Here is a 57,671-nt window from a genome sequence, read left to right as displayed (position 1 = left end):
AAAGTATTTGAACGATACTTAGGCACAACCAAAACATCACTAGCAGTAAAAAAATCTCGTTTAGTTTTCTGTCAGTTTGATTCATCATTTGGTAGTAAAACAACAGATAAATCGCCCTACCCTACGATTTGGTCATTAACGCATAAATCGGCTATCGACAACTCTTCTCGAGAGTTTACAATAAGTAATCACGCCAACGTTTATGCACGTGAAAAATTAGATATTGGCGCTCGTTACTTTATTGAAAATTTACCAACCATAGCGCCAAATACTAAAGTAATAGATTTAGGTTGTGGCAATGGCGTATTAGGCTTAACGGTTTTAGCTGACCAACCACAAGCGCAGGTACAATTTATTGATGAATCATGCATGGCAATAGCTTCAGCGAAGTTAAATATTGAAACCAACTTACCTGAGGTAATTGACCAATGTGAATTTACACTAAACGATTGTTTAAGTGATATAGAAGGCGGTACAGTTGATTTAATATTATGTAACCCGCCATTTCACCAAAATACCGCAACTACCGATCACATTGCATGGCAGATGTTTAAAGACAGCCACAGGGTATTAAAAAAAGGCGGCGAGTTACGTATAATAGGTAACAGGCAATTGGCGTATCATATTAAATTACAGCGCCTTTTTGGCAATGAAAAATTAGTTGCTAGTAACGACAAGTTTGTTACACAATCAGCGATTAAACGTTAACTAAAAAAATAACTTAAATGAATATTTAAGCTTAATAAATAACTGCAGAGAGAACTGGGTAACAAGATGATTTTCCACTACTTAAAAAGATTTACAGACTCTATTTTAAAATCAATAGCATTGTCGTTATTACTCCTTAGCATAACCAGCTGTAGTAGTACCCCTAGCCATATTGTGCTGGCGTTAGATGTTGACTTAAAACCATCTAACCAATTAACCGGTAGAAATGCACAACTGCAGGTTGTTGATATGCGCACCAGCCCACATATTATTCAAATATTAGAACCTGATGAACCGGCTATTATTTTGTCTTCTCAACAGCGCCTTGAAACGGTAATTGATAATGTATTAACGAAAGAATGGCAAGAGCAAGGCTTAACGCTAAACGACACATCAACCAATAAAATGACCGTCATTATAGAAAAGGCGGTTATCAGCGTTGATCAAGAAAGCATAACTTATAACACTCAAAGTGAAATAATCATCAAGGTTAGCGTTGATAACTCAAAACAAACCTTAACAAGTCTCTTTAAAAAACGAGCGCATAGTGAAGGCGCCCTTAATGCAGACATTAGTAGTTTGGAAGAAGAGTTCAATCAGCATTTAAGTGAAATTCTAAAACAAATATTAATCAGTAAAGATATAAAAGTATTTCTCTAGATTCCAATTGGGTTTTAACTTAACTTTTTTAACTTAACTTAACTTTAAATAAATAAGATAAATGTAAGGTGGGTAACTTTTGCAGCTTTTTTTTAACAAGACAATAATCAAAACATTCGTGTTAAGTTTGTTACTTTTCACCAGTAACGCTAGTTTTGCACTTGACCCAAATAATTTATTTCCGAAAGTAAAACTTGTAACTTCTATGGGCGTAATCGTAGTAGAACTTGATAGTATTAAAGCACCGATAACCGTTGATAACTTTCTAAAACATGTGGTTAGCGGCGAATATAACAACACTCTTTTTCATCGAGTCATTGATGAATTTGTGGTTCAAGGTGGCGGTTATGACACTCATTTAAATGAAAAAAAAGTAGGTAAAAATATTGTCAATGAATCAGGTAATGGTCTTAAAAATGAAAAAGGCACTATTGCTATGGCGAAAGAAACTCGACCTCACACAGCCAATCGCCAATTCTTTTTTAACCTCGCTGATAATAGCTCATTAGATCCTGGTAGAAGTTGGGGTTACGCTGTTTTTGGTGAAATTATTGAAGGCCAAGAAGTATTAGCAGCAATAGCTAAAGTACCAACAAGTAATGACAATAGCTTAGGTTGGTATGATGTACCCGTTGAGCCAGTAACCTTAATAAGTGCGACTCTATTACCAGCGACCTAGTAGTTAAATTAATAATCAAATTAGGAAGTATACAATCGTTAATATGAACAAATAGTTACAAATCACTAACAAAATAACCTCGCTGTTTTTTGACAAAAACACAAAGATCACCGATAAATATAGGTACTGTTTTAAACTCTTAGCACTGTAGTTATTATGATCTAGAATGTGCTGAATGTGCGCGAATAAAGCAGAATTAGGCTTTACGTTATGATTAATCAGATAATATTTTTGAGTACAGCTACAACAAATTGGTTATTAGCACTAAATATATTATCGAGAAACAACAACCCGTGAATTGTTTCGATTACTTCTGCCTAAGTTTTTAACTAACCTGACTCGGGATAATGAAATTTTTAAGGTGTCGTCATGATAATTGAGCAGTTTATCGATGAAAAAATACAACAATTGCATGCCTATGTGAATGCAGTTATTGCAGAAGAAATTCATTATACTGAGTTAGATAATTTTATTTTAGACACCATGGCTGATTGGACATTACTGAAAGTGATGGATGAAACACCACACAGCGCAAAAGAACGAGTATTTTGGCATTTAATGCATGAAGTAAGTTTGCACGGCGCATTAGCACTGAATCAAGACTTATATTTTAAAAGCGAAATGACCACTTGCTTAGACTTTTTTAATGGCTCAGGCAGTTATCCTATCGATTGTATTGGCTGGCGTCCTATCGCTTAGTTTTATTTTGCTCCTATGGCTTATTTTCATGATGGCGCGGTAAAACAACAATCCTAATAAATCTCCCCCTAAATATAACTTCTAATAAACCCATTAATCCGATTGGTATTACTTGGGCTATTAACAAGCCTCTGATAAACTTGAAAGAATTAAATTATCTAAAATTAACATTCTATGTCTGAAATACAAAAAAATAGCCCTACTCCCAAAGTCGCCTTTAAAGACGCTATTTTAAATAAGCGTATGCTTATTTGTATTTTTACAGGCTTTAGTTCAGGTTTACCACTGTTTGTATTATATCAACTCGTTCCAGGCTGGCTACGAGATGAAGGAGTTAGTCTAGCCGAAATAGGCCTCTTTTCACTGATAGGTATTCCATACGTTTGGAAATTTATGTGGTCTCCACTTATAGACAGATACTCTTTAGGAGTATTGGGTAGACGACGCAGCTGGATGTTAGTAACCCAACTCTTTTTATTAATCTCTATAGCCAGTTTTGGCTTTATTAATCCTGTATTCGATATCTGGACGGTCGCCTATTTAGCTGCCGCTGTGGCGTTTTTTAGTGCGAGTCAAGATATAGTACTTGATGCTTATAGGCGTGAATTATTAGCCGATAATGAATTAGGTTTAGGTAACTCAATTCATGTACAAGCTTATCGACTTTCAGGCTTAGTACCTGGCTCACTTGGTTTTATTCTTGCTGATCATATGAGTTGGCAATACGTGTTTATGATAGTCGCTGCTTTTATGTTGTTAGGAATACTATTAACACTGTTTATTAAAGAGTTAGAATCAGAGCACTTAGCCCCTAAAAGCTTACAACAAGCCATAGTATTACCTTTTCAAGATTTCATTAAAAGTAAAGGGCTCAAGTCTGCTGCTTACACCTTATTGTTCCTTGTGCTTTATAAGTTAGGCGATAATATGGCAACCGCATTACAAACGCCGTTCTTTATCGATATGGGCTTTACCATGACCGAAATTGGCGTAGTTGCTAAAACCGCGTCGTTAATCGCGATGACTATTGGTATCGTAGTTGGCGGTTTAGTGATGATAAAGCTTAGTATTAACCGAGCATTATGGTTGTTTGGTTTTGTACAAATTTTCAGTATTTTAGGTTTTGCTGCACTCGCAGAAATCGGACATAACACCTATGCTTTAGCTTTAGCAATGGGTTTCGAATATTTGGGGGTTGGTTTAGGTACAGCTGCTTTTACCGCTTTTATTGCCAAAACTACCAATCCGGCTTTTGCTGCCACCCAAATAGCCTTATTTACCGCCTTAGCCGTTGTACCTCGCACTTTTGCCAATGCTACAACAGGTGTGATTGTTGAACAAATAGGTTGGACTAACTTTTATTTCTTTTGTACCGCATTAGCAGTGCCTGGTATGTTAATGTTATTTAAAGTTGCCCCTTGGAATGAGGAACGCTCGATTACAACGAGTTAACGATACGAGATTATTTATTATGATAAAGTTTTTCTTTCTCCTGCCCATACTCATGTGTGCGATATGGGCCTGGTACCTTAATGAGCACGGTTATACATTAAAGGAAGGACTTAAAGGTTTTACTTACATTTTTGCTTTTAATGCGATCCTTATTGGCTTTTTCGTGATGATGATTGTTATTACCCATTAATTTTATTAGCGAGCAGTGAATATTTAATATATTTAAGCAAACCTTATAGCCTTATTACTTTACATTCCCAGAATAAATATAGTTATAGAGTTTTAATAATATTTTTTATTACTGATTAATCTTATGTTAATTGTAGATCAAAGTGTTTTAGACGATATTTCTCGCGGCTTTTCTGTACCCGCGCAACCAAGGCTTTTACTAGAGCTATTAAAGTTAATGGCTGATCAAAACCCCGATATCAATGCGATTAGCGACTTGATTAGTCAAGATGTTGCGGTGAGCGCAGCAATTTTGAAAACCATTAACTCTCCGCTTTATGGTTTAAGTCGCACCATAACTGATATTAAAATGTCAGTAAATTATATTGGACTTTTTGGTGTAGTCACCTTAGTGACAGGCAGTTTGCTTAAAAAGAGTTTTGATCCCAAAAACTGCAGTATCAATTTAGATAATTTTTGGAAGCTAACTTCTAATATAGCCAGTGTTGCCGAAACAATAGGGCAACGATATAGACCGAATATTGCCAACGATAAATTTTTTAGTTTAGGGTTATTTCATGCTTGTGGCGTACCGGTAATGGCAATGAAATATAAAGATTATCAACAAGTATTAGATGACGCATTAACAACGCCCGAGGTATCACTCACAACTATCGAAGAGCAAAAATATGGCGTACATCACTCAACTATTGGATACTATGTTGCTAGCTCGTGGCGTTTGCCAAAAGATGTTTGCCAAATTATATTACAGCACCATGATAGAGAATTTCTTAACAATCTAAATGGCTCACAAGAGCAAGATTTATTTGCCGTATTAAAACTAAGTGAGCAACTAGTATCATTAAGTTTTAATAAAAAATCGACTGCAGATTGGGCATATGTAAAGGACGATGTTTGCAAACTGTTAGCTATTAATGACGAGGTTTTACAGCAATTAATTGTAGAATTTAGCGAGACTGAATAGTTTTATTTTTTTTGCTATCAAACGTTTAGGTGAGTTTCCTCCTCTAATGCACTAGCGTACCCCAAGACTAAACTCTTGCCATGATAATAGCAAGTCTTTGAAATCATCTAAACCGCAGCCAGCCATTTCATTTTGATCAAGGTGAATATGGTCATCGGTTAACATTTCAGATAAACCTTCACCATTATCATTTAATACACCATTCATGCTGACATTAGTTTGAATTGAAACTTCATCACGACTTAAAGTAATAGAATACTCACTTCCAGTAATAAGGATTTCGTGCAATTTTCCAGCCTCAACATCACCTATTGTATTAAGTAATTCATTAAGCTTATTAGCGTCACGGCCTAACTCCACTTCTAACCATGGACCAATAACCTCATGCTCTAATGAAAATAATGCTCGAGCTTCGCCTGTTATGGCATCGTGTACAAATTCATATTCCATAACTTTTCCTGTTAATACGGGGACAAATAAAGGTTAAAGTTACCAACTTAAATTTACTGTTCTTAGTAAATGTTAGTAGTTAACTAAAGGATAACTTTATAGGTAATTATATCCCATAGTTCCAGCTATTAAAAAGAAAAACGCGACTGATTAAACAACCAAAAGTAATAGCTGAATATTTTCTCACTTATTTATATAACACTGATCCTTTCCTCTAATATATCCTCCTGTATGACCTGGAAGATACGATTTCATTTACCTAATGTAAGTTCACAATTCCGCCATGAAAAAATAATTATTTTGTAACATTTACTGTTTAAAGTTTATCGAAAATTGCGACTAAGCATTTATTTAAACTAAATAACAGGACAAGCATGAAATATACAAAACTAGCATTCGCTTTAATAGCTACTTTACATTTAACTGCATGTGACGATGGCTCACAAGGTTTAGAAGGGGCTCAAGGTACTTCTGGGCTAAATAGTTTAATTAACCATGAAGCGTTAACTTTAGGTAATGAAACGTGTTTTTTTGGTGGACTAAAAGTAACCTCGGGCATAGATAGCAATAGCGACAATGCATTAGCTGATTCTGAAGTAACAACAACTAGTGCAAATTGCAATGCAAGCCCTATAACTTCCTCCGGATCTTCATTGCCTTATTCTGTTATGCGAGCTGATATAGATAACGGCGCTATGCCTGGCAATTTTATGGAAATCAGAAACGGCGGCTTTGGTTCCGATATGGTAGGCCATCCAACAGAGCCTACACAGTTTTACGCATTAACAGACCGTGGACCAAATGCTGTATTTACGGGCGATCAAGGTGTAGGTAAAAAATTTCCAACACCAGATTACACACCACGTATCGGCTTATTTGAATTACAAGCAAATGGTAATGTTAAAAAGTTAAAAGATATTTTATTGAAACGCCCTGATGGTACTGTAATTTCAGGCTTGCCAAACAGTTCTTCTTTAGGCGGTACAGGGGAAACACCATACGATGCCGATGGCAACGTCATTGTTGAAGACATGAGTCAGCCTTACGATGAAACAACAAACCCTATTAAGTTAGATGATTACGGTTTAGATGGTGAAGGCTTAGTTGCGTTATCTGATGGTACGTTTTGGGTAAGTGATGAATATGGACCACACATGGTTCATTTTGATGCTGAAGGTAAAGAAATTGGGCGCATTAACGCTTTCAGTGACGACAGTCGTAACACTTTCACATTGCCAGCAGAATTCGCAAATCGCCGAGCTAACCGTGGTATGGAAGGTTTAGCCATTACACCAGATGAAACAACTTTGGTTGGCATTATGCAGTCAACAATGTATAACCCAAGTAGTGCGGTAAAAGTAAACAACATGGTACGTATTGTAACGGTTAACTTAACTGACGGCAGTGTAAGCCAGTATCTTTATAAACAAGAAAAAACGCAAAATTCACAATCAGGTATTGTTGCGTTAAGTAGCACTGAGTTTGTTGTGATAGAGCGTGATGGTAGTTTTTACAATCAAACACCATCGGCGATGAAGCATTTATATAAAATTGACCTTAGCAATGCGACTGATATTGAAACTATCGCCACCAGTTCTGATATCACCCAAGATGATGACTTAGGTTTATTGGTTGGCGGTAAAACACTTGAAGAAGTTACTTTAGACGCTGATGGCTGGACAACTTTGTCTAACGCAGGTATTACGCCTATTACCAAAACATTATTAGTTGATTTAGTTGCAGAAAATGGTTATCCGCATGATAAGTTAGAAGGTATTTGGTTAATTAATGATAATACCATTGGTGTTATCAATGATGATGATTTTGCTACGTGGTCAACAGATGGAATATTAGAGCAAAAGTACCTTGATGCCAGCCAAATAGACATCGATAGTAACCGTTTATATATCATTGAAGATTTAGATTTAGCACTTTAGATTTATTGCATAGTGTAATGGCATTAACAATAAGTTAGGTTTTTATTGTTAATGCCTTATTTGTTTTAGAAATTACTTAAGAAGGTATACGAAATGAATAAACCACTTAGTATTATTTCAGCTGCTCTATTATCTTTATCAACGTCTGTATCGGCCGCAGATGTGGATGTCGGTTCTCGTGAATATAAAATATTATTAGACACCACTTCTTTCTCTGGAAATACAACTACACGAGCAACGAAAGTAAATAATTACTGGACCGCATTGAAAAATTTAATAGAGAATGACTCTATCGAATGTGATACATCAGGGAGCTTAAGTTTAGAGAAAAGCCGTACTGTTATTTTTTATGACGTAGAAAATAGTTGTGATTTATTTAATGCAGGTTATATTTTTCGTGAAAGAATCGACAATGGAAACCGTGAAGTCACGTTAAAGTTTCGCTCTCCAGATCGATTTATCGCTAGTAAAAAAGACATGGATGGCACCGAATCAGGATGGGAAAGTAAGTTTGAAGAAGATTTAGCAGCACCTTTCTCTAGTAAATATTCTTATTCAACCAAACAGGGCATAAGCCAGAGCAAAAACCTAAATAAAGTAGATGATCCTGTTGGTTTATTCCCTGGTTTAGCAGATGAAAATCTTGATGAAACATTGGCAATAGAAAAAGTTGGTAACTTAACGATTAATGAGTATGTATATAAAAATGCCAGTGTAGATTTAGGCGCATTAGACGGAGAGTTTTCATTAACTTTATGGTACAACGAAACAGTTAGTACGACACAGCCAATAGTAGCGGAAATATCATTTAAATATGAAGACACGAATGAAGGTTTTAGTAACAATGTGGTCACTCGCTCTAAAAGCTTATTTAGTGCAATGCAAGAAGATTCTACAGTAGCAAGTTGGAATACCCAAAACTCACTTACTAAAACAGCAGCCGTATATCAATATGACAGTAATTTTTGTGATTAATATCAAGGCCCACCTACTGTATATTTCAAACGTTCGATAGTTTAGGGATTATAAAATAAGCTTACATTGCTTGCCATTGGCAATTAAGTAAAACTTCTTTAGCTGCAGAATCACCCGCTTCACTAAAGTAAACTTGCCCTGAATAACTATCACCTTCATTAATAACTCCAACGCCTTTAGGTGTTCCTGTCATTACGATATCGCCGTCTTCTAACGTTAAGAATGATTGTAAGTCAGCAAGAATTTCATCTGGTTTAAACATCATTAAACTCACGCCACCTTGCTGAGTTAGTTTGTCATTAATGGTTAGCGATAAGGTTAACTGGCTTAAATCTGACGGTTCAAAAGCAACGAATTCACTTAATACCGCAGAACTATCAAATGCTTTTGCACGCTCCCAAGGTAGGCCTTTGGTTTTTAATTTACCCTGTAGTTCTCGTTTAGTTAAATCTAAACCTAATGCGACCGCAGTAAACTTTCCACCTTGAACTAAAAAACACAACTCGGCTTCGTAATGCAAAGCATCGTCATTATGCATAGCGTTTAACGAGGTTGTAACCGCAGAGTTAGGTTTTAAAAACACCACCATTTGATCGGGGATTTCATTGGCAAGCTCTTTAATATGATCAACATAATTACGACCAATACAAATGATTTTTGACGGGGTAATCAATTGCGGTTTTTGATCAGCGGTGACTAAAGTAACGGTATTCATAGCAGACCTTTTAGGAAGATGAAAATTTATAAAACAGTATTGTTAACTATTTCAGGCTGAAATCACACCCATATGATTGTCCCGATGTAAGTTTTTTAAATATTTCCCCATTAACAATATATTTGTTAATTCGCTTCTTAATTGACTCAGTAGTCTTACTAGCGCAAGATTCAACTATATGTTTATGAATTCGAACACATAATAATACATCTCCAGAAAATACATCATTTGAAACCATTAGGGATATTATGAAACACCTAAAACAATTATTAACACTTGCAGTTTTCGGATTTAGCAGCACGACAGTAGTCGCTGATGAAGGAATGTGGCAACCCAACCAGTTACCTGCCATTGCAAAAGAGTTAACCAAAGCTGGCTTAACCTTAGATCCAAAAGATTTAACTGACCTTACCGGATTCCCAATGGGCGCTATTGTAAGTTTAGGTGGCTGTACTGCATCATTTGTTTCTGACCAAGGCCTAGTAGCTACTAATCACCATTGTGTTTATGGCTCTGTACAATACAACTCAACATCTGAAAACAACTTACTTAAAAATGGCTTTTTGGCAAAAAATTTAGCTGAAGAGTTACCAGCAACACCTGGCAGTCGCATTTATGTTACCGAAGAAATAACTGAAGTAACTCAGCTAATAAAGGCCTCACTTACCGATGAAATGTCAGGCACTAACCGCTATAAAGTCATTGATGATAATTCAAAAAAATTAGTGGCTGAGTGTGAAAGTGATGCACGCTATCGCTGTAGTGTGGTTAATTTTCATGGCGGTTTAGAATATTATTTATTTAAACAACTCACCATTCGTGATGTACGCTTAGTCCATGCGCCTGCAAGTAGCATAGGTAAATTTGGTGGTGATACTGACAACTGGATGTGGCCCCGCCATACGGGGGATTATGGCTTTTATCGCGCTTATGTTAGCAAGGACGGTCAACCGGCTGATTTTAGTGAAGACAATGTACCTTATCAACCTAAACATCATTTAAAACTCAACAAAAGCGGTGTTGATGATGGCGATTATATTATGGTAATTGGTTACCCAGGCCGCACTAACCGCTACCGCACAGCTTATGAAGTTGAGAATATGTTCACCTGGACTTATCCACAAGCTAAAGCTTATCGTGAAGAGCTTATCGCGTTAATTAACAATAACTCAGAAGAAGGTAGTGAGGAGCGTATTAAGTATGAAAGTACTCTCGCAGGGTTAGCTAATTACGCTAAAAACTATGGTTCAATGATCAACAGTTACAATAAAGGCACTTTTTTATCTCGTAAACAAGCACTTGAAAATAACATTAGCCAATGGGTTAACAGCAATTCAACACGTAAAGCGCAATATGGAGAAACATTATCAGGCTTAAATGCGTTAGTACAAAAAGAGAATCAACAGCAAGCCCGTGATTTAATTTTGGGTTACATGCAATATAGTAAAATGTTATCGAGCGCTGAAAAATTATATCGCTTAGCCATTGAAAAGACGAAACCAAATATTGAACGTGAAAGTGGGTATCAGGAACGAGATATCGCCCGCTTCGAACAAAATATGAAATCGGTTGATCGCCGTTATGATGAAAAAATTGATCAAGCAATATTGTTGGCAATGGTAACTCATTATGTGGCGTTACCTAAGGCCGAACGCATTCCTTCTATTGATCAGTTTTTCGGATTAACCTCTGATATAACAGATAAAAAACAGTTAGCTGTATTAGTAAAAAAATTAGCGGCAATGTATCAAAGAACTCGCCTGAATTCACAACAACAACGTATAGACTTGATGCATAAATCAGTAGCATATTTTCACAACAGCCAAGATCCGTTTATTCAATTAGCCGTCGCCAGTTTTGCCGATCGCCAAGCCATTGAAGAACAGTCAAAAGAATTAGCAGGTAGTATCCAAGCTTATCGACCTAAATATATGCAAGCCCTTATTGCCTACTTCAATGCGCACAAATTACCAGTTTATGCCGATGCTAACAGCACTTTACGTATCACTTACGGTAATGTTAAAGGTTACTCACCGCAAGACGGCATAATAGCTACGCCTTTTACAACGCTTGAAGGTATCGTTGCTAAAAATACCGGTATTTCACCGTTTGATGCACCACAAAAGCAATTAAATTTAATTAATAAAAAGCAGTATGGCGAATATGTTAAATCATCCCTTGCTTCTGTACCGGTCAACTTCTTAGGAACCCTAGATATTACTGGCGGTAACTCAGGTTCCCCCACCCTAAATGGTAACGCCGAAATGGTTGGCTTAGTGTTTGACGGTGTTTATGAAAGCATTATTGGTGATTGGGATTACGACGTACAATTAAACCGTTCTATTCATGTTGATGTTCGTTATATGCTTTGGACAATGCAGCATGTAGACGGTGCTGATAATCTTATTGAAGAAATGGATATAGTTCAATAAGCTACACGAACAATCAGCATAAACCCAGCAATAAACTTAATGGAGAGTATTGTGGCAACCTTAATTTATGAATTAGTGATTGCTTTTTTTGTCGCGTCAATGTCTGTTTTTGCTTATAAACGCCCAGATAGTTACAGTGTGCTACTTACTCATATTCGTGCTTGGCTAATAAGATTATGGAGTATTATTTCACCGTTTGGTTGTGGTATCCATTTTACTTTTTGGCAATTAAAACTGCCTTATAAAGCAGATAGTTTGTATAGCTATTTAATTGCCAACTACGCGTATTTTTGGGGTACTGGGTTAGTGCTTCTTTTGTTTTTCATATTACTAAAAAGCATTGGTAAATTATTTAGTTACGTGAAATATTCACACACCAATAATTAAAGATTTATTGTAAAAATAAAGATAACTGCATAATTTACTAGCTATTTTATTATATTCGTTTTATTTTCGATAATTAAAAAATCATCATAACAAAGGAGATAATAGATGAATGAAGTAGTAGAACCAGAAAGTATAAAACCTGAAAAAACAACAACAGCCGACACAGCTAAAATTGTATATATTTTATACATGGTTGGTATTGTATTTGGTATCACAGGTCTTGTCGGCGTAGTAATGGCTTATATCAATAAAACTGATGCACCTGAGTGGTTAAAATCACATTATCAATTTCAAATTAGAACCTTCTGGATTGGTGGGCTTTACTTAGTTATTGGCTCATTACTTTTAGTAGTTCTAATTGGTTGGTTTATTTTGTTGTTTTGGGTTCTTTGGCTGATTATTCGCTGCGTAAAAGGCATGAAATCATTAGAAGCTAAAGAAGCTCACCCCAACCCTACTGGTTGGTTTTTTAATTAAATATAATCAATTAATAAAAACAGACTGTTTTAAAAATATTATTAACAACACGGAGGATCCATAATGGATTATTTTTTAGGCGCACTGAAAAAGTACGCAGACTTTAGTGGTCGAGCACGTAGAGAAGAATTCTGGATGTACACATTAATTTATATGATTATTAATGTTGTATTAGCGGTATTAGGACTAGACATAGTTTCAGCTCTATTTGGCTTAGCCTTGTTAATACCAAGTCTTAGTATTGGTGCAAGACGATTACATGACACAGGCCGATCAGGTTGGTGGCAACTAATAGTATTATTACCTATCATAGGGTTAATTGTACTGATTGTCTTTTATGCACAAGCAGGCCACGATGAAAATGATTATGGCGTTAACCCAAAAACAGAGACTCCTGCATAAAATAACGTTATGCGCTAATCAGAAAAAGTTTTAATCAAAAAATTAATGTTAGCTGCTGATCATATTTTGTGAGCTGCAGCTAAATTAACTTTATCACTCGTTGGAATTTTTTACTTAGCTTTCAGTTATCTGACAATAATAAATATTTGGAATAAAAATGAATAACAAAATTATTGGTATCATACTTATCATCATAGGTGCGGCTTTGGCTATGTGGGGGTATAACATTTATGATTCTGCTAGTGCGCAACTAAGTCGTACATTAAGTGGAGATACGCCTATTGAAGCTTGGGCTGGCATGATTGGTGGCGTTATCGCAATTTTAATTGGTATTACCCGACTAAAATAGCTGAGAAAATTAACATAGTGTCAGTTGTTGGCTAGTGGTATCTATCTTCTTTACTAACCAACGACTACTTCGTCATTATTTTTTATCGCAATAACTTAAATAAATAACTTAAAGAACTACTTAAAGTAATATTACCAACCAAAGACTTATCGCGATCACCATACTAAGCAGCACTGCCGCAGATCCTAAATCTTTAGCAAGACCAGATAACGGATGTATCTCTAACCCAACACGGTCAACCACAGCTTCTATCGCCGTATTAATCACTTCAGTGAAGATAATAAATATTATCGCCAAAATTAATATCACTTGCTCTAGCACACTGATATTAAATAGAAATGTAATTGGCACTGCGATTAATAAAAGTAGCAGCTCTTGTCTAAAAGACGCCTCATTTTTATATAACCATTTAAATGCGCTTAATGAATTTAAAGACGCGAGATAAATACGTTTTATACCACAGGGTTGCTTTTTATTATTGATGTTTTTTTCAGACATTATTATCGCATTTCCTTCTTGGTTTTAGAGCATACAAGGATGTAAACAATGATCTTATTCAACAGGGCAACTCTCTTTTCGATAACCTACAATAGGTAGTGGTAAACGTCCTGATAAGTATTGATTAGCGATAACAATACCAATCAACATACTCAAAATAAATGCTAATATAACATTACTTCCGCCACTAATACTTGCCACGGCTGGCCCTGGGCAAAATCCAGCTAAGCCCCACCCCATACCAAAAATTACCGCTCCAGAAAGTAAAGTACCATCAATAGTATTATTAGTAGGTATAGTGAATTTATCGCCACTAATCGCTCGTTTACGCTTTTTAATAACTAAGTGATAGAAAGGAGCAAAAACAATAAGTGCACCGCCCATAACAAATACTAAACTTGGATCCCAATTTCCAGTAATATCTAAAAAGCCAATAACTTTATCAGGGTTAACCATGCCAGAAATAATCATACCGGAGCCAAATAATAAACCAGAAATTAGCCCGACAATAATACCTATTACGGTAGATTGAGGTAATTTAGATATCGACTTTGCTGAGTTTGTGTCTAAAGTTGAGTTTTTTGATTGCGACATTTTTAATTGAGACATTACAGCCCCCCTAATAAACGGCGAATTAACACCACAATAATTGCCGCAGCCATAAATGCACAAGTCGCAGCGATAGAGCGTTTTGAAAAACGTCCCATACCAATAATTCCATGACCACTTGTACAACCATTACCCAGCCGCGTACCAAAGCCTACCAATAAACCAGCTACCGATACTAATAATAGATTACTGTCACTCACATCAGGTAATACAAACCCCAACGGAATAGTAATAACTATGCTTACCACCATGCCAACAATAAATGCAGCACGCCAACTTGATTCATTTTTTTGCGGATTAAGTAACCCGCCAATTACGCCACTAATGCCAGCAACTTTACCACTAAACAATAGTAAAACTGCAGCTGACAAGCCTAATAACATTCCGCCAAATAATGATGCCCAAGGTACTGTAAATTCCATAAATATCTCACTTTTAAACTTAATAACTCTTAGCTACTGGTAATTAAGAGCTAATAATTATTCTTCACAAAAAATACTGTGCAAACTTGTAATTAGCGCAGCTATACGAGGCTCAGCTAATGAATAAAATACCGCCTGTGACTCTTTTCTTACCGACACTAGGTTTTTATTGCGTAACACCGTTAAATGTTGAGAAAAGGCTGATTGGCTCAAAGACGAGCTTTCTTGTAATTGTCCAGCGCCCACTTCTCCTTCCATTAATTGGCACAACACCAATAATCTTTCAGGGTGAGCCATGGTTTTTAATAAATCCGCCACTAGACCGACTTTATTTTTTATTTCATGTACTTCCATTATTACCTCTTAGGCTATATCAACAGATCCTCAGCTTTATACACGAACAATGATTGAATAAAGCTACTACCACTTTTTGAGTGTTCTATTATCTCACTTAAACATAAATTAGCAACACCTTATTTAGAAAAGTATTTATTAGCAAAAACTAATAAAGTAAAGTATAGTGAACTTATTAATGAACTTGATTTTAAATATTTTAGAATTTTGGAGTAATATATGACTAAAATTATTATTGTTGGCGGTGTTGCTGGCGGTGCTTCAGCTGCAGCAAGAGCAAGACGTTTAAGTGAAGAAGCACAAATTATAATGTTTGAGCGAGGTCCTTTTGTATCATTTGCAAACTGTGGTTTACCCTATCATATTGGCGGTGACATTAAAGATCGCAATAAATTATTATTACAAACACCCGAAAGTTTTCTTGCGCGTTTTAATGTTGATGTTCGACCGCTCACTGAAGTAATTAGTATTGATCGGATAAATAAAACCGTCACTGTGCGCATATTATCAAACAGCAATGTTCATAAACACAGTGGCTATGTAAATGAATTTAAAACCTACACTGAAAGCTATGATTATCTATTATTAAGTCCTGGCGCATCACCTATTGTGCCGCCTATTGCTGGTATTCAAAATCCATTAACGTATTCGCTACGCAATATTCCTGACATGGATAAAATAATTAATAACATTGCTACTAACAAACCAAAGCACGCAACCGTTATTGGTGGTGGTTTTATTGGATTAGAAATGATGGAAGCACTTCATCAGCTTGGTATTAAAACAAGCTTAGTTGAGTTTGCCGATCAAGTTATGACACCTGTTGATAAAGAGATGGCAGGATTTTTACATCAAGAAATACGAGATAAAGGTATAGATTTACGCTTAGAAGTTGCCCTTGAAGCCGTTAAACACAATAAAAGCCTGGATAATACCCCTGGAGATTTAACCTTAACTTTAAATAATGGCGATACCATCGAAACTGACTTGTTAATTATGGCAATAGGCGTTCGTCCTGAAATTAAATTAGCACAAAATGCAGGTTTAGAAATAGGTCAATTAGGCGGTATTAAAACCAATGCACAATTACAAACTAGCGATCCTGCCATTTATGCTGTAGGTGATGCAATTGAAGAGCAAGATTTTATTACTGGCAAACCCACTATTATTCCTCTAGCTGGCCCAGCTAATCGTCAAGGGCGAATGGCAGCTAATAATATGTTTGGCCGCAACGAAAGTTATCAAGGAACGCAAGGTACAGCAATTTGTAAAGTGTTTGATTTAGCGATTGCTTCTACCGGTCAAAATGAGAAGCTGCTTATTAAAGATAAGGTGACTTATGAAAAAATATACGTGCATACCGCAAGTCACGCTAGCTATTACCCTGGCGCAGAAACCGTGTCATTTAAACTATTGTTTGACCCCAAATCAGGAAAAATATTAGGCGCGCAAGCGGTTGGTAAAGACGGCATTGATAAACGCATTGATATTATGGCCGTAGCACAACGCGCTGGTATGACGGTAGAGCAGTTGCAACATGTTGAGCTAACGTATGCGCCACCTTTTGGTAGCGCAAAAGATGTTATTAACCAAGCAGCTTTTGTAGCAACAAAACTAATGCAAGGAGATATTAAAGCAATCCATTTTAATGAAATAGATCACTTAACAGACCAACAAGTACTAGTTGATGTACGAAATCCAAGTGAACTTTCAGCTGGCTTTATTGAAGGCGCTATAAACATACCTGTAGATGAACTGCGAAATAGATTGAATGAGCTACCAAAAGACAAAGAAATAATTGTATATTGTCAGGTAGGTTTGCGTGGTAATGTGGCTTATCACCAGTTAGTGAATAACGGTTTTAAAGCGAGAAATTTATTAGGCGGCTACCGTACCTATATTTTTGCCAAAATCTAGAAATGGTTAAAATGGCAAAACATATATCCTTAATAGTTATCCTTATTGAATTTTAAAAATTCTTTAATTCTCTTGGTATTACTCTGGTATTAATTTGATATTACTAAAATTAAACCAGCTTAAGTTAAACCAGCTTAACTTAAGCTGGTTTAACTTTTAAAAATAAAGATAGCAGTAACGCTAACAATTGAGTGATGTATTAAAAGTTATTCGCTCGATGAAAGTTCTTCAATATTGATTGTTGTCGTAGTCACTTCACCGTTATAAGTTGCAGTAACGGTAACGTCACTTGCTTCATCTATTATACTAGTAACTTTATAGCTAGCTGTGTCTGTACCTAAATTGATATATTCGCCTTTCAGAGCACCATTTTCTTCAATGCTCCAGTATGCAAATTCAGAAACATTTAAACTAGAGAGCGAGCTGTCGGTATAATCAGCGGTTAATGTTAATTCTATAGAGCCTAATGGCTCAATGTAAATATCAAGATCTTGATTAATTTCAATAGATTCAATGTCATCTTCACCAGTAACTGTCATAGTTACCGCAGTTTGTTTCCCGCCACAATTACCAATCAGTTGAGTATCACCGGTTCTGAGCGCAAGTACCGTGCCTTTGTTATCACCGGTACTGGTTATTCCTAGATATGAACCATCAGCTTGTAACCAATTAATAGCCGTATCTATATTATAAAGAGTTTCACCTGTCGTTAGTGTTATCTGACCATTAACCAGCATACGTTCGCCCATAGCAAGTGTGCTCGTTTCAATTATTTCATCATCAAATAAGATATCAATAACATCTAAATTAACAGGTGAAGCAGTAACTGATAAAGTATCTGTAAACTCGTCTAATGTAGCGGTAATACTTGTTGTTTCGATGTTTGCAGAAGAAGTGTTGAGAATACCGTTACTATCGATAGTAGCAGTACTAGCTTCATCGACACTAAAGCTCATGCCACTTGCAGTATTCATTGAAATATAACCATCAGCATAAGTAACATCGCCAGTGATCCCCACTGCGATACAGGTATTAATATTGCTGCCATCAGACATTGGTTGATTTAACTTAATTCCTGTTGCAACAACGTCACTTACCGATATTTGCCCTTCACCTGAAATCCCCGTACTGTTGCTAGTAGCTGTAATTATGACAATACCTTGATTGACTTCAGAGTTAGCAATACCGGTAACTAAACCATTTTCATCAACGGTAGCAATAGTAATATCACTTGAACTCCACGTTGTATCATTAGTTACATCTACATTAGTACCGCCATTAGTTATACCTATAGCGTTAAGTTGTTGTGTTTCACCCGCTTTTATACGAGTGTGAGCACCTTTTATGGTGATCTCTTCAACAAGTAACCCTTGTTCAAACAAGCTCTCAACTTCAACCGCATTAGCCAATTCAGCCGAGTTATTATCGGTATCACAACCCGTTAGCATTGAGCTGGTTAACGCTATTACAAAGCTCAAAAATACTGAATATTTACGACTTTTTTTAATGCGCATCACATTAATTGTTTTAGTTAAAGCTTTCATATAGATGATTTTCCTGAAAAGTGAGGGAGAACACTAAAATTGATACATTACACCTAAAGAAATAGCGGTTATTTCCATGTAATCATCACGATAAAGGGATTGGTAACCTAGCCTGATTTTAGCTTGTTCAAAATAAGGAATTTCTTTATGTATGGCAACTCCCCAAGATAAGCCTTGATAGGTATCTTCTTCGTTATAGGGATTTCCAGAACCAGTTACTAGCATTTTCGTACTCGCATAACCCGCTAAAACGTCTACACCGTAACCATTGTATACTTTAGACTTCATCAATAAATACAAAGCTGCGCTTTGCTCTAAATCGAATGTCAGACGGTAAATATTATCAGTATTCGTTGCTTGTAAATACTGAGCTTCAAGACCAATACGGCTTATGCTAAAGCCTGCTCGTACTGCTATTGAGTTAGGATTCGTTCGCTCGTCAGTGAATTCAATATCGGAATACACATAATCAATACCTAAATAGCTATCGACTGAGTAGCTATCGGCTGAGTTGGCAAAACTAGGAAAGGAGATACTTATCAATAATACGATGAGAGATGCTGTGGTTTTCATTAAAGTCCGTCTATTTTATATTCTATCTAAGTGGCGATGTTATACAACTGACCGAGCATTATCAATGCTTTGTTAGAGTTTTACTTTTGCAATCTACTCACTTTCATACATCGAACTCAGATTAGGTTAGCAACGGGTACTAAACTTTTCATAATATAAAGTAAATTAATGTAGGCTAGTATAGCTATGTACCTCAACACGATTTCGACCATTTCTTTTAGCTTGATACATAGCTTGGTCGGTGTCATGAATTAATTGCTCTAAGCTTTTATGGCGTTGGTTAAACATGCTAACACCAATACTTAAGGTTGCTTTAACTTCTTTATCTCCTATAGTCAGGCAGTTTTTAGCTAACGATCTTTGGATGCGGTGAGCGGTTTCAATCCCTCCGTTTAAATCGCAATTGGGTAACACGATAATAAACTCTTCACCACCATAACGAGCTAAAAAGTCGATATCACGTATTTCTTGTTGGCATATATTACAAATATGTACCAATAATTCATCACCAAATACATGACCATAATCATCATTAATATTTTTAAATAAATCACAATCGAGCAATAATAAGGTCAACTGTTGGTTACCACGAAGAGTACGTGAAAACTCTATATTGGCTCGTTCAAAAAGCGCTCGACGGTTAGCTACTTTGGTTAACGCATCGGTTTTTGATAATTTTTCTAACACTTGTGTTCTTTCTTCAACAATTTTTTTCATTTCCGTCAACGAAATAGTACTTTCGCTTAACTTGTCATTCATCGTATTAAATGCATCCACTATATTGTCAAACTCTTGTGAATGGTGGGAAAGCTCTATATGTTGAAAATCACCACTTTCATTTTTCTCAAAAGCAGATTTAACTTCATTAAGCGACTTTCTTACAATATAAGTTAAACTAAATGCCCCTAATATCAAGGCTATGATACTCGCCGAAGAAACTAAAATAATGAAAAAAGCTTGTTGTTTAATGGTGTCGTAAATATCTTTTTCTGCAATTGCCGATAACTGAAAAGAGTCTGCTCTAATCGACTCAAGCTGAGTCATTAATCTAGCTTTCAAATGGGTCTTTATTGCTACATTGGCATTTTTTAATTTATTTTTATTTATAAGCGTAAAGAAGTTTCGCAAATTATTGTTTTGACTAACCAGGCTAGATTGAATTGATTGCTGGTGAGTGGTTAAAGCCGGCGCTGACTCAAGTAAACTGGAAAGCTTTACCTGTAGTGCTTGCCAATCATCAACTTTATTGCGCTTGTTATAAATACTATAGTTTTTGTCATAAATATTATTATTATTAATCAGTTGCCGTAGCATATTAGTTTGATTAGTCAGCTGTTGAGCATAATTTTCTCGAGTAAAAGCTGCCTTTATCTCTTGTGATGACCAAATAACGCTACCAATTAATAAGCTAAATAATACAAAGCAACCTAAGGTAAAAAAAGCAATCCTTTGTAATAAGCTTATGTTCATCACGATTAGTTCTCTATTGTGGGATGTTTACCGCATTGGGGATAATTTGTAACATTGCACGGCTGTCAATAAAGCGCTCTATATGAGGCACATTATCATACTGACTCATTTGAGTGGCAACAGCCCAATTAGCTTGAGATTCAACACTGTGTATTAATGACTGATTTAACCCCAACTTAAAAATATAATCAGGCCAAACCCATTCAATAAATTCGGTAGAGATATTCAGTTCGTTCATTACTATCGCTTTTGATTCCAAAGGGTGTGAAGTTATATAGTCAATAGCAAGGTCAAGTCCTTGAATAACACACTTAGCTTTTTCAACAACTAGATTATTCGCTGTCGGTGAAATTAAATTAAAACTCAGCGTATTCAAACTTTTTGTGTCATGTATCTTAATAATACCTGAAAGCAGTTGGTCACTGTAAAAGCCAAAAGGCTCCCAAGGAATAAACGCATCGATATCTTGCGCGATAAAGCCATTGACGAGTTGCTCAGGTTCGTAATAATAAACTCTTACATCCTCAGTCGTTAAGCCTTCAAGTGCTAATAAAGTGCTTAAGAAGTATTCGCTTGCGGTTCCTTTGGTGACGCCAATACGTTGGCCTTTAAGGTCAAGTGCTGATTCAAAATTAGCTGAAGCACGGCTAATAAACTTTACATCATTATCTGACTGAACAAACATTGCATGAGTAACAAAAGGCTGACCTTCTAAACTTTTAAAAGCAATAAGGGAGTCTGAGCTAGTACCAAAATCAACTTCCCCATTTAGTACTTTAGCGAACGCTCGTTGCCCACCAACGACTTCATCAAACTCAACATTAACGCAGGTATCATCAAAAGCATTTATTGCTTTAGCGACATAAAATGGTGTTGATAAAGGGGTTTTAGAAACGGCAATAACTACCGGATATTTAGGCTGTTGCCAATGTTTAGATAAATACAAGCACAACAAAATTATTATAATTACGGTTAGTGCAGTGACTAACGAAAATGAAAGTGTTTTAAGTGTCAAAATTATATTTCAATAAATATGAAAGTAAGAATGGCTAAAGTATAGAAAAGAAAATGTCATTTGCACAGCTGTTCACTAATTAATCATAAAATATATTAACGTTTTCATTAATTATGCTTAAAACTCTGCTTATACAGTTTTTTAGATCAAGTAATCAATCACTTGAGTTCAAATAAACACAGAGAATTAAAATAAAAAAAAGCCTATTATAAAGGAGCTAATAATAGGCTTAACACTAGGCTGAAAATCAGCAAGACGAGCAAGGAATTGGTTTTATTTTAAAATAATATTTAAAGTGCACACTCCACAGCAATATTGACATTATCAGTACTTGAACTGTTAGCATTTGGTGCAAGGTATGCATTACTCATTGATAAGGTTAATGGGCTTTGTGTATGTAATGCTAAAGGCACCATAATCTTATTAAATTTAACACCTTGTTTTACAAAGCAATCTAAGCTTATCGATAAATTAGCCCACTGCTCTTTAGGCAGATTATTTAACGCTTTACTGATATCAATATCTGCACGGCAACTACCCGCTTCATCACTGACGGTTTCACAGTTCATAGACAAAATAATGAGTTTATTTACCGACTCATCAATTTTCATCGTTAATACCAAAGATGCATCATCTTTTTTAACGCTAGAAATGTCTTCATTAAAACCATTGGCGGTTACAAACCTAAAGCCGGCATTACTTGTGCCATCAAGAGTAATTTTAAAAGCATCTTCTTGAATAACTTTATCGATAGTTCGGTAATTAATACCTGGTAACTGCTGACTACTTGACGTAATAGGAGTTTGTAGTTCGTTAGCCATTAAATACATTTTCCATGGCTTTTCTACTTTACCGTTAAATATCTGAGTAGGGCCTGATTTGTTCTCTATTAACTTATAAGTTTCAGGTAAGTTGTTAAGTACGGTAGATGTTTGTCCGTATTGTAAACCAAAACCATAAGGTAATAACGGTTGATAATTTTCATCAAATCTATTTACCACTTGATCGGGTGAGTTAGGCCAAGAGAAAGAAAGTTTACCGGTAAAGTCATATTGCAGCTCTCCTTGTTTATTGGTTAACAATACATCCGCTACGGCTTTACCCTCAGAGCCAGGTAACCAAGCAGCAACAAAAGCATCACTGGCATTCATTTCAGCATTTACCCACATTGGTCTACCGCTAATAAATACCGACACCACAGGAATACCTTGGTCTTTAAACTTCTTTAATAAAGCTAAATCAGTTTTACTACCACGTTGATACAATAAGTTTTCTCTATCACCATTGCCTTCGGCATAAGGTTCTTCGCCATAAACAACAACTGCAACATCAGGTTTTTTGGTATAATTACCATCTTCACTTAATTCAACATGACCGCCAGCGGATTTTACTTGTGCTGCAATACCATCATAAATAGAACTACCGCCAGGAAAGTCAGCATTTTCATTATTGGTGCCTTGCCAAGTAATAGTCCAACCACCTGATTGCTTACCAATATTATCAGCAGCATCGCCTGCTAATAAAATATTCAACTTAGGCGATAATGGTAATATCTGGTTATCATTTTTAAGTAACACTAAAGACTCGCGTACTGCTTGCCTTGCTATTTCTCTGTGTTTTTCATTGCCAATCAATTCGGTTTTGCCCGAAAACTGTCTGTTGGCAGGGCTAGGTTTATCGAATATTCCCGCTCTATACTTCACACGCAAAATTCGCGTAACAGCATCATCAATACGCGACATAGGGATCACGCCTTGGTTAACTTGGGCAATGGTATTTTCTAATAAAGGTTTCCATGCATCAGTTGGTACCATGAAAATATCAAGACCTGCATTAATCGCTTGCGGGCAATTTTCATTGCTACAACCGGCTATTTGTCCATGACCATTCCAATCACCCACCACAAAACCATCAAAGCCCATTTTACCTTTTAATACATCGGTTAATAAATATTGGCTGCCATGCAATTTTTTACCATGCCAAGTATTAAATGACGCCATTACTGATTGTGCGCCAGCTGTTAAGCCGCCTACATAGCCTTGCGCATGCAACTTGTATAACTCTTCTTCTGAGCTAATATTGTCACCTTGATCATCGCCACCTACAGTGCCGCCATCGCCTATAAAATGCTTAACAGTACTGATAACACGATCATCACCTAAAAAATCTTCGCCAGCTTGCCCTTGTAAGCCATGTACCACCGCTGCAGCATACACTTTAACAATTTCAGGATCTTCAGAGTAACCTTCGTAGGCTCTGCCCCATCTATCGTCTCGAACAGTGGCAACTGTTGGTGCAAATACCCAATCGATACCTGTTGTCATCACTTCTGTTGCTGTTGCTTGGGCAATTTTTTCAATCAATTGAGGATTATTTGCCGCACCTAAACCAATATTGTGGGGAAATAAAGTCGCGCCAATAACATTATTATGACCATGTACTGCATCAGTTCCCCACATAGTAGGAATAGTACTACCATCAACGGAGTCATCTATTGATGCTTGATACATGGTTTCAGCTAAATCAATCCAATCTTGTGGCGTTGAATGCTTATTATTATTAGGAAATGCCCCGCCGCCATTTAGGTATGAGCCAAAACCATAACGACGCATATCTTCTACCGTAATATCACGGATTTCTGGCTGTATCATTTGTGCAATTTTTTGCTTTAATGTCATAGTTGCTAAAAGCTGCTTAACTTTGATTTCAATACTTTTATCGGCTATCACTTCTGATTGTATAGCAGGCCATATAGCTAAATTATGGCTTGGAGTATTTTGTAATGAAATAGCTGTTTCTTGATGGCTCTCTTGAGTACTTGCTTGAGTATTAGTTTGAATGCTTACTTGCGAGCTGATGTCATTTTTAGCTTTGTCACAAGCCGTTAAACTTGTCGCGATTAATGCAGTTATTATTACTGCTAAGGAATGTTTTTTAGAATATTTCACAATATTATCCTTTTTCATTGATAGCTACCGGTTTTGAACCACTAAGGCCGTAATAAGCGATAAAAACATAACATGCAGCAGGTAAAATAAACGCTAATTGTACACCTAGCATATCGGCTAGTACCCCTTGTAATAATGGAACAATAGCGCCACCCACGATAGCCAAACATAAAACACCAGCGGCATTACTTGTTGCGTCACCAAGGTCTTGAATAGCTAAACTAAATATTGTTGGAAACATAATTGAGTTAAACAAACCAACGGCAATAATTGACCACATAGCAACCGCACCATCACAAGTAATGGCAAGTGCTATTAATACGATAACCATTACCGCGTTAAAGGCGAGTACTTTACCTGCAGCAATATATTGCATAACAAAAGCACCAACAAAACGACCAACCATTGCGCCGCCCCAATAATAAGCAATAAAGCGTGCCGCTTCAGCTTCTTCCATGCCCGCAATTGTAGGCTCATGTAAAAAGCTGACCAAAAAGCTACCAATAGCCACTTCTGCGCCTACGTATAAAAAGATACCGACAGCGCCTAATTTCAAGTGTTTGAATTTCCATGCTTTACGAGGTGAAATTTGCGCTTGATCGTTTCGTCCTAAGTCAGGCAGAGTGAGTTTTGAAAATATAACAGCTAACACCATTAAACTAGCTGCTAACATTAAATAAGGAATTTGTACCGCTTCTGAGCTAACATTGTCATTCTGCTCTACGCCACTGGCAATGCCATTAAAAATTAACCAAGCACCAAAAAATGGCGCCACTGTAGTACCCAAAGCATTAAATGCTTGGGTCATTGTTAAGCGAGATGACGCTGTTTTACTTGGTCCTAACGCACTAACAAAAGGGTTAGCGGATACTTGTAAAATAGTAATTCCTGAAGCAAGAATAAATAACGCCAGTAAAAAAATACCGTACACACCCATTACTGATGCAGGATAAAATAATAAACAACCTAAACAAGCAACGGCTAAACCAACAACAATACCTCGCTTATAACCAATTTTACTGACTAATGCGCCAGCAGGTAATGAGACAATAAAATACGCGCCAAAAAAGCAAAACTGCACTAGCATCGCTTTGGTATAAGAAAGTGCAAAAGCGTCTTTTAAATAAGGAATTAAAATATCGTTCAGGCAAGTAATGAATCCCCACATAAAAAATAATGTGGTTAATGAAATTAAGGCAAATTGATTGTTTTGTGAAACAGATGTAGGAGACTCAGCCCCTTGATTTTCTATAATAACGGCTGAACTGGCCATGATTGAAATTCCTATAAATATATACTTAGAATACAAAGATTTAATTGTTGTCAGTGTAAAGTGGCAAGAATATCCTTATTCAAGCCACTTTCATTTTAACTATGCCGCACATTAGGGTCCTAAAAGCAGCACTGGTTAGCAGGTTTTACTGAAAACCATAACTAATGCCTAAAGCAAAACGAGGTCCGTACTCACGAGCAAATAAGAACTGCTCTTCGTAACGACCGTAGCCTTGTTCAGTTTCATTGTTCAAGTTCACGCCTTCTAGCGACACAGTAAAACGATCAGTTATGTCGTAATTAATACTCATATCCCATTGACCGTATTCTTTTGCAAACTGTGGTGGATTATCTGATGAGCCTTGGTCTTGACCAACACCAATAAGATATGAATCACGCCATGCATACATGATTTTTACCGACAGGCCATGCTTTTCATAAAAAGCTTGGAAGTTAGCTGAATTACTTAAACCATTTAAAGGTGTTTGTGCCGTCTCTAGGTCTTCTACGTCAAATTCAACATCACCCTCAATAATTGTACCGTTTACACCTAAACCAAAACCGGTTTCACCAAATAACGTTTGAAACGCTAATTCAACACCTTGCACTGTTTTAGTATCTGGCGCATTAAATGGTCGAGTAATATCCCAATTCATTAACGGGTCGCCTGACGCAGGCACTATGTAACCTTGGTCATTAAGTGCTGAGCCATTGGCCTGCATTTGAGCAAAAATAGCTACGTCTGTTGCTTGCTCACCTCTCGATTCAACATCACTTACCGCTTGCTCCCAACGAGGTCCTTGATAAATATCATAGAAACCATCAATGGTTGTTTCAGTGACTTGCGAACCTATAAATTGATCAACGTCTTTTTGGAAATAACCAACTGACGCATAACTCCCTTCAGCAAAGTAATACTCAAGACTTAAATCAAAGTTTGTTGATTCGAATGGCTGTAAGTTCGTGTTACCTTCACTACCGGTACGCGAACCAACTTTAGGACTACCCGATAAAGTTCGGCCACCAGCAAGATCACCTAAAGGTGCGCGAGAAATAGTTTTCCCCCAAGAAATACGACCAACGAGATCATCAGTGAAGTCCGCTCTTAAATCGATCATAGGAAGAAATACATCGTGCTCCCCTTCTAAGGTTAAAAAGTTGTTTTCTCCAGGTAAGTATTGAGTATGCCACTCACTACCACCTTTCCACCAAACTTCAGTTGGTACAGGCTGCATTACACTACTTGTAACATCGGTTTGCTCATAACGCCCACCTACATTTAACTGAAATGGAAGATTAGCAATGTCAAATTCCCATGCGGTATCAATATAAATACTACTGGTTTCTTCTTCTACTGAACCATCTGAAAGCGTGCCCATAGGGTGATATGCTGATGGAGCAAAATAATCTTCGCCGCCCAACTCTTCATTGGTTAAAAACGCTTCAGATCGCGCAACTAATTCTTCAAAATCAAAGGTGTAGTAATAATTTGGATTTAAATCACTACCACCACCGTCGATCGCATCTAAAAAGTTACCTGTGTCATTACGCGTAAAACTACCATCAGGCAACATTGCCGTGTAATCAGTGCCAAAACCAAAGCCACCGATTAAGCCACTCCAAGCATTTGAACCAGACATTTTTTGTTTAGTGTGAGCAAGACCCATTTTTATATCAACTAGGCCAATATCAAAGGTGGTGTTTTCCCAAACCACATCAAGCTGTACTTGTTCAATTTCAGATTTACCCGGATTATGAAGAAACTGACTAAAATGCGAGTCTATATCACTTGTCGCCAATTCATTAGTACCGTTGTTCCATAATATCTCGCCACTAGGCACATCACCGGTGCGGTAATCGTATATTTTGTTATTTAAATCTGCAGATCCAAAAATAAGTGTACCTCTACTGCCTAGCCCTTCATCTGCACCATTATCGGTTTCTGCACTTGAGTTATGATAATCAAGGACGAGCATTAAATTATCTGTAGCCTGCCAATCAAAATTAATACCTACCGATTGCTCTTTAACTTCGGTCGTTGCTCGGGTTGCACTATAAGATCCGTCATCGCCACTGATGTCAGTGTAAATAGCCGTACCGTTATCATCTAACTCATAACCGTTAATATTACCGCCATAACTATTCCACATCCCCCAACCAATAGAGTTTTCACCTGTTGTTGCTTTGGTTCCGGTGTAATCAACTGAAATAATAAACTCTTCTACTGGCGCATATTGAATAATGGCATGGCCATTGGTACGCTCACGCTGAAAATTATTAATGTTATAGTTAAGGTCACGCGGGAAGAAATGATTACCAATACGGTTGCCTTCATCATCAATCGCGCGTGGATCAATTACGTTCGCTGGGTCTAAATTAGTCGGTAAAGCAACATTAGCTTGCCAACCTTGCACACTCGCACTTTGTTGTTGAAAGTCGCGCTCTTGATGATTAACCGAAAAAGCAAAACCAAAACTTTCATCGGCAAAAGTATTGCTATAGCCAGCAGAAAATTCAGGCGTTACGTTATCGCCTTCCTCATTCGATGTGTCGTATATTGCCTTAGCTGATATTGAGAATTTTTCGCCAGGGCTAGCAAATGGTTTAGTCGTTAAAATGTTAACTGTAGCACCTAACCCACCTGTTGGGTTTGCTGCACGCGCGGTTTTATAAACCTCTAGTGCTGCAACACCATCTGACGATAAATTTTCAAAGTTATACGAGCGACTATTACCCGTGCCTGGCATTTGTCGGCCATTTAAGGTAACTAAGTTAAAAGACGGACCAAAACCACGTACCGTTATTTGGCTACCTTCACCATTACTTCGACTTACCGTTACACCAGTAATTCGTTGTAATGATTCAGCTAAGTTGGTGTCAGGAAATTTACCCATTTCTTCGGATGAAATAGCGTCAACTACCCCTGACATATCTCTTTTGATATTCATTGCTCGGATTAAACTACCTTTAATACCCGTTATTTCTATTACTTCAAGATCTGCATCACCTTTAACTATTTGATTGACATTTACTGACTCGTCAGCTTTAGCTTGCTCTGCTGCTATGATTACTTGTTCTGGCGCTGTTGCTTCTTCAGCAAAAGCCGGTAAAGCAAAGCTGCTACCTACCAGCATGGCGATTGACGCCGCGATTTTTGTTTTTTTAAAATTAGTTGTTTTCATAACTGACCTACCATTTATTTTATGTTGTCGCTGCATAGAAAGTTGAATACATATACAGCTGAAAAACGGGCGCTAACGCACCCAACACACTTAGGACTTAACTGAGTTATTTGTTCACATAACGAATGTTATCGAACTTAACGGTCATAACCCCTGTAGGCTCCATAACAAATGGGTTAATAATATTCGTAGCGTCAGCAAAATTACCTGCTGAAAATGCATTGTCGTCAGCAAGTAAGGTTTGCAAATTAATTCTGACTTCTTGCCATTCACCTAAGGTTGATGAATCAATAACAACATCGCTTACATTAGGCCAACCGCTGTCTAGTTTGATATACAGTTCAACGCCTGCATCAGCACTCACGACATACATATCGAAGACTAATTCACTGTTAGCGCTATAACCGCTGATATCAAATGGAGCCGCTGAACTATCAAGGTACCAGTTACCTGTCCCGCCGGTTTTAACTACTTCAACTACATTGCCACGGTCAACCTCAGCAATTTCACTTGATGTAACAAAGCCGTCAGGGTTATAGCTATTAAAGACGATGTCGCCAGTTACATTGTCATCATACATAATGATTTGTTGGCCACTATTATCTGGTGATTCATAACGAATATTATCGAACTTAACGGTCATAACACCTGTAGGCTCCATAACAAATGGGTTAATGATACTCGTATCGTCCGCAAAACTACCTGCTGAAAAAGCATTGTCGTCATCAAGTAAGGTTTGTAAATTTATTCTAACTTCCTGCCATTCACCTAACGTTGAGGAATCAACAATGATATCGCTTACATTAGGCCAACCACTGTCTAATTTGATATACAGTTCAACGCCTACATCTGCACTAACAACAAACATATCGAAGACTAATTCACTACCCGCTTCATAACCGCTGATATCAAGTGGTGCAGCGGAACTATCAAGATACCAATTACCCGTATCACCTGTTTTAACCACTTCAATCACATTGCCGCGGTCACCTTCAGCAATTTCAGTTGCAGTAACAAAACCGTCTGGGTTATAGCTATTAAAGATGATGTCGCCAATAACCGTATCGTCATAAAAGTTAGCAACCACTTTAGTACTACCATTACTATCACCTGCGGCAACAATGCGAACGTTATCTATTTGAGCAACAAAGCCAGATTGATTTCCCCAAGTTGGGAAGAATGCTAACGGTGTATTTACATTAGATATATCTAAAGTAGAACCGTTGTTAGCTACCAAGTCTGATAACAGTATGCTGTAAGATGTCCATACGCCTTGTGCAGGTTTATCGATAGCGTAATCGCCCGAACTACATGGATGTACACAATCCATTTTGACAACAAAACCATCAGCGCCGTTATCGTTCACCACAAAAATATCAAACTCAAGTGTGGCGTAACCTCTAAAGTCTTGTACATTGCCCGGAGCAAGTTGAAAATAACCAAGTGCTTCATCAGTGTTAAAGGTGAACTGTTTTACGGCTCCGTGGTCACCTCCAATATCAAGCTCTTCGATGACAATCTCACCACTAGCAGCATAATGCCCTACTACAAAATCGGTATCTGCATCACTGAATACGTCAAAAACAGCACCAGGTGCAACAGGAATTGCGGCTACAGGAGGGTTAGGTGCTTTACCAAGTATTAAAGCGCCGTTAGGCACCTCTTCACTAGCTTCTTGAGCATACGCTGCGCGAACTGTTTCACAGCCTTTGCCAGTATTAGTATTTTGAGTACATTGATAAACACGAATGTAATCAATTTCAAAGGTTTGACCATCAGTAAAAGCTGCCGCGTCTACACCTAAGTCATTGGTGTTTTCGGCCCAGTCGCCACCCACAGCATTATTTAAGATCATGAAAAACTGTTGATCAAACGGAGAGTTATCCCAGTACGTTGTCAATTCACCTGAGGTCGCATCAAAATACTCTGAGTACCAACCTCTATGATTCAAACCTGTAATTTCGCCATCAGCTTTAGTTTTTAGTTCAGAGGCACGTTGTGTTGCATATAAGTAGCCATCAACATACCAACGAATTTCACCTTCTTGCCACTCTATAGCATAAACATGGAAATCATCCGCTGGGCTAATGCCATCGGGTAAGCTATAAGCAGCACCTGAATAGTCGTTAGCGGGCCAACTTTTACCGTAATGTAATGTGCCATGAACGTTGTTTTCTACAACACCGTCTTCATTCACTGTTTTTAAATTAACGGTTTCAAGAATATCTATTTCACCTGAATGCGGCCAACCGCCGTAGACTTCATCAGTAGGCATCATCCAAAAAGCGGGAAAACTACCTTGTCCGAATGGCATTTTGGCTTTAATTTCAAAACGGCCATATTTAAAATCAGCTTTATTTTTACTGACCATACGTGCTGATGTATAAGGTTGCTCTGCGCCCTCTTCAGCAGGTAAAGCGACAAGTTTTAACGTACCGTCACTCACAAATGAGTTACTTGGATCTTCGGTGTAACATTGTCTTTCGTTATTGCCACCACCAGTACAATTTACTTCGTGTGTCCAATGATTAGTATTAATAGCGTTGCCATCAAACTCATCGCTCCACACTAACTTCCAATCGGAAACTGGCTGTGTTACGTCAAAGCCACTCGTATCCGTTTTTGTCTCTGCACCACCACACCCTATCAAGGTGGATACTGTCGCCAAGGCAAAAACGTGCGTTATTTTCTTTTTAAATGTCATCATAATTTGTGTTCCAAATACCTGACTATTATTGTTGTATCACGTTGTTATTTTTGATTTTATTTGTTATTTCAATTATGAAATTAACGACGTGTTTGTTATATAAATAGGTACATGACGCTTTTAAAACAAAGTACTAAATGTAAAGTTTTAAAAGGGATCTATATCTATTCCCCTTAAAGATAGTGGGTCAAATAATAAATCGTTACAATTGATATGCGGTATCAGGAGAGGTAAACAGGGTGTTACTGGTTTTTACACAAATAACACGATAAGAGGAGTAAAAAATACGATGAAATACTTTTTTAAATTAGAGCTTTAACTTCAATTTAAGCCTTTAAAAATAGAGCTTTAACTTTAAATTTAATTAAAGCTTTTTAGATTCTATTAATTCTTGAATTGCGGAGCTGTAGTTTCGGCTAACTTTTAAATGAACATCGCCACCTAGTTCTAGGCTGCTTTCACTGTTTTTGAGTGATTTAATACTTTTAATACAATTTATGTTCACCAAAGTTGATTTGTGAATTCGTTTAAATACCCTTTCGTCTAACTGGCTTTCCAACTTTTTCATGGTTACCCGTAAAATATGGGTGTCGGTATCCGTGTGTACACACATGTAATCACCCGCAGCATCAATCCAACGAATGTCGGTAACGGGTAAAAATAACTTCTCGTGATCACTATTTTTAATCACTAATTCTTGGCAAAACGCACTAGGCAATGGTTTGTCTGATCCCAACCAGTTTTCTAACTCTGAAATGGCAATGCCAGAGCTATCACCCAACGCCTTAAGTAGCTTATATTTTTCTTTAGCTTGCTCTTGGTCTATGTTTTCAGGAGCACAACGCTCAAAAATACGCTCAACGGTTTTCTTTAAACGACCAAGGTTTGCCGGTTTAAGAACATAGTCAATCGCGTTGAGTTCAAAAGCATCAAGAGCAAACTCTCCATAAGCACTAACAAAAACTATCATTGGTAGCGTATCTGACTGCAATGCTTGCACTACTTCAATACCATTTAAACCAGGTAGTTGAAGATCTAGAAATAACACATCTGGCGTGAGTTCTTGGCATAGCTGAATGGCATCATCGCCATCGCACGCTTCACCAATAATGGTGATTTCAGGTATTTTGGCAAGGCGTAACTTAAGTCCTTCTAGCGCCAGTGGTTCATCATCAACGATGATGGCTGTTAATTGTTTTCTCGTCATAGTTAATACTTCTTTGTCATACCGATAATTACTCTTACAAAGTAATTACAGGTATATGATTAAATTACTTTGGGCATAATCACTTCAACGGTAACGCCTTCTTCAAAGCGGGATAATAAATGAACTTCATAATCACCATTAAACATAGCATCTAATCGCGCTTTACTATTACTTATGCCAATGCCAAAACCTTGCTGGGCTTTGGCATTATTACCATGACCATCGTCTAATACTTGCAAGTTCAATTTATGATTAACGCATGTAGCTTTAATGGTAATTTTTCCACCACGTTTACGCGGTTCAATAGCATATTTTATGGCATTTTCAACTAAAGGTTGTAATAGCATATTCGGTACTTGGCATTTAAGCGCGGCTTCATTAATATCAAACTCGATAGTAAGACGGTCGCCAAAACGTACTTTTTCGATAGACAAATAAAGCCTGAGCAGTTCAAGTTCTTTCTTTAACGTGGTTTTACTTTTAGGTTTAAAATCTAAGGTGTAGCGAAAAAAATCACAAAGCTTGTCGAGCATTTCATTCGCTTTATCATTTTCATTTTTTAAAATTAACGTTGAAATAGCATTCATGGTATTAAACATAAAATGCGGATTTAATTGATATCTGAGCATTTGCAATTGTGCATCTTTTACTAAGGTTTGTGCTGTTAACAGTCTTTCATGCTCTTTTTGCAATTTGGTATTGTACAGCATGATAAAGAAGATAGATGTCCAAGCAAACATAGTGGTTAACGAAAACATCAACCAACCACCAAACTCCAACATGTCCCAGCCTTCATTCCAGTGCTGATGATAAACAATAACTTTAAAGAAACTTAATTTAATTATATTGTAAATCACGCCTAGTAAAGCCGCGAAGCTAAAACTAAAAAACAATAATTTATTCAATGGCAAGTGAACTATTCTGCCAATAAAAAACCATTGTAAATACGATAATAAAAAACCACTCATGGTTTCAATAATGAGGTTATAAATCTGTGCTGAAAGGCTAAAGTTAACATTGTCCATTTGAGGACGAATAATGGCTAAAAAGACTAACAAGGCGTAACCAGACCAACCCGCAATTTGCAGCGTCCAAAATTGTTGTTTTTGCTGTGAAACAGCTTGTGAGGCAATAGCTAAACTTTCATCACTGTATTCACTTAACTGGTTATTTACATTCATCATATTTGACAGGCACTGTTGTTAATTTATTCGCTATAGTAACGTTATAATAAAACTCGATAATAATTCAATATTTGCGACAAAGCGTGCTTAATGTAAGTTAACTTGCAATAAACAGTTAACCTCGTAATATTGTTATAACCATTAGCATAGTCGAAAGATCAACAGACCTTAAGCGAATAAAAGGAATAAATAATGAGGAAATTAATCAAAACAGTATGTCACACCATATTGAGACTAAGCTTAATTGGCTTTTCTTTGCCATTACTAGCAACGATCGAAGGCTATAACGACATTTACTTAGACCGCGAATCAAAAATTAATGTGCACAGCATTTTTTGTGCTCCTAATTTAGATAATCTTAACGCCTTAAAAAATAGCTACATATACACTAATACCGAGCATATTGAACAAGGTACATACTATTTTAGTAGTGCTTACGGCAACTTTACCTACACCTTTAAAGCCATTGAAGGACAAAACCCACAACAACTTTTGTTCAGAGGCCTACTAACCAATGACAATACAAATAAAGACAACATGGTAAAAGAGGTTTGTATTGTTGGCCCTATGCAAGGATTGCCACCTAAACTTATAAAGAATTTAAGTAAATTTACCATATCGCCTCAAGATCCTGAGTGGGATGCAACCATGAAACAACTGGCGATGTTTGGTAAACCTGCTTTTGCAGAAGGAGTTTACGTAGACCCAAGAACAACCGCACAACATGATAGTAAAAATAAAGCGGTGTATAACGCCAACCAAGTTTATTTAACCACAGCAATAACTCTTTTTGAGGCGAAATTTAGTGAAATATCGACCACACTTCCGCAAAAGCTTAAAGCCGCTATTGAGTATGCTAATCAACAAGATGGCTTTTTAGTGACTAAAACCTATCCTGTAATCCAAGAGCCTACAGTTTGGACACCAATCGCCAAAGAGCGTTATGACGATCAACAAAGTCAACTGGCGCAAGAAAGAGCTTGGGATTTTATTATTCAAGAAAATTTTGACTGGTTCTTCAATTTAACCACTCGAGGCAATACTTTACAATCAGTGCAATTATCTGGCATATCAGAGCTAGCAGTTCGCGACCAAGTGATAGAGCAAACCAGTACTGTTAGTGCTACTTTTGCTAACGGGAAAAAACTCTATTTAGATTTTTTAATTAAGTCAAAGCCCTTACCAAAAACTATTTTTTATTCTTTAGCGGAAATAGAACAAGAAGCTAACGCTATACGAGGAAGCGCCATTGCGAGCTCACGAAAAACAAGAACACCGATACAACCCCCTACCACATTAGATGTTTACTCAAATGTTGAAAAAACAGTGATATTTTTTAGTCCTTTTAGAGAAAAAACAATGGGCGATGGATATAGTTACCAGTAACTTAAACGCTTGCTTAACCAGTACTGATGGCCTCTCCCACATGGCATTTAGGTGTCATGATTGAAATATTACCTGACAATCAAAATGGGGGAAGCCCAATATTCCTAATTTAAATACTCCTAACTTCATAGTTACATTTCGCGTCAATGACCTGCTATTGACGCGAAATGCTCTTTAAGTGTAGAAAATTATCAATATATAGCATTAATTCAAATAATATTATTATGTAACCTGAGTTCGGGATAAGCAAAATGCTACAACAGCCTTAATTATCCGTATTACTGCGTTTTGATAGCTCCCAATAACCCGTTATTGGCTTCGCTTTCCCGCCTTGTACTACGAATAATTAAAACTATTGTAGATACGTGAATACAAATAGTTGATATTGTTATACTTTACAATTTCATTATCCCGAACTCAGGTTATGTATTTCAATTAATTAAAAAACATCTTAAAACGAGTTCAAATTAGATAAAGTATCTTTTTTAGCGATAGAGCAACAACACTAATGCTTACCATTAAAAAATAGGCTAGAATATGCGCCCTTAGACCTGCTCCCAGTATTTATTTTAAAATTATATGGGAAGTAGTTAATACTATAATCGTTTTAAAAGTGGAGTCGAAATGACGACATCAATGCCAGATATCGCTAACCATACAACAGCGCAAACCGAAGGCACACTTGACTGGGTTGGCATGAGTAACATTGAAATGCCAATGATGGTTGCTTCAAAAGGGCAAACTGAGCGCATGGTATCTGCTCATGTTGATGCTTTTGTAAACTTAAAAGAAGCCAAAGCTAAAGGCATTCATATGTCTCGTCTTTACTTACTTATCGATGATTTATCAACGAGTGGCGTACTTAATTACGATAGCATTGTTACATTACTTGATGGCTTTATTAGCAGCCATCAAGACTTGAGCGACCAAGCTAAAGTTGAGTTCAACTTTGAATATCATTTACGTAGAAAATCGCTAATTAGCGGTAAAGAAGGCTGGAAATCATATCCAGTTACCATTACTGGCTCAATCAATAAAGGTGAGTTAACTATAGAGTTAGCTGTTGATGTTCGTTATTCATCAACGTGTCCGTGCTCTGCTGCGCTAGCAAGACAATTAATTCAACAAGCGTTCAATGATAAGTTTTCACAGCAAAGTGAATTATCACTTACTGACGTACATGACTGGCTTGGTACAACTGACGGTGTTGTAGCTACACCTCATTCTCAACGCTCAGTTGCTGAATTAAAAGTTAAACTAAACTCTAGTGTTAATGACTTTCCAATAACAGAGTTAGTTGATTTAATTGAAGACTCGTTAAAAACTCCTGTGCAAGCAGCCGTAAAACGTGAAGATGAACAAGAGTTTGCTCGCCTTAACGGTCAAAACTTAATGTTTTGTGAGGATGCCGCACGCCGTTTACAACACAGCATGAACCAAGCAAATCATTTTGATGATTTTTGGTTGCGTATTAACCACCTTGAATCATTACATGCACACGATGCAGTTAGTGTAACAACTAAGGGTGTTGCTGGTGGTTATCAGCCTTAAATAGCTAAATAACAAGTGTAATTGAAAAGCCAATAGTCATTCACTATTGGCTTTTTTTATGCCTTTCTTTATGATTTTTTTTGTATAAGTTAAGAATATTTATTCATGGTTGAATTTTTTTCATTTATAAGGTTTTACTTATCCACTCGAACAATTAGTCAGTTCACTTATTATATATCAAACAATTAGCTAAAAAGATTAAGTCTATAACATCTAAGACCAAGCTAAGTTCTTGGAAGTTAGCGACAATACTACGGTTTTTCATCATATTCATCACGAAAAAATTATAAACAAATAATGAGCAATAACTCTATTTTTATTGACCTTTAGTTAATTTCTAGTTACTGTTAATCATTCCGTCAATTTAACTAGATAGTATATTTATGCATTATTTGTGTGTATTTATGCTCTTTTGCTGTCCTGCAAGATAAGTTGGCATATTATTAGGAGAGAAGAATGCAGCTTTATGATCATAGCGTCCAAAAAGACAATTGTGGTTTTGGTTTAATCGCCCATCAACAGGGTGAAACTAGTCACAAATTAATTAAGACCGCTATTTCCGCTTTAGATCGTATGCAACATCGTGGCGGTATAGCTAGTGATGGTAAAACAGGTGACGGCTGTGGCTTATTATTACAAAAGCCAGACAGTTTTTTTCGTGCTATAGCTGCAGATAATAACTGGAGTTTAGGTAAAAAATATGCCGTTGGTATGATTTTTCTTAGCCCTGATCCTATTGAAGCTGCCCTGTCAAAAAAGATATTAGAAGAAGAGCTAGCTGATGAAAGCTTAACTATTGTTGGCTGGCGTACTGTACCTACTGACACCTCTGTATTAGGTCAAATAGCTCTTGGTAACCTACCAGCTATTGAACAAATATTTGTAGATGCGCCTCCAGGTTGGCGAAACCTAGACTTAGAGCGCCGCTTATACATGGCACGTCGTCGTGCTGAAAAACGTATTACCGATGAACGTTTCTATGTCGCGAGTCTTTCTTGTTTAGTTACTATCTACAAAGGCTTAATGATGCCTGTAGACTTACCTAACTTTTATTTAGATTTAGCCGATATTCGTATGCAAAGTGCTATTTGTGTATTTCATCAGCGCTTTTCAACCAATACTTCGCCACAATGGCACTTGGCTCAACCATTTAGATACCTAGCTCACAATGGTGAAATCAATACCATTAATGGTAACCGCCAATGGAGTCGCGCTAGAATGCACCGCTTTAAGTCACCTTTATTGCCTGACTTACAAGATGCAGCTCCTTTTGTTGGTCAAAAAGGCTCAGACTCCTCTTCACTAGATAACATGCTGGAGCTATTTTTAGCTGGCGGTATGGATTTATACCGCGCTATGCGTCTATTAATGCCACCTGCATGGCAAAATAGTCCATTAATGGATGATGATTTACGCGCCTTTTATGAATTTAACTCTATGCACATGGAACCGTGGGACGGTCCTGCAGGCGTAGTAATGACCAATGGTCGTCATGTAGCTTGTAACCTTGATAGAAACGGCTTACGTCCTGCCCGTTACGTTATTACCCGTAATGGTTTTATCACCCTTGCCTCTGAAGTAGGTATTTGGGATTACGGCGAAGATGAAGTAATAGAAAAAGGTCGTGTTGGCCCTGGTGAAATGCTTGCCATTGATACTTACACTGGCAAAATTTCCCATTCTTCAGACATTGATAGCAACCTAAAAGATCGCCATCCTTATAGAGAATGGTTGACTAAGCACGTACGTCATTTAGTACCATTTGATCAACTTGAAGAGAACCAGGTTGTTAAGCGCGCCCTTTCTGATACGCAAATGAATCAATATCAGAAAATGTTCAATTACAGCTACGAAGAAATTCAGCAAGTGATTAGAACATTAGCAGAAAATGGTCAGGAAGCTACAGGCTCTATGGGTGATGATACACCTATGGCTGTTTTGTCTAGTAACACACGTACTTTATATGATTATTTCCGCCAACAATTCGCGCAAGTAACTAATCCGCCAATTGATCCTTTACGTGAACGTTATGTTATGTCGCTTGGTACCTGTATAGGTCGTGAGCATAACGTATTCAACGAAACATCAGGTCACGCCGACCGTATGTTGTTTTCAACACCTATACTAATGCGTACTGGTTTGGAACAAATGCGACAACTCGATCCTGAACATTATCGTTCTGACACCCTATCATTAAGTTATGAAGGTGAAGAAGGTTTAGAAGCAGCTATTAGACGTATCTGTGATCAAGCAGTATCGCTTGTACGTGAAAGTGCAACGGTTATTTTGGTGTTATCTGATAAAGATATTCAACCGGGATTACTAGTAATTCCTGCCGCTATGGCAGTTGGAGCTGTGCAAAAACGCTTAGTTGATGAACATCTTCGTTGTGATTCGAATATCATTGTTGAAACAGGCTCAGTACGTGATTCACATCATTACGCTGTATTACTTGGTTTAGGTGCTACCGCTATTTACCCATACTTAGCGTTTGAAACCATTGCTCAATTAGCAGAGCAAGGACAAATTAAGTTATCAACGCGTGATGCTATTATTAATTACCGCGAAGGTATCAATAAAGGCTTACTTAAAATACTCTCTAAAATGGGTATTTCAACTATTGCTAGTTATCGCTGTGCCGGTTTGTTTGAAGTTATTGGTTTAAATGAAGATATCATGTCGCTATGTTTTAGTGATTTACCAAGTCGTATTAAAGGCGCCGATTTTAGCGATATTCAACAAGACGGCGTAAACCTCACACGTAGAGCGTTTTTACCACACCAAAAAGTAAATCATGGTGGTTTATTAAAGTATGTACATGGCGGCGAATATCACGCCTTTAACCCTAACGTTGTTAACTACTTACAACGTGCGGTAAGTAACGGTGATTATAACGATTACCGTACTTTTGCTGACGAAGTTAATCAGCGCCCTATTGCCACAATACGTGATTTATTAAAACTAAAAGACGATGGTCCAACAATTGAACTTGACCAAGTTGAGCCAGACAGTGAAATGTTTAAACGTTTTGATAGTGCCGCTATGTCTATTGGTGCGCTTAGCCCTGAAGCACATGAAGCCTTAGCTATTGCCATGAACCGTTTAGGTGGTTATTCAAACTCTGGTGAAGGTGGTGAAGATGAACGCCGTTTTGGTACGGTTAAAAACTCACGTATCAAACAAATTGCTTCAGGACGTTTTGGTGTTACTCCACACTACCTAGTTAATGCTGATGTACTACAAATAAAAGTAGCACAAGGCGCGAAACCAGGTGAAGGTGGACAATTACCTGGTGATAAAGTATCGCCATTAATTGCTAAATTACGTTACTCAGTACCAGGGGTAACTTTAATATCACCGCCGCCGCATCACGATATTTATTCAATTGAAGATTTAGCTCAGCTAATTTTTGATTTAAAACAAGTAAACCCTAAAGCGGTTGTTTCAGTTAAATTAGTATCGGGCCCGGGCGTTGGCACTATAGCTTCAGGTGTTGCTAAAGCTTATGCTGACTTTATTACCATTTCTGGTTACGACGGCGGTACGGCAGCAAGTCCATTAACTTCAGTTAAATATGCAGGCTGCCCATGGGAGCTTGGTTTAGCTGAAGCGCATCAATCACTAGTAACTAATGGTTTACGTCATAAAGTACGCTTACAGGTAGATGGCGGTTTAAAAACCGGTATCGATATTGTTAAAGCCGCTATTTTAGGTGCTGAAAGTTTTGGCTTTGGTACTGCTCCTATGGTTGCTCTAGGCTGTAAGTTCTTGCGAATTTGTCATCTTAATAACTGCGCAACTGGTGTTGCAACCCAAGATGAAGTATTACGTGAGCAATTCTTTAAAGGCTTACCAGATCAAGTAATGAACTACTTTAAGTTCATCGCTCGTGATGTACGTGAGATCTTAGCCAGTGTTGGTGTTGCCAGTTTAACTGAAATAATCGGTAGAACTGACTTACTAACCCAAATTGACGGTCTGACCTCGAAACAAAGTAAATTAGATTTATCGCCAATTATCGCTCCCGTTATTGCGGGCGACAATACCGCCTTATATCAAACAGAAGAAAACAAAGCATTTGATAAAGGCCAATTAAACCTAGATATTGTCGCAGCAACTAGCGACGCAGTATCACACAGCAAAGGTGGTGAATTCCGCTTTAACATCCGTAATACAGATCGCTCTGTGGGTGCTACTTTGTCTGGTGAAATTGCTCGTCATCACGGTGACCAAGGTATGGCAGCCTCGCCTATTACTATTCATTTGTCAGGTACTGCTGGGCAAAGTTTTGGTGTATGGAATGCTGGCGGCTTACACATGATATTAACTGGTGATGCTAACGATTATGTAGGTAAAGGCATGGCTGGTGGTAAACTTACCATTAAAGCACCTGTAGGTGTTGATTACGCAAGCCATAAAACCATGATTATGGGTAACACCTGTTTATATGGTGCTACTGGCGGTAAGTTATTCTCAGCAGGTCGTGCTGGTGAACGTTTTGCGGTACGTAATTCTGGTTGTCACGCCGTTGTTGAAGGCACAGGTGATCATGCTTGTGAGTACATGACTGGCGGCATAGTTACCGTTTTAGGTAATATTGGTGTTAACTTCGGTGCAGGTATGACAGGCGGATTCGCTTACGTATTAGATGAAGCAGGTGATTTAGACGTTCGTTTGAACAAAGAATCAATCGAAATGTTAGCGATTGAAGACCTAACAATTCATCAAGAACATTTACGCGGTATTATTAATCAACATTTTGAAGAAACCGGCAGTTTACGCGCCCAAACAATTCTACAAAAATTTAATAAATATGCACCATTATTTAAATTAATCAAACCAACAGCAACCGATGTTAAAACCTTATTAGGTCATCGTAGCCGTTCAAGTGCTGAACTTCGTGTCCAAGCACAATAATTGATAAATATTGAGGATTAATATCATGAGTAAAAATGTTTATCAATTTATTGATGTAAAACGCATAGACCCAGCTAAAAAATCAATTGAAGAGCGTAAAATTAACTTCGTTGAAATTTATCAGCCGTTAGGTACAGAACAAAGTGCTGGCCAAGCAGACCGCTGTTTAGACTGTGGTAACCCATACTGTGAATGGAAATGTCCTGTACATAACTACATTCCACAATGGCTTGAACTAGTTACTGAAGACCGTATCTGGGAAGCTGCAGACTTATGTCATGAAACGAATAGTTTGCCAGAAATGTGTGGTCGTGTTTGCCCGCAAGACAGATTATGTGAATCAGCCTGTACTTTAAATGACGAATTTGGCGCAGTTACTATTGGTAATATAGAAAAACATATTACCGATACTGCTATTGCCCAAGGTTGGAAGCCTGACTTATCACATGTAATAAAAACAGGAAAACGAGTTGCTGTTATTGGTGCTGGCCCTGCAGGTATTGCTTGTGCTGACGTATTAACCCGTAACGGTGTTGATACTGTTGTATATGACAGACACGCACAAATTGGTGGTTTGTTAACGTTTGGTATTCCGTCATTTAAACTTGAAAAAGAAGTGATTCAAACACGTCGTGAAATATTAGAAGGCATGGGTATTGAGTTTCGCTTAAATACCAACGTTGGAACTGATGTAAGTTTTAATGACTTAAGCGATGAATACGATGCAGTATTTCTTGCCCTAGGTACCTATAAAGATATGAGCGGTGGCTTTGAACATGAAGGCGCTGAAGGTGTGTATAATGCTTTAGACTTCTTAATTGGTAATACACAACACCTAATGGGCATTAAAGCAAAAGATAATGCTCAAGTTAAACCTTATGTAAATTTCAAAGGTAAAAAAGTGGTTGTACTTGGCGGTGGTGATACTGCGATGGACTGTGTACGTAGTTCAATTCGTCAAGAAGCAACTGAGGTTACTTGTGCATACCGTCGTGATGAAGCTAACATGCCAGGTTCACCTCGTGAAGTACAAAACGCCAAAGAAGAAGGCGTTAACTTTGAATTTAACTTACAACCTTTAGATATTGCTGTTGATGATAACGGTGTTGCTATTGGCGTTAAGTTTGTTAAAACTCAACTTGGTGCTCCTGATGCAAATGGCAGACGTAACCCTGAGCCAATTGCAGGCAGCGAATTTGTGATGGAAGCTGATGCTGTAGTTATCGCGTTTGGCTTCTTACCAAGCCCGCCACAGTGGATGATTGACGCAGGTGTCGAGTTAGATTCTCGTGGACGTGTTGTTGCGATTGAGAGTTCTGACTTTGCCCTGCAAACTACTAAGCAAAATGTTTTCGCTGGTGGTGATATGGTATTAGGCTCTGACTTAGTCGTTACAGCGATTGATCAAGGCCGTAAAGCTGCTATTGGTATTTTAGATTACGTTACTCAGTAATTATTAAGAAATATTCTCACTGAAATAAAAAGCTGCACAATAAACTTATTAGTTAATTGTGCAGCTTTTTTTATTCATCTTAATAAACACCTTGAAAATTAAAGCTACGCCGTACAAACAATATTACGACCGCTACTTTTTGCTTTATATAAAGCGTCATCAGCTAACTTTATTAAATCTTCTAGCTTATTCTGTTGTACCGTATGATCTGCCACACCAAAACTAGCTGTTACCTTTAGCTCAACATTAGTATGTAAAACAGTCATTCTTTCAATTTCTTGTCTGATCACATTGGCAAGATTCGTTGCTGATAATTTGCTGGTATTTGGTAAAAATATAATAAACTCCTCACCACCCCAACGCGCTAAAATATCACTTTTTCTTACTTTTCTATTTAAGGTTTCAGCAATGGCTTTAAGGGTTGTATCACCTGCAGCATGCCCATAATCATCATTGATACGCTTAAACCAATCAATATCTAATAGGATAAGCGAGAAGGGTTTATTATCTCTAATTCCTAAATGCCATTGTGGCTCAACTGTCGCAGCAAATGCGCGACGGTTAAATAAGGTTGTTAGTGGATCAATTTGTGCGTTAACCTCGGCAATAATACGTGCATTATTCATTTCTTTTAAATTAAAACCTAATGCAACCGCAAGTAGACTCATTTCAAGTAGCATACCAATTTCAATACCGTGAAATAGCATTGTATTATAAGGAATAATCCCCCAAGTAGTCGCTGCAGAAATTGCCGCCCCACCTGCGCCCATTAACACCGCTGGAATAAAAAACTTAGCCATTTTATGACCGTGTTTTAATGCCATAACGCCTAGTGAAATAAATATCACAACGAGCAACGAGGTAAGCGCGACACCAAGCTGCACAGCAAGTAATCTATCGCCAATAATGAATAACAAAATGACCAGTAAAATTAGACCCGCGTATATCGACTTTTTACGCTTATAAACTTTAGGTAAAAACACTTTCAGCTTAAGAAATTCAAAACAAAATGCGATACCAAAAAGAATATATAAATACAAAAACAAAGGCATTAACCATTGTTGTAAAAACACACTACCTGACCATAAAAATTTGTAGCCATGCCCTGTATAAGATAGGTTTAAACAAAAAAATGACAATAAATACAAAGAATAATAAACATATCGACTATCTTTTAAACTCAATGAAAGTGCGATGTTGTAAACCAACAATATAAAAAATGCGCCATAGATAAAACCATAGAAATAGTTTAACAACGTCAGGTTACTGTTAACGATTTCATTTGTTGATAAAAAAATAGGAATAAGCAGAGGATCTTGGGATTGAAACTTCATTAGCACCACAGTACTAGCTGGGGCAAAAGTATGCTGCACAGAAAACATTCGCGTTTTAGTTACTCTACTATCAAAAGGTAGTAAGTCTCCGATAAGCGCTTCACCGATTAAATTATCATTATAGAGAAAATAAAACTCAGCACGATCTAGCCATGCACTATCGATATAAAACAGCTTGTTTACATTCTCAGTCGAAGTGTTTTTTATTACCAGTGATGCCCAAACAACATTATTGGTAGAGCCGAAACTAACTTTATTATCTAAGTTAGCTGTGAATTTTTTATCTTGGAAGTGTTGTAATGCTTGTTGAAATGATAAATCAGCATTTCGGCTTTGTAGAATATCTAAATATTCATTGATAAATATTGTTTGGGGCGAAGTGGATATCTCTATAGCTTTACTGAGTGAACAAAAGCTACACAAAGATAATAGCAATAGTATATAGCGGATAATAGATACTCGAAAATTAGTTTTATAATAGATTATACCCAGTTAAGGTTTTTGTCTATTAAGGACTAGCTTAAATGACATTACCGATTATTGTGTTTTTAATTCATAAATACAAAAATCTAATTGATAAGCATTTTTTTCATCGGCTTCACGTAATTCACTACTTATTTTTTGCCAATTTCCACTCTGGTAATTAGGAAATTTTGTATCACCATCAATATTCGCTTTTATATGAGTAACATATAAACGATCTGCTTTTGGTAAACAATGCTCATAAATAGCACCGCCACCAATCACCATAATTTCATCGACCGCTGCACTACCATTTGAACCATCAACTAATGCTAAAGCTTGCTCAACTGAAGTGACGGTATCAACCCTTTCTGCGCCTTTTCCTTGTGGTGAGTAACTTTCATCACGGGAGATAACAATATTACGACGCCCTGGTAGTGGTCTACCTATCGACTCATAAGTCTTACGCCCCATTATAATCGGTTTACCTAAAGTCACTTTTTTAAAATAAGCGAGGTCGGCAGGTAAATGCCACGGCATATCATTATCTTTACCGATTATATTATTATCAGCGGTGGCAACTATCATAGATAAAATGGTCATACAAAATTCTCAATGTTTTTTATTTTTCTATTGGAAAAAATAAGGGATAAAAAAAACACTAGTTTAACCGAATAAACGAGTGCTTTATATTAACGTATTTCAGAATGAGACATTATATAAAATACTAATGAATTTCTCACTAATAGGTTATTTTTCTTAGTTATCCCGTTGTAAGTGTGAACTTAAGTAGCTAAACCCAACGAACAAGTCACTTTAGAGCCCTTTCCCTGTTGCGGCCCAATATATACCACCGTATAGATGCGATAGAAACATAGGCTGGCTATAATTTTCTGGGAGGTGGCCTAAACCTGAATAAAATGATCTACCACCGTCATAATTTTGAAACCATGCCATTGGATGAAAGTCTCCCATCCCGTCACTTTTGACCTCGCCCCAATCAGCGTCAGGAGAATAGGTATCTTCATCTACTGATAAAATATAGTTAAGCTTATCACTGTGAGGTTTTGAATATTGATAATACTCATCTGTCCACAGGAACGTTGATGGCATTTGCTCAACACCAGGAAAATCTTTATTAATAACACTGACTTTTGCTGTTTGTATCGCAGGGTGAATAACAAAAGTTCTGCCTACTAGCTCTTTATACCAAGACCATTCAAGCTCAGTATCAGCGGCAGAATGAATACCAACAAAGCCTTTTCCTTGCTGAATAAAAGCTTTGAAAGCCTGTTGCTGTTTTGCATTCAACACATCACCCGTTGTTAATAAAAAAATAACAACATCATACTTTGCTAAGTTATCCGTATTAAATTGAGCTGCATCCTCTTGCCAACTCACATCAAAATGATGGGTTTGTGCGATTTTTTTTATCGCGGAAACACCTTCTAATACGCTACTATGGTGCCATCCATCAGTTTTAGTAAATAGTAAGGCGTTAAACTGTTTTGCTGAAACGTTGTTACTCAACATAACAACAAATAATAAAATCAAAGCTCGCCATGTATTTTTTAATAAATTCATTTTATTCCTTTGTACTAGCTTAATATTAGATATTATTCGCTTTTAATTGTTTATCTGCAAAATCAACCGCTCTTGCTGTAAATGCCATAAAGGTGATTGATGGGTTAACACAAGAAACTGAGGAGAATGCCGCACCATCAGTCACAAATAAATTAGATACATCGTGGCATTGGTTCCATTTATTCAAATAGGACGTTTTTACGTCATGTCCCATACAAGCTCCGCCCATTTCATGAATAGCACCTCCAGGCGGTGCCTCACCTTCAAAGCCTTTAATATCAACTAAGCCCGCAGCTTCAAGCATTTCAACTGCAGTAGTTGTCATGTCTTTTACCATCGCTGACTCATTCTCTGCATAGCCTACATCAGTTACTAGCAAAGGCATGCCCCACTTATCCTTCTTACTTTCATGAAGGTAAACGCGATTTTCATATCGAGGTAAAGATTCACCAAAACCCCATAATGTAAAGTACCAATTACCTGGCTGGGTTACTCGTTCTTTAAAAGATTCGCCTATCCCTTTACCACCTTTTGCCCATTGCCAACCCGCTCGGTTAGCACCACACTGAAAGCCATAGCCGCGAACAAATTCTTTTTGTTTAGTATCAATATTCCTAAATCGTGGAATATATACGCCACCAGGCCTACGACCTTTATAATAATCCTCAAGGTAACCGGGCACTTTGCCTGATGCACCTCCGCCGCCACAATGATCCATAACGTATCGACCCAAAACATCATATCGATTACCAATACCATTAGGAAAGGTCTTAGATTTTGAGTTCTGTAAAATTTGGACTGAAGCTAATGTTGATGCGCACATAAAAACGACTTTCGCTGATACCTCAATAGACTCTCCAGAGATCATGTCAACATAACGAACACCACTGGCTTTACCGGATGATTCATCAAAAATGACTTCCTGCACTTGAGCATTGGCGGTTAATGTAAGGTTTCCAGTACGTTCGGCTGCGGGTAAAGCGCCAGAATTAGAGGAATAATATCCGCCAAACGAGCAACCTCTTGGACATTCACTACGAGCCTGACATTGTCCGCGCCCTAATTCCAAATGCTGTTTTTGTGGCTGAGTTAGATGCGCAACCCGAGCAGGAATTAAATAACGTCCAGGAAAAGTCTTTTCAATTTTAACTTTCATGTCACGCTCAACCACATTTAATGGTTGCGCAGGAAGAAACTTGCCATCCGGTAATACAGAGAGATTTTCATAGCTACCAGAAATACCGACAAAAGGCTCGACATGATCGTACCAAGGCGCAATATCGTCATAACCAACAGGCCATTCTATTCCGTTACCATCTTGTTTATTCGATTCAAAGTCGAGCTTACTCCAACGATAACTTTGTCTCCCCCAAATCAGTGATTTACCACCAACAGTAGAGCTTCGATACCAAATAAACGGCTTATCTTGAACATAGGGATGATCTTTATCATTAATCAGGTGGTGACGCGTGTAATCATTGTAAATATAAACATCTTTTTGAATATGTTGTTCTGCTTTAAACTCTTCAGGGACATCACCACGAAACGGCATTTCCCATGGTGCTTTTCCTTCTGTTTTATAATGGCGATGCTTGACCATTTCACCACGATCTAGCACTAAGGTTCTATAACCTTTTTCACAGAATTCTTTCGCCGCAAATCCACCTGACATGCCAGAGCCTACAACAATGACATCAAAATCTTTTTCTTTATTCATTTTAATTCCTTAAAGCCAAACGCCACCGACTTCTTTAAGCTTCATCTCTTTATAGGGACCTGGCACTGGATCGTATTTCAAAGCCTTCGTAGCACCTATTTCAGACGTGTAATAACCAACCACAACAAGCTCTTTTAGTTTTTTATAAGTGGTATTTTCTGCTGGTGTATGAAGTTGATTATCTAGTTGCTGAACTATGCCAACTTGCTGTTGTTCCGGTAACGAAAGGAATATTGAAGTGGATTGATAAAGCCCTTCTAACCCGTCTAAAAACTCATCTCGTTTGTCTGCGCTCAAAAACTCATGTAAGTAGTAATCGATATATAAAGTGGTGCCTACTTGGCTCGCCGCAGGAGTTTGTGTCTCTGGAATTATAATATCTGCGATAGTGGAGATAATTTGCTGTTGCTGTTTGGAAAGCTTTGCCTTTATCCCATCCTTAAAAGTCAATGCGCTGTTAATTGCTAGCACATCAATTGACGCAACACTGCAACCTAACAATGCAGATAAATTAACTAGAAATTTTCTTCTGTTCATAATTACCCTCTCTAGCGGTTATTTTTCAATTCATAATTATATTCAACTTGCAATAAACCAGCTACCGATGCATAACTTAGGCTCGAATTAAGAGAAAACTATGATTCAGAAAAGCATTAAGTGATTTATTATAAAAATATGACAAATTAAATTGTCAACAATTTACATTTAAACAGGTATGGAAATGAAAAACAAGTGTATCTTAATTGTGTGAATAATTAGGTGATTAATTAATACAAAAGCCTAGCTGGAGGGTATCAATGCGTAGGCTTTTTAGTAGATTTTTAATTATTGAGAATATTATTGATTTGTAATATTTCACTATTTACAAAGGTTAAATTTTCTAAAGCCTGCAGGGAATCCAATATTTGTTCTTTTTTGCTCGCACCGATCAAACAAGTGGTTACTGCATCGTTGTGTAAAGTCCAAGCTATTGCCATTTGCGCCAGGCTTTGACCACGCTTTTTAGCGAGATTATTAAGCTTGTTTACTATCACAAGTTTTTCAGGCGTTATATGCTCTTTATTTAAATGAATTATTTCACTTCTGGCTGCTCGGGAGTCTTGTGGAATTCCTTGTAGATATTTGTTCGTTAATAGTCCTTGTGCCAAAGGTGAAAAAACAATAGAGCCAATACCTTCACTATTTAAAACATCTGTTAATCCAGCTTCAATCCAACGGTCAAACATATTATATCTTGGTTGATGAATTAATAACGGCGTGCCTAACTCTTTCAATATTTGTACTGCTTGTTTAGTTTCTGCTGGGCGATAATTAGAAATTCCCACATACAACGCTCGTCCTGAACGAACCATATAGTCTAACGCTTGCATGGTTTCTTCTAATGGCGTTTCTGAGTCCATACGGTGATGATAAAACACATCAAAATAATCAAGCCCTGTACGTTTTAAACTTTGATCACAACTGGCAACTAAGTACTTTCTTGAGCCACCATCACCATATGGTCCTGGCCACATATCGTAACCAGCTTTACTTGAAATAAATAATTCGTCGCGATAAGGCAATAAATCTTGTTTTAAAATGCGTCCGAAGGTACTTTCAGCAGCACCATAAGTCGGCCCATAATTATTCGCCAAATCAAAATGTGTTATACCATGATCAAAAGCCGTATGAATTAATTCTCTGCCATTTTCATAGGAGTCAGAACTACCAAAGTTCTGCCATAACCCTAAAGATAATTTAGGTAATTTTACGCCACTGTTGCCGCAACGTTGATATGGCATATTTGTATATCGAGTTGGGTTAGCAATGTATGGTGAATTAGTTTCATTTTGAATCATGTAAATTTTTTACCTTGGCAATTAATAAATTAAATCATTAACTTAAGCATTTTCTATTTCATTAAAAAATAGTAGCGTTTTCGCTAAATTTTGGTGCCAATAACTCCATTCGTGGCCGCCTTTAAGTTCTTCAAATTGATAAGCGACACCTAAATTTTTCATTGTTTCAACTAACTGTAGATTAGACAAATACAAGCTGTCTTCTGTGCCGCAATCTAAGCGCATTGGTGGTAACGATGCTTTGTTTTTTGCAAGCCAATAGTTGATATCAGCTTCATGCTCAAATTCACATTGATAGTCCGCAACATCAATCTCAATAAATTGCTGTAAATCCGCCATTGAAGTTACTGATGAATGAGCAGAAATTCCTGAAAATTTCTCTGGATATTTTGCGCCTAACCTTAATGCGCCATAACCGCCCATCGATAAACCAGAAATATACAGCCTACTTTGCTCGCTAACACCGTAAATATTATCAATAACAGCTGTTAGCACATCATCAACAATCCATTGTTCATAGTCTCCGTGATTCTTTAAAGGTAAATAAGCAGAGCCATCCCACAACCCGCCATCTGATGGCATAACTAACACAAAATCATTAAGACCTTCGGCTTTTAGTTGCTCATAAACTAAATGAGCACCACCTAGCTCCATCCACACCCAATTTGAACCATATACGCCATGTAGCAAGAATATGATAGGGGTATTAGGGGTTACCTTGTTAGAATGATAAATACTAACATCCTGACGACCACTGATATGGCTACTATGCAGTGTTAATGTTGTGGTATTTTTTTGACCGTATTCTGGATTAGACTTTTCAACACGCAAAATTGCCATGCTTATTTCCTTACATTTACCAAATTAACTGACTGATTAACCGATAGTAATCACGCCTTTAGCGATTCGCCCATTAAGCATGTCATCAAGGCCGTCTGCGAAATTTTCCATAGTGTAGGTTTTAGTCACTAACTCTTCTAATTTCATATCACCATTATCAAATAACTTTAAAATACGGTCGAAATCTCGTTCCGGATTACACATGCCGTAGAGTGGATTTATATAAATTTTATCCCATTCAAATAATTCACAATCAAAATCTACACGTTGTTCAATACCACTCACTTGAACGGCTGTACCAGCATTACGAACTAATGCTAAAGGTGCTGAACCTAAAGCAGGAATTGCAGTGCACTCAAATGCATAATCAGAACCTCGACCGTTGGTCAGAGCTTTTACTTGGGCTTTTACCTTGATAAAATCGGCATCTTCTTTTTCAGCAATAACGCCATGTGTGGCACCAAACTCTTTTGCAAGTTCAAGTCTGTCTTCATTAATATCAATAGCAATAATTTTTGCCGCACCAGACTGCTTAGCTGCCTGAATAACGTTCAAACCTACACCGCCACACCCTATAACTGAAACACTACTACCAACGGTAACTTTAGCTGCATTTACCACTGAGCCCCAACCAGTCATAACACCACAACCAACAATAGCAGCTGCAGAGTATGAAATATCACTTTCTATTTTGACAACAGCTTCTGCTTTAACAACGACATATTCACACATAGTACCTAGATGAAATGAACGCTCAATAGGTGATTCTTGATGGCTAGTACTTTCTATATGCGCATGACCAGATAAACCACAACCACATACTGGTGAGTTTTGTTCGCATATGTGTAAATTACCCTCTCGACACTGGAAACATTTTCCACAAGGAATGGCCCAATTTAAAATGACTTTGTCGTCAATTTTGAGCCCTGAAACACCTTCGCCTATACATTCAATTTCACCCGCACCTTCATGACCTACAATAAAGGATTTATTCCAGTTCTGGATAGAATCCCAATCAGTATGGCAAATACCTGCGGCTTTTATTTTAACTCTAACTTCGCCAATGGCTGGCTTACCAACTTTAACGGTTGTTAATTCAAATTTTCCTTGGCCATTTGAAATGATAGCTTTAGCTTCGATCATGTTATTACTCTTTTGATATTAATTATCTAAAATTACAGTGCGATTAAATGATGAGGTGGCTTTATATTGAAAAAATATAAAAGTTCTCCTCTCATAATCGTACTTAGGTCAGCATAATGTCTGAGGATAATTCAACAGTATTATCTGCTAACACCTCTTTATTTATATTGGCATTTACTTTAAGGCACTTAGTGCCTAATACATAAGCTTTGGCATGATTAATAGCGTCTACAGCCAGTAATCTATCCTGTAGGAAATACCAAACTGAAAATTTATTTTCATCATCAATTTCTTTACGTATAACGAAGTTGTCATAGCCTGTAGCCAACCCTACCATTTGCAGTTTTACATCAAACTGATCTGACCAAAACCAAGGTATTGCTGAATAGCATGCCGGTTTATCACAAAGGCTAGCTGCCGCAACTTTACCTTGGTCGACCGCGTTTTGAACTGACTCTAATCGTAACCAACGGTCATAATATGGATTATGATGGTATGCACAGTCGCCTATAGCGTAAATATTTGCATCATTGGTTTGGCATTGTTCATTAACCACAACACCTTTGATTAAACCAATATCGACTGCTAACCCTGCCTGCTCTGCAAGTTCTTGATTAACCCTTACCCCCACGCCCACAATAATAATATCTGCCGGGTAGTTACTGTCATCATCACAATGTACAAGGTTTGATGTCCCAAGTGATTCAATAGATTGAACATTTTTACTGGTATTAATGATTACACCATTACTAGTATGTAACTGTTGGAAATACGCAGACATTTCAGGTGAGGTAACCCGGGCAAGTAATTTAGGCTCACGCTCTAATACAGTTACATGACCACCAAGTTTCTTTAAGGATGCTGCGGTTTCTAAGCCGATGTAACCTCCGCCAATAATTACTACACGCTTTTTATCACTCGTAGAAAAAGCACTACGAATTTTTTCTACATCGTCATGAGTACGTAAACAAAAAACGTTAGCTGCTTGTGCAATACCTTGAATGGGGGGAATAAAAGGTCTCGCACCTGTCGCTATAATAATTTTTTTATAATGAAGCACTTCACCGTTATCTAAAATAACGCTGTTGTTTTCTCGCTTGATGCTATCAACACGCTTACCAAGCAGTAACGTTATATTGTTTTTTTCATAACTAGCCGCGGGTTTTAATGACAACGAGTGGTTACTGTCATCACTGGTTAGATAAGCTTTTGATAACGGCGGTCTGTGATAAGGCAAGGTTGGGTCGCTATCAATAACGACAATATCACCTTGCCAACCTTCTTTACGCACAGCAAATGCCGCGGTAACACCGCCATGACTAGCACCAATAATAATGCACGTTGAACTTTCTGATAACGACATGACTTTTCCTTACTTTTTTCACTATTTCGAGCTCTGTAATTCAAACTCGTATTTAGATCCCAGTAATACCAATAGGATTAATTAAATGACCACTTAATTATTTGGATTGATATAAGCTTAGCTTAGCGCTCAACTCAGCAACCCAAACTGGGGGTCAAGATATTGCTAACCTGCAACTCTTAAGATCACACCATCGATTTCGTCTGTAATCTCAATTTGACAGCAAAGACGACTAAATTCATTAGCGTTATCATCAAGCTCTAACATATCTTGCTCAATTTCACTCGCAGCACCTACTTTACTTTGATGCTCAGGAGCAACATGTACATGGCAAGTAGCACATGAACATACTCCGCCACAATCACCATCAATACCTTCAATACCATGTTCAACAGCCAATTCCATGACTGAACCTGAATCACTCTCTAGGGTAATTTCTTCATTATCTGAAGTAATAAAAGTTACTTTAGCCATAATCTCTTCCTCGTTATTTCTTTGGTTATTTATTTGATTAGTTCTTTGATTAGTTCTTTGATTAATTCTTCGGGTAATTATTGGCCGTTAAACGACACATTTAATGAATGAAACCCGACTTTTCTTTGAAACTTCTCTAAATCTTCAATATTTTCTTCACTGTCAATTACATTAATCGCACTTACTTTTTCAGCTAATGATGTGATTAGTATTGATAATATTTGACGAGCATGAGTTGCACCTAAGCAATTATGATGGCTAAAACCAAATCCCACATGTGGATTTAATTTTCGATCGAGCACAACCTCATTAGGCTTTTCAAAAACATTAGCATCACGATTAGCTGATGCCCAACACAGAGAAATACGGCTATCAGCTTTAGCTGCGTGTTCACACACTTGTGTATCTTCCGTCACAACTCTGCCCATATGCGTAAGTGGTGAAAAATAACGAACTAGCTCTTCAACCGCTTTACCGGTAATTTCTGGTTCTTCACGTAAGCGCTGTAGCGAGTCTGCATGGTCAGAAAAATAAGCGATGGTATTAGTTACAGCATTAATAACAGTATCTCGACCACCAGCAAAAGTAAGAATCATCACTCCTTTAACTTCTTCTTTGCTCATTTTTTTACCATTAACTTCACTGTTCAACAACATTGAATAAAGGTCATCGCCCGGCTTAGCAATGGCATTATCAATTTGCTGATCTATATAATCATAAAGAATATTAGCTTTATCTTTATCTAATGCTTCACCTTCAGTTCTGAAAACGTGTGTACCCCACTCGATCCATAGATTAGAATTTTCATAAGGGGTATTAAGCAGTAACGTTAAGGCTCGCGATTGAAGCTTTAAAGCGAAGCCTTCAACCACTTCAGTACTTGTAGAATTAACGGCTTCATCAACTAACTCATCAATAATAGCTTTTAATTTTTGTTGATATTCAGCTTCAAGTGGTCTTTTGAACCAAGGCTCTAATAATTTACGAAAATCACCGTGCTCTGGAGGATCAACTTCAAAAGGGATCTGACGGGTATCGCGAATAGAAACTTCAGATGGAACAACTATTCGTCCAACCTCTTCACCACCGGACTGAAAAGCTTTCCAGTTGTGGGCGCATTTACGAACATTTTTTAATCCCATAACCATAGTTACGGGATCATTTTGGTCATCAATGGTACTAACGCCATCTGATTCTCTAACTTGTTCGAATGGATCAGGAAAGTTACTTATTTTCATATTTACCTCAATCAACATTGTTGCATCATGACAAGAGTAAAACACATATTGTCAACTATTTACAATACATTATAGGCACTATTATTAACTTAAATAGCTTTATAATGACTAAAAATATCAAATATATGCTCTATTTTTATTTGTTTTAACGTAAGTTCATTTTTCAATGTAACCGTTCAGGGCGTTATTTTGCGGTAAATGGTTATTATCGTTCTAAAAATTGTTTTATGAGGAAAGTAATTATCTCAAAGCACTTTTGCCTAATTAACCTGAGATCGGGATAATGAAATTGTAAAGTATAACAATATCAATTATTTGTATTCACGTATCTACAATAGTTTTAATTATTCGTAGTACAAGGCGGGAAAGCGAAGCCAATAACGGGTTATTGGGAGCTTTCGTAACGCAGTAATACGGATAATTAAGGCTGTTGTAGAATTTTGTTTATCCCTAACTCAGGTTAATTATTTTGATAACTACTGATAAGTGTTTTATAACGACTTAGTTGGTGTGTTTGGCTAGTTTGTTTGCAAGATTAAGTTGGATTTTGATTAATGGGAGTTGCCGATTAATTTATACAAACCTAAGCTCTAGGATATATATTAAACCAGCTCGGTTCCCCCTAATTATACTTACGCTACATTTGCGTAGACTAGTTAACTTCTGTACTTTCAAAATGATAAACAATCTGCCGCTGATATTGCTCATCTACTTGTAAAATACTAGTAGGAAAATGAGGTGTATTTACAGCATTAGAATAACCTTGCGCTTCTAAACAAACACCTTGGTAAGCAATAAAGTTACCTTCAAGATACCGGCCCGTATACAGTTGCATCGCAGGTTGATCGGTATACAATGACATTTTAACGGCATTATTTTTCGATATTAAAGTCGCTTTCGGTAAAGTGTTGTCTTTACTATCGAATATATAGCAATGATCAAAACAAGCCATGTCTTGTAAGCTAACATCCGTAAAATTAGCTTGCCTTTGACCTATATTTGTTACTTGTCTAAAATCAAAATCTGAGTTTTCTACCGGTAAGATAACACCGCTTGGCGCACTATTATCTTTTCGTTCCAGCATACTTGCCGCTGATAACTCTAAATCTAATGACTCACAACTGTTATCACCTAAATTGAAATAAGCATGATTAGTAATATTTATTGGTGTAGGAGCATCAGTCGTCGCTAAATAATTTATCTCCAGTTTATTATCATCAGTTAAATGATATTCCACTTGTAGTGTTAAGTTACCAGGAAAACCCTGGTCGCCATCTTTTGACTCTGTAATTAACGTTACCGCTGATTTGCTGAAAGACTGAATTTGCCAATAACGAGAAGAAAAATTGTCTATACCGCCATGAAGGCAGTTTTCATTATCATTTTTTGTTAAAAAATAATGAACTCCACCTAATTCAAAACGCGCATCTTCAATTCTATTGCACACTCTTCCACAAGTAGCCCCTAAATAAAATTCATCTGTAAGGTAACCTTCAGCGGTAGAGTAACCTACCGTCATTTCGGTCGTCTTTCCTTTAACAGGAAATAAAATAGACTTTATACGGGCGCCAAAGCTGAGTATTTCAACCGACATCCCCTTATTATTTTGTAATAAGGTTGTGCGTAATTCACTCATTAATTTGCATAACCATTAGGGTTGTTTGATTGCCATCGCCAAGTGTCCACCATCATTTCTTCCATGTTTTTTTTGGCTGACCAATTAAGTGTTTTTTTAGCTTTTTCAGCATTAGCCCAAAACGCGGCTAAATCACCATCTCGTCTTGGTTCAAAACTATAAGGCACTTTGACCTTGGTAGACTGCTCAAACGTTTTAAGCACTTTTAACACAGAATAAGGAGTGCCCGTACCAAGATTAAAGGCTTCGCATATGCCATTATTTTGTTCTACCAACCAATCAAGCGCAGCGATATGGCCGTTAGCTAAATCAGTAACATGAATATAGTCTCGCTCACAAGTACCATCAGCAGTATCAT

General features: G+C 37.3%; 47 protein-coding genes (2 of these 47 running past the window's edge). 18 read left to right on the top strand and 29 right to left on the bottom strand.

Features of this window, described 5'->3' with window-relative positions; translation table 11 throughout:
- The 6 genes from CWS31_RS01785 to CWS31_RS01760 form a co-directional block, all read left to right on the top strand.
- Nucleotides 1-708: the 3' portion of a methyltransferase gene (locus CWS31_RS01785; protein WP_101343389.1), read on the top strand. The gene continues 513 nt to the left of window position 1, outside the view; the window shows 708 of its 1,221 coding nt (coding positions 514-1,221); the start codon falls outside the window, past its left edge; its stop codon occupies nucleotides 706-708.
- Between the two features lie 66 nt (nucleotides 709-774).
- Nucleotides 775-1,368, top strand: a complete 594-nt coding sequence (locus CWS31_RS01780) for a YajG family lipoprotein (RefSeq protein WP_101343388.1) — start codon at nucleotides 775-777, stop codon at nucleotides 1,366-1,368.
- Between the two features lie 79 nt (nucleotides 1,369-1,447).
- On the top strand, nucleotides 1,448-2,047 hold the full coding sequence (locus CWS31_RS01775) for a peptidylprolyl isomerase (RefSeq protein WP_425457505.1): 600 nt from the start codon (nucleotides 1,448-1,450) through the stop codon (nucleotides 2,045-2,047).
- A 369-nt stretch (nucleotides 2,048-2,416) separates the two neighbouring features.
- Nucleotides 2,417-2,746: a hypothetical protein gene (locus tag CWS31_RS01770; protein WP_101343387.1), complete on the top strand. Its 330-nt coding sequence runs from the start codon at nucleotides 2,417-2,419 to the stop codon at nucleotides 2,744-2,746.
- Nucleotides 2,747-2,920: 174 nt separating this feature from the next.
- Nucleotides 2,921-4,198 carry an AmpG family muropeptide MFS transporter gene (locus CWS31_RS01765; protein WP_101343386.1) on the top strand — a complete coding sequence of 426 codons (1,278 nt, stop codon included), beginning with the start codon at nucleotides 2,921-2,923 and terminating at the stop codon, nucleotides 4,196-4,198.
- 313 nt (nucleotides 4,199-4,511) lie between these two features.
- Complete coding sequence (locus CWS31_RS01760; protein ID WP_101343385.1) at nucleotides 4,512-5,351, top strand: HDOD domain-containing protein; 840 nt, start codon at nucleotides 4,512-4,514, stop codon at nucleotides 5,349-5,351.
- A gap of 51 nt (nucleotides 5,352-5,402) precedes the next feature.
- Here CWS31_RS01760 and CWS31_RS01755 read toward each other — a convergent pair whose 3' ends face one another.
- Entirely contained in the window at nucleotides 5,403-5,801 is a 399-nt protein-coding gene (locus CWS31_RS01755; protein WP_101343384.1) for a YacL family protein, read from the bottom strand.
- Nucleotides 5,802-6,175: 374 nt separating this feature from the next.
- Here CWS31_RS01755 and CWS31_RS01750 point away from each other — a divergent pair, with 374 nt between their 5' ends.
- Both CWS31_RS01750 and CWS31_RS01745 read left to right on the top strand, forming a co-directional pair.
- The gene (locus tag CWS31_RS01750) at nucleotides 6,176-7,738 is read left to right on the top strand and encodes an esterase-like activity of phytase family protein (RefSeq protein ID WP_101343383.1); all 1,563 of its coding nucleotides are present in this window, start codon (nucleotides 6,176-6,178) and stop codon (nucleotides 7,736-7,738) included.
- Between the two features lie 93 nt (nucleotides 7,739-7,831).
- Entirely contained in the window at nucleotides 7,832-8,713 is an 882-nt protein-coding gene (locus CWS31_RS01745; protein ID WP_101343382.1) for a hypothetical protein, read from the top strand.
- A gap of 61 nt (nucleotides 8,714-8,774) precedes the next feature.
- On the opposite strand, the gene CWS31_RS01740 is transcribed toward CWS31_RS01745, so the two are convergent.
- Nucleotides 8,775-9,428, bottom strand: a complete 654-nt coding sequence (locus CWS31_RS01740; protein WP_101343381.1) for a fumarylacetoacetate hydrolase family protein — start codon at nucleotides 9,426-9,428, stop codon at nucleotides 8,775-8,777.
- Between the two features lie 248 nt (nucleotides 9,429-9,676).
- On the opposite strand from CWS31_RS01740, the gene CWS31_RS01735 reads away from it, so the two are divergent.
- The 5 genes from CWS31_RS01735 (at nucleotide 9,677) to CWS31_RS01715 (ending at nucleotide 13,475) form a co-directional block, all read left to right on the top strand.
- Nucleotides 9,677-11,860 (top strand): S46 family peptidase, encoded by a 2,184-nt coding sequence (locus CWS31_RS01735; RefSeq protein WP_101343380.1) that lies wholly within the window; start codon nucleotides 9,677-9,679, stop codon nucleotides 11,858-11,860.
- Nucleotides 11,861-11,911: 51 nt separating this feature from the next.
- Nucleotides 11,912-12,247 (top strand): hypothetical protein, encoded by a 336-nt coding sequence (locus CWS31_RS01730; protein WP_101343379.1) that lies wholly within the window; start codon nucleotides 11,912-11,914, stop codon nucleotides 12,245-12,247.
- A 105-nt stretch (nucleotides 12,248-12,352) separates the two neighbouring features.
- Nucleotides 12,353-12,724, top strand: a complete 372-nt coding sequence (locus CWS31_RS01725; protein ID WP_101343378.1) for a DUF4870 family protein — start codon at nucleotides 12,353-12,355, stop codon at nucleotides 12,722-12,724.
- Nucleotides 12,725-12,787: 63 nt separating this feature from the next.
- Entirely contained in the window at nucleotides 12,788-13,126 is a 339-nt protein-coding gene (locus tag CWS31_RS01720; protein WP_101343377.1) for a DUF805 domain-containing protein, read from the top strand.
- A 157-nt stretch (nucleotides 13,127-13,283) separates the two neighbouring features.
- A complete protein-coding gene (locus tag CWS31_RS01715) occupies nucleotides 13,284-13,475 on the top strand; it encodes a DUF3185 family protein (RefSeq protein WP_101343376.1) in 192 nt (63 codons plus the stop codon).
- A 120-nt stretch (nucleotides 13,476-13,595) separates the two neighbouring features.
- Here CWS31_RS01715 and CWS31_RS01710 read toward each other — a convergent pair whose 3' ends face one another.
- The 4 genes from CWS31_RS01710 to CWS31_RS01695 are packed head-to-tail and all read right to left on the bottom strand — an operon-like array spanning nucleotide 13,596 to nucleotide 15,358.
- Nucleotides 13,596-13,973 (bottom strand): diacylglycerol kinase, encoded by a 378-nt coding sequence (locus CWS31_RS01710; protein WP_101343375.1) that lies wholly within the window; start codon nucleotides 13,971-13,973, stop codon nucleotides 13,596-13,598.
- 54 nt (nucleotides 13,974-14,027) lie between these two features.
- On the bottom strand, nucleotides 14,028-14,582 hold the full coding sequence (locus CWS31_RS01705) for a DUF6691 family protein (protein ID WP_342780210.1): 555 nt from the start codon (nucleotides 14,580-14,582) through the stop codon (nucleotides 14,028-14,030).
- Nucleotides 14,582-15,004, bottom strand: a complete 423-nt coding sequence (locus CWS31_RS01700; RefSeq protein ID WP_101343374.1) for a YeeE/YedE family protein — start codon at nucleotides 15,002-15,004, stop codon at nucleotides 14,582-14,584. Before CWS31_RS01700 ends, CWS31_RS01705 begins: the two co-directional genes overlap by 1 nt.
- 57 nt (nucleotides 15,005-15,061) lie before the next feature.
- Nucleotides 15,062-15,358 (bottom strand): ArsR/SmtB family transcription factor, encoded by a 297-nt coding sequence (locus CWS31_RS01695; RefSeq protein WP_101343373.1) that lies wholly within the window; start codon nucleotides 15,356-15,358, stop codon nucleotides 15,062-15,064.
- 219 nt (nucleotides 15,359-15,577) lie between these two features.
- Between CWS31_RS01695 and CWS31_RS01690 the strand changes: the two genes are divergently transcribed.
- Nucleotides 15,578-17,275 (top strand): FAD-dependent oxidoreductase, encoded by a 1,698-nt coding sequence (locus tag CWS31_RS01690; RefSeq protein WP_101343372.1) that lies wholly within the window; start codon nucleotides 15,578-15,580, stop codon nucleotides 17,273-17,275.
- Between the two features lie 206 nt (nucleotides 17,276-17,481).
- Here CWS31_RS01690 and CWS31_RS01685 read toward each other — a convergent pair whose 3' ends face one another.
- The 10 genes from CWS31_RS01685 to CWS31_RS01640 all read right to left on the bottom strand — a co-directional run bounded on the left by CWS31_RS01685 (nucleotide 17,482) and on the right by CWS31_RS01640 (nucleotide 34,377).
- Nucleotides 17,482-18,819, bottom strand: coding sequence for an Ig-like domain-containing protein (locus CWS31_RS01685; RefSeq protein ID WP_101343371.1), 1,338 nt, complete (start codon nucleotides 18,817-18,819; stop codon nucleotides 17,482-17,484).
- Between the two features lie 33 nt (nucleotides 18,820-18,852).
- The gene (locus CWS31_RS01680) at nucleotides 18,853-19,392 is read right to left on the bottom strand and encodes a porin family protein (protein WP_101343370.1); all 540 of its coding nucleotides are present in this window, start codon (nucleotides 19,390-19,392) and stop codon (nucleotides 18,853-18,855) included.
- A gap of 165 nt (nucleotides 19,393-19,557) precedes the next feature.
- Complete coding sequence (locus CWS31_RS01675; RefSeq protein ID WP_101343369.1) at nucleotides 19,558-20,862, bottom strand: GGDEF domain-containing protein; 1,305 nt, start codon at nucleotides 20,860-20,862, stop codon at nucleotides 19,558-19,560.
- A 13-nt stretch (nucleotides 20,863-20,875) separates the two neighbouring features.
- Complete coding sequence (locus tag CWS31_RS01670) at nucleotides 20,876-21,877, bottom strand: ABC transporter substrate-binding protein (protein ID WP_246143276.1); 1,002 nt, start codon at nucleotides 21,875-21,877, stop codon at nucleotides 20,876-20,878.
- Nucleotides 21,878-22,167: 290 nt separating this feature from the next.
- Complete coding sequence (locus CWS31_RS01665; protein WP_101343367.1) at nucleotides 22,168-24,843, bottom strand: glycoside hydrolase family 3 protein; 2,676 nt, start codon at nucleotides 24,841-24,843, stop codon at nucleotides 22,168-22,170.
- Complete coding sequence (locus CWS31_RS01660) at nucleotides 24,830-26,098, bottom strand: sugar MFS transporter (RefSeq protein ID WP_101343366.1); 1,269 nt, start codon at nucleotides 26,096-26,098, stop codon at nucleotides 24,830-24,832. The genes CWS31_RS01665 and CWS31_RS01660 overlap by 14 nt, the downstream gene beginning before the upstream one ends.
- A gap of 145 nt (nucleotides 26,099-26,243) precedes the next feature.
- On the bottom strand, nucleotides 26,244-29,279 hold the full coding sequence (locus CWS31_RS01655; protein ID WP_101343365.1) for a TonB-dependent receptor: 3,036 nt from the start codon (nucleotides 29,277-29,279) through the stop codon (nucleotides 26,244-26,246).
- 106 nt (nucleotides 29,280-29,385) lie between these two features.
- Nucleotides 29,386-31,986, bottom strand: coding sequence for a glycoside hydrolase family 16 protein (locus CWS31_RS01650; protein ID WP_101343364.1), 2,601 nt, complete (start codon nucleotides 31,984-31,986; stop codon nucleotides 29,386-29,388).
- A gap of 364 nt (nucleotides 31,987-32,350) precedes the next feature.
- Complete coding sequence (locus tag CWS31_RS01645) at nucleotides 32,351-33,193, bottom strand: LytR/AlgR family response regulator transcription factor (RefSeq protein WP_101343363.1); 843 nt, start codon at nucleotides 33,191-33,193, stop codon at nucleotides 32,351-32,353.
- Nucleotides 33,194-33,252: 59 nt separating this feature from the next.
- Nucleotides 33,253-34,377 (bottom strand): sensor histidine kinase, encoded by a 1,125-nt coding sequence (locus tag CWS31_RS01640; RefSeq protein WP_246143273.1) that lies wholly within the window; start codon nucleotides 34,375-34,377, stop codon nucleotides 33,253-33,255.
- A 192-nt stretch (nucleotides 34,378-34,569) separates the two neighbouring features.
- Here CWS31_RS01640 and CWS31_RS01635 point away from each other — a divergent pair, with 192 nt between their 5' ends.
- The 4 genes from CWS31_RS01635 to CWS31_RS01620 all read left to right on the top strand — a co-directional run bounded on the left by CWS31_RS01635 (nucleotide 34,570) and on the right by CWS31_RS01620 (nucleotide 43,684).
- Nucleotides 34,570-35,763: a hypothetical protein gene (locus CWS31_RS01635; RefSeq protein ID WP_101343362.1), complete on the top strand. Its 1,194-nt coding sequence runs from the start codon at nucleotides 34,570-34,572 to the stop codon at nucleotides 35,761-35,763.
- 624 nt (nucleotides 35,764-36,387) lie between these two features.
- Nucleotides 36,388-37,314 (top strand): GTP cyclohydrolase FolE2, encoded by a 927-nt coding sequence (gene folE2 / locus CWS31_RS01630; protein WP_101343361.1) that lies wholly within the window; start codon nucleotides 36,388-36,390, stop codon nucleotides 37,312-37,314.
- 456 nt (nucleotides 37,315-37,770) lie between these two features.
- Nucleotides 37,771-42,231: a glutamate synthase large subunit gene (gltB, locus tag CWS31_RS01625; RefSeq protein ID WP_101343360.1), complete on the top strand. Its 4,461-nt coding sequence runs from the start codon at nucleotides 37,771-37,773 to the stop codon at nucleotides 42,229-42,231.
- Between the two features lie 25 nt (nucleotides 42,232-42,256).
- Nucleotides 42,257-43,684: an FAD-dependent oxidoreductase gene (locus tag CWS31_RS01620; RefSeq protein WP_101343359.1), complete on the top strand. Its 1,428-nt coding sequence runs from the start codon at nucleotides 42,257-42,259 to the stop codon at nucleotides 43,682-43,684.
- Between the two features lie 104 nt (nucleotides 43,685-43,788).
- On the opposite strand, the gene CWS31_RS01615 is transcribed toward CWS31_RS01620, so the two are convergent.
- The 13 genes from CWS31_RS01615 to galE all read right to left on the bottom strand — a co-directional run.
- Nucleotides 43,789-45,441: a sensor domain-containing diguanylate cyclase gene (locus CWS31_RS01615; protein WP_148747672.1), complete on the bottom strand. Its 1,653-nt coding sequence runs from the start codon at nucleotides 45,439-45,441 to the stop codon at nucleotides 43,789-43,791.
- A 114-nt stretch (nucleotides 45,442-45,555) separates the two neighbouring features.
- Entirely contained in the window at nucleotides 45,556-46,083 is a 528-nt protein-coding gene (gene folA / locus CWS31_RS01610; RefSeq protein WP_101343357.1) for a type 3 dihydrofolate reductase, read from the bottom strand.
- 213 nt (nucleotides 46,084-46,296) lie between these two features.
- Nucleotides 46,297-47,064, bottom strand: coding sequence for a ThuA domain-containing protein (locus tag CWS31_RS01605; RefSeq protein WP_101343356.1), 768 nt, complete (start codon nucleotides 47,062-47,064; stop codon nucleotides 46,297-46,299).
- Between the two features lie 25 nt (nucleotides 47,065-47,089).
- The gene (locus CWS31_RS01600) at nucleotides 47,090-48,781 is read right to left on the bottom strand and encodes a GMC oxidoreductase (protein ID WP_101343355.1); all 1,692 of its coding nucleotides are present in this window, start codon (nucleotides 48,779-48,781) and stop codon (nucleotides 47,090-47,092) included.
- Between the two features lie 9 nt (nucleotides 48,782-48,790).
- On the bottom strand, nucleotides 48,791-49,318 hold the full coding sequence (locus tag CWS31_RS01595; RefSeq protein WP_101343354.1) for a gluconate 2-dehydrogenase subunit 3 family protein: 528 nt from the start codon (nucleotides 49,316-49,318) through the stop codon (nucleotides 48,791-48,793).
- A gap of 284 nt (nucleotides 49,319-49,602) precedes the next feature.
- Nucleotides 49,603-50,619: an aldo/keto reductase gene (locus CWS31_RS01590; RefSeq protein ID WP_101343353.1), complete on the bottom strand. Its 1,017-nt coding sequence runs from the start codon at nucleotides 50,617-50,619 to the stop codon at nucleotides 49,603-49,605.
- A 42-nt stretch (nucleotides 50,620-50,661) separates the two neighbouring features.
- Nucleotides 50,662-51,459: an alpha/beta hydrolase gene (locus CWS31_RS01585; protein WP_101343352.1), complete on the bottom strand. Its 798-nt coding sequence runs from the start codon at nucleotides 51,457-51,459 to the stop codon at nucleotides 50,662-50,664.
- 36 nt (nucleotides 51,460-51,495) lie between these two features.
- Nucleotides 51,496-52,602 (bottom strand): alcohol dehydrogenase catalytic domain-containing protein, encoded by a 1,107-nt coding sequence (locus CWS31_RS01580; protein WP_101343351.1) that lies wholly within the window; start codon nucleotides 52,600-52,602, stop codon nucleotides 51,496-51,498.
- A gap of 103 nt (nucleotides 52,603-52,705) precedes the next feature.
- Entirely contained in the window at nucleotides 52,706-53,965 is a 1,260-nt protein-coding gene (locus tag CWS31_RS01575) for an NAD(P)/FAD-dependent oxidoreductase (protein WP_101343350.1), read from the bottom strand.
- 165 nt (nucleotides 53,966-54,130) lie between these two features.
- On the bottom strand, nucleotides 54,131-54,439 hold the full coding sequence (locus CWS31_RS01570; protein WP_101343349.1) for a 2Fe-2S iron-sulfur cluster-binding protein: 309 nt from the start codon (nucleotides 54,437-54,439) through the stop codon (nucleotides 54,131-54,133).
- A gap of 77 nt (nucleotides 54,440-54,516) precedes the next feature.
- Entirely contained in the window at nucleotides 54,517-55,677 is a 1,161-nt protein-coding gene (locus CWS31_RS01565; RefSeq protein WP_101343348.1) for a cytochrome P450, read from the bottom strand.
- A 652-nt stretch (nucleotides 55,678-56,329) separates the two neighbouring features.
- Nucleotides 56,330-57,313 (bottom strand): aldose epimerase family protein, encoded by a 984-nt coding sequence (locus CWS31_RS01560; protein ID WP_101343347.1) that lies wholly within the window; start codon nucleotides 57,311-57,313, stop codon nucleotides 56,330-56,332.
- Nucleotides 57,313-57,671: the 3' portion of a UDP-glucose 4-epimerase GalE gene (gene galE, locus CWS31_RS01555; protein ID WP_101343346.1), read on the bottom strand. The gene runs 667 nt beyond the window's last position; 359 of the gene's 1,026 nt are visible here — the last part of the coding sequence; its start codon lies beyond the right edge, outside the window; it ends in the stop codon at nucleotides 57,313-57,315. The genes CWS31_RS01560 and galE overlap by 1 nt, the downstream gene beginning before the upstream one ends.

It is taken from the genome of Colwellia echini, assembly GCF_002843355.2.
In the GTDB taxonomy this organism is placed as follows: Bacteria; Pseudomonadota; Gammaproteobacteria; order Enterobacterales; family Alteromonadaceae; genus Colwellia; species Colwellia echini.
This window is presented reverse-complemented; position numbering and strand designations above follow the sequence as displayed.

Excerpts from the sequence above, each read along its gene's own strand:
- CWS31_RS01780 (WP_101343388.1), top strand. The coding sequence starts at position 775 with ATGATTTTCCACTACTTAAAAAGATTTACAGACTCTATTTTAAAATCA.
- CWS31_RS01770 (WP_101343387.1), top strand. The coding sequence starts at position 2,417 with ATGATAATTGAGCAGTTTATCGATGAAAAAATACAACAATTGCATGCC.
- CWS31_RS01765 (WP_101343386.1), top strand. The coding sequence starts at position 2,921 with ATGTCTGAAATACAAAAAAATAGCCCTACTCCCAAAGTCGCCTTTAAA.
- CWS31_RS01760 (WP_101343385.1), top strand. The coding sequence starts at position 4,512 with ATGTTAATTGTAGATCAAAGTGTTTTAGACGATATTTCTCGCGGCTTT.
- CWS31_RS01755 (WP_101343384.1), bottom strand. The coding sequence starts at position 5,801 with ATGGAATATGAATTTGTACACGATGCCATAACAGGCGAAGCTCGAGCA.
- CWS31_RS01750 (WP_101343383.1), top strand. The coding sequence starts at position 6,176 with ATGAAATATACAAAACTAGCATTCGCTTTAATAGCTACTTTACATTTA.
- CWS31_RS01745 (WP_101343382.1), top strand. The coding sequence starts at position 7,832 with ATGAATAAACCACTTAGTATTATTTCAGCTGCTCTATTATCTTTATCA.
- CWS31_RS01740 (WP_101343381.1), bottom strand. The coding sequence starts at position 9,428 with ATGAATACCGTTACTTTAGTCACCGCTGATCAAAAACCGCAATTGATT.
- CWS31_RS01735 (WP_101343380.1), top strand. The coding sequence starts at position 9,677 with ATGAAACACCTAAAACAATTATTAACACTTGCAGTTTTCGGATTTAGC.
- CWS31_RS01725 (WP_101343378.1), top strand. The coding sequence starts at position 12,353 with ATGAATGAAGTAGTAGAACCAGAAAGTATAAAACCTGAAAAAACAACA.
- CWS31_RS01720 (WP_101343377.1), top strand. The coding sequence starts at position 12,788 with ATGGATTATTTTTTAGGCGCACTGAAAAAGTACGCAGACTTTAGTGGT.
- CWS31_RS01715 (WP_101343376.1), top strand. The coding sequence starts at position 13,284 with ATGAATAACAAAATTATTGGTATCATACTTATCATCATAGGTGCGGCT.
- CWS31_RS01710 (WP_101343375.1), bottom strand. The coding sequence starts at position 13,973 with ATGTCTGAAAAAAACATCAATAATAAAAAGCAACCCTGTGGTATAAAA.
- CWS31_RS01705 (WP_342780210.1), bottom strand. The coding sequence starts at position 14,582 with ATGTCTCAATTAAAAATGTCGCAATCAAAAAACTCAACTTTAGACACA.
- CWS31_RS01700 (WP_101343374.1), bottom strand. The coding sequence starts at position 15,004 with ATGGAATTTACAGTACCTTGGGCATCATTATTTGGCGGAATGTTATTA.
- CWS31_RS01695 (WP_101343373.1), bottom strand. The coding sequence starts at position 15,358 with ATGGAAGTACATGAAATAAAAAATAAAGTCGGTCTAGTGGCGGATTTA.
- CWS31_RS01690 (WP_101343372.1), top strand. The coding sequence starts at position 15,578 with ATGACTAAAATTATTATTGTTGGCGGTGTTGCTGGCGGTGCTTCAGCT.
- CWS31_RS01685 (WP_101343371.1), bottom strand. The coding sequence starts at position 18,819 with ATGAAAGCTTTAACTAAAACAATTAATGTGATGCGCATTAAAAAAAGT.
- CWS31_RS01680 (WP_101343370.1), bottom strand. The coding sequence starts at position 19,392 with ATGAAAACCACAGCATCTCTCATCGTATTATTGATAAGTATCTCCTTT.
- CWS31_RS01675 (WP_101343369.1), bottom strand. The coding sequence starts at position 20,862 with ATGAACATAAGCTTATTACAAAGGATTGCTTTTTTTACCTTAGGTTGC.
- CWS31_RS01665 (WP_101343367.1), bottom strand. The coding sequence starts at position 24,843 with ATGAAAAAGGATAATATTGTGAAATATTCTAAAAAACATTCCTTAGCA.
- CWS31_RS01660 (WP_101343366.1), bottom strand. The coding sequence starts at position 26,098 with ATGGCCAGTTCAGCCGTTATTATAGAAAATCAAGGGGCTGAGTCTCCT.
- CWS31_RS01655 (WP_101343365.1), bottom strand. The coding sequence starts at position 29,279 with ATGAAAACAACTAATTTTAAAAAAACAAAAATCGCGGCGTCAATCGCC.
- CWS31_RS01650 (WP_101343364.1), bottom strand. The coding sequence starts at position 31,986 with ATGATGACATTTAAAAAGAAAATAACGCACGTTTTTGCCTTGGCGACA.
- CWS31_RS01645 (WP_101343363.1), bottom strand. The coding sequence starts at position 33,193 with ATGACGAGAAAACAATTAACAGCCATCATCGTTGATGATGAACCACTG.
- CWS31_RS01640 (WP_246143273.1), bottom strand. The coding sequence starts at position 34,377 with ATGATGAATGTAAATAACCAGTTAAGTGAATACAGTGATGAAAGTTTA.
- CWS31_RS01635 (WP_101343362.1), top strand. The coding sequence starts at position 34,570 with ATGAGGAAATTAATCAAAACAGTATGTCACACCATATTGAGACTAAGC.
- folE2 (WP_101343361.1), top strand. The coding sequence starts at position 36,388 with ATGACGACATCAATGCCAGATATCGCTAACCATACAACAGCGCAAACC.
- gltB (WP_101343360.1), top strand. The coding sequence starts at position 37,771 with ATGCAGCTTTATGATCATAGCGTCCAAAAAGACAATTGTGGTTTTGGT.
- CWS31_RS01620 (WP_101343359.1), top strand. The coding sequence starts at position 42,257 with ATGAGTAAAAATGTTTATCAATTTATTGATGTAAAACGCATAGACCCA.
- folA (WP_101343357.1), bottom strand. The coding sequence starts at position 46,083 with ATGACCATTTTATCTATGATAGTTGCCACCGCTGATAATAATATAATC.
- CWS31_RS01605 (WP_101343356.1), bottom strand. The coding sequence starts at position 47,064 with ATGAATTTATTAAAAAATACATGGCGAGCTTTGATTTTATTATTTGTT.
- CWS31_RS01600 (WP_101343355.1), bottom strand. The coding sequence starts at position 48,781 with ATGAATAAAGAAAAAGATTTTGATGTCATTGTTGTAGGCTCTGGCATG.
- CWS31_RS01595 (WP_101343354.1), bottom strand. The coding sequence starts at position 49,318 with ATGAACAGAAGAAAATTTCTAGTTAATTTATCTGCATTGTTAGGTTGC.
- CWS31_RS01590 (WP_101343353.1), bottom strand. The coding sequence starts at position 50,619 with ATGATTCAAAATGAAACTAATTCACCATACATTGCTAACCCAACTCGA.
- CWS31_RS01585 (WP_101343352.1), bottom strand. The coding sequence starts at position 51,459 with ATGGCAATTTTGCGTGTTGAAAAGTCTAATCCAGAATACGGTCAAAAA.
- CWS31_RS01580 (WP_101343351.1), bottom strand. The coding sequence starts at position 52,602 with ATGATCGAAGCTAAAGCTATCATTTCAAATGGCCAAGGAAAATTTGAA.
- CWS31_RS01575 (WP_101343350.1), bottom strand. The coding sequence starts at position 53,965 with ATGTCGTTATCAGAAAGTTCAACGTGCATTATTATTGGTGCTAGTCAT.
- CWS31_RS01570 (WP_101343349.1), bottom strand. The coding sequence starts at position 54,439 with ATGGCTAAAGTAACTTTTATTACTTCAGATAATGAAGAAATTACCCTA.
- CWS31_RS01565 (WP_101343348.1), bottom strand. The coding sequence starts at position 55,677 with ATGAAAATAAGTAACTTTCCTGATCCATTCGAACAAGTTAGAGAATCA.
- CWS31_RS01560 (WP_101343347.1), bottom strand. The coding sequence starts at position 57,313 with ATGAGTGAATTACGCACAACCTTATTACAAAATAATAAGGGGATGTCG.